Source organism: Rikenella sp., assembly GCF_056799795.1.
The window spans coordinates 1-56,761 of record NZ_JBQIQO010000005.1; the positions used below are offsets into that span (position 1 = coordinate 1).

At 57.0% G+C, this 56,761-nt stretch carries 54 protein-coding genes (1 of these 54 cut by a window edge); 38 read left to right on the forward strand and 16 right to left on the reverse strand.

The features are described 5' to 3' along the window. Nucleotides 1–287: 287 nt before the first annotated feature. Genes ACTO3O_RS02175 through ACTO3O_RS02185 form a run of 3 tightly spaced genes read right to left on the reverse strand, consistent with a single transcriptional unit; the run spans nt 288 to nt 2,326 of the window. Nucleotides 288–890, reverse strand: a complete 603-nt coding sequence (locus ACTO3O_RS02175) for a M48 family metallopeptidase (protein WP_297831103.1) — start codon at nt 888–890, stop codon at nt 288–290. Then, nucleotides 877–1,773 (reverse strand): tRNA (adenosine(37)-N6)-dimethylallyltransferase MiaA, encoded by an 897-nt coding sequence (gene miaA / locus ACTO3O_RS02180; RefSeq protein ID WP_297831105.1) that lies wholly within the window; start codon nt 1,771–1,773, stop codon nt 877–879. Before miaA ends, ACTO3O_RS02175 begins: the two co-directional genes overlap by 14 nt. Before the next feature lie 4 nt (nt 1,774–1,777). Then, nucleotides 1,778–2,326 carry an IS1096 element passenger TnpR family protein gene (locus tag ACTO3O_RS02185; RefSeq protein WP_365320717.1) on the reverse strand — a complete coding sequence of 183 codons (549 nt, stop codon included), beginning with the start codon at nt 2,324–2,326 and terminating at the stop codon, nt 1,778–1,780. Between the two features lie 118 nt (nt 2,327–2,444). On the opposite strand from ACTO3O_RS02185, the gene ACTO3O_RS02190 reads away from it, so the two are divergent. After that, on the forward strand, nt 2,445–3,341 hold the full coding sequence (locus ACTO3O_RS02190) for a diaminopimelate dehydrogenase (RefSeq protein WP_297831108.1): 897 nt from the start codon (nt 2,445–2,447) through the stop codon (nt 3,339–3,341). A 1,071-nt stretch (nt 3,342–4,412) separates the two neighbouring features. On the opposite strand, the gene ACTO3O_RS02195 is transcribed toward ACTO3O_RS02190, so the two are convergent. Then, nucleotides 4,413–4,562 (reverse strand): hypothetical protein, encoded by a 150-nt coding sequence (locus tag ACTO3O_RS02195; protein ID WP_294593884.1) that lies wholly within the window; start codon nt 4,560–4,562, stop codon nt 4,413–4,415. 201 nt (nt 4,563–4,763) lie between these two features. On the opposite strand from ACTO3O_RS02195, the gene dnaE reads away from it, so the two are divergent. The 7 genes from dnaE to ACTO3O_RS02230 all read left to right on the forward strand — a co-directional run bounded on the left by dnaE (nt 4,764) and on the right by ACTO3O_RS02230 (nt 15,516). Continuing rightward, nucleotides 4,764–8,420 carry a DNA polymerase III subunit alpha gene (gene dnaE, locus ACTO3O_RS02200; protein ID WP_297830884.1) on the forward strand — a complete coding sequence of 1,219 codons (3,657 nt, stop codon included), beginning with the start codon at nt 4,764–4,766 and terminating at the stop codon, nt 8,418–8,420. Nucleotides 8,421–8,494: 74 nt separating this feature from the next. Continuing rightward, entirely contained in the window at nt 8,495–8,809 is a 315-nt protein-coding gene (gene trxA, locus ACTO3O_RS02205) for a thioredoxin (protein ID WP_294593887.1), read from the forward strand. 1,047 nt (nt 8,810–9,856) lie between these two features. After that, nucleotides 9,857–10,531 (forward strand): beta-phosphoglucomutase, encoded by a 675-nt coding sequence (pgmB, locus tag ACTO3O_RS02210; RefSeq protein WP_297830886.1) that lies wholly within the window; start codon nt 9,857–9,859, stop codon nt 10,529–10,531. Further along, entirely contained in the window at nt 10,531–12,852 is a 2,322-nt protein-coding gene (locus ACTO3O_RS02215; protein WP_297830888.1) for a family 65 glycosyl hydrolase domain-containing protein, read from the forward strand. The genes pgmB and ACTO3O_RS02215 overlap by 1 nt, the downstream gene beginning before the upstream one ends. Nucleotide 12,853: 1 nt before the next feature. Then, nucleotides 12,854–14,185 carry an alpha-amylase family glycosyl hydrolase gene (locus tag ACTO3O_RS02220; RefSeq protein ID WP_297830889.1) on the forward strand — a complete coding sequence of 444 codons (1,332 nt, stop codon included), beginning with the start codon at nt 12,854–12,856 and terminating at the stop codon, nt 14,183–14,185. A gap of 93 nt (nt 14,186–14,278) precedes the next feature. Next, complete coding sequence (locus ACTO3O_RS02225; RefSeq protein ID WP_482596401.1) at nt 14,279–14,545, forward strand: hypothetical protein; 267 nt, start codon at nt 14,279–14,281, stop codon at nt 14,543–14,545. 134 nt (nt 14,546–14,679) lie between these two features. Beyond that, on the forward strand, nt 14,680–15,516 hold the full coding sequence (locus ACTO3O_RS02230; protein ID WP_297830891.1) for a pentapeptide repeat-containing protein: 837 nt from the start codon (nt 14,680–14,682) through the stop codon (nt 15,514–15,516). Between the two features lie 91 nt (nt 15,517–15,607). Here ACTO3O_RS02230 and dnaA read toward each other — a convergent pair whose 3' ends face one another. After that, nucleotides 15,608–17,017: a chromosomal replication initiator protein DnaA gene (gene dnaA, locus ACTO3O_RS02235; protein ID WP_297625524.1), complete on the reverse strand. Its 1,410-nt coding sequence runs from the start codon at nt 17,015–17,017 to the stop codon at nt 15,608–15,610. 443 nt (nt 17,018–17,460) lie between these two features. On the opposite strand from dnaA, the gene ACTO3O_RS02240 reads away from it, so the two are divergent. From ACTO3O_RS02240 to bcp, 4 genes are all read left to right on the forward strand, one after another. Then, a complete protein-coding gene (locus ACTO3O_RS02240) occupies nt 17,461–19,227 on the forward strand; it encodes a phospho-sugar mutase (protein ID WP_297830893.1) in 1,767 nt (588 codons plus the stop codon). A gap of 13 nt (nt 19,228–19,240) precedes the next feature. After that, nucleotides 19,241–20,014, forward strand: a complete 774-nt coding sequence (locus ACTO3O_RS02245) for an MBL fold metallo-hydrolase (RefSeq protein ID WP_297830895.1) — start codon at nt 19,241–19,243, stop codon at nt 20,012–20,014. Nucleotides 20,015–21,130: 1,116 nt separating this feature from the next. After that, complete coding sequence (locus ACTO3O_RS02250; protein ID WP_297829378.1) at nt 21,131–21,934, forward strand: SDR family oxidoreductase; 804 nt, start codon at nt 21,131–21,133, stop codon at nt 21,932–21,934. Nucleotides 21,935–21,971: 37 nt separating this feature from the next. Beyond that, nucleotides 21,972–22,481, forward strand: a complete 510-nt coding sequence (gene bcp, locus ACTO3O_RS02255) for a thioredoxin-dependent thiol peroxidase (protein ID WP_297829381.1) — start codon at nt 21,972–21,974, stop codon at nt 22,479–22,481. Here bcp and ACTO3O_RS02260 read toward each other — a convergent pair. Further along, nucleotides 22,457–22,675: a hypothetical protein gene (locus tag ACTO3O_RS02260; RefSeq protein ID WP_297829384.1), complete on the reverse strand. Its 219-nt coding sequence runs from the start codon at nt 22,673–22,675 to the stop codon at nt 22,457–22,459. The two genes, bcp and ACTO3O_RS02260, sit on opposite strands and share 25 nt — an antisense overlap. Before the next feature lie 60 nt (nt 22,676–22,735). Here ACTO3O_RS02260 and recA point away from each other — a divergent pair, with 60 nt between their 5' ends. After that, nucleotides 22,736–23,806: a recombinase RecA gene (gene recA / locus ACTO3O_RS02265; protein ID WP_294591307.1), complete on the forward strand. Its 1,071-nt coding sequence runs from the start codon at nt 22,736–22,738 to the stop codon at nt 23,804–23,806. A gap of 179 nt (nt 23,807–23,985) precedes the next feature. Here recA and ACTO3O_RS02270 read toward each other — a convergent pair whose 3' ends face one another. Both ACTO3O_RS02270 and ACTO3O_RS02275 read right to left on the reverse strand, forming a co-directional pair. Further along, the gene (locus ACTO3O_RS02270; protein ID WP_298080805.1) at nt 23,986–24,207 is read right to left on the reverse strand and encodes a hypothetical protein; all 222 of its coding nucleotides are present in this window, start codon (nt 24,205–24,207) and stop codon (nt 23,986–23,988) included. Between the two features lie 41 nt (nt 24,208–24,248). Further along, the gene (locus ACTO3O_RS02275) at nt 24,249–24,671 is read right to left on the reverse strand and encodes a hypothetical protein (protein ID WP_297829389.1); all 423 of its coding nucleotides are present in this window, start codon (nt 24,669–24,671) and stop codon (nt 24,249–24,251) included. Here ACTO3O_RS02275 and ACTO3O_RS02280 point away from each other — a divergent pair. The 15 genes from ACTO3O_RS02280 (at nt 24,652) to nagA (ending at nt 39,408) form a co-directional block, all read left to right on the forward strand. Next, the gene (locus ACTO3O_RS02280) at nt 24,652–25,251 is read left to right on the forward strand and encodes a hypothetical protein (RefSeq protein ID WP_297625547.1); all 600 of its coding nucleotides are present in this window, start codon (nt 24,652–24,654) and stop codon (nt 25,249–25,251) included. The genes ACTO3O_RS02275 and ACTO3O_RS02280 overlap by 20 nt on opposite strands. A gap of 479 nt (nt 25,252–25,730) precedes the next feature. Continuing rightward, nucleotides 25,731–26,366, forward strand: a complete 636-nt coding sequence (locus tag ACTO3O_RS02285; protein WP_297829392.1) for a hypothetical protein — start codon at nt 25,731–25,733, stop codon at nt 26,364–26,366. Between the two features lie 9 nt (nt 26,367–26,375). Then, nucleotides 26,376–27,074: a hypothetical protein gene (locus ACTO3O_RS02290; protein ID WP_297829395.1), complete on the forward strand. Its 699-nt coding sequence runs from the start codon at nt 26,376–26,378 to the stop codon at nt 27,072–27,074. Nucleotides 27,075–27,278: 204 nt separating this feature from the next. Continuing rightward, on the forward strand, nt 27,279–29,564 hold the full coding sequence (locus tag ACTO3O_RS02295; protein WP_482596405.1) for a RelA/SpoT family protein: 2,286 nt from the start codon (nt 27,279–27,281) through the stop codon (nt 29,562–29,564). A 30-nt stretch (nt 29,565–29,594) separates the two neighbouring features. Further along, entirely contained in the window at nt 29,595–30,011 is a 417-nt protein-coding gene (locus tag ACTO3O_RS02300; protein WP_297829398.1) for a hypothetical protein, read from the forward strand. A gap of 34 nt (nt 30,012–30,045) precedes the next feature. Further along, complete coding sequence (locus ACTO3O_RS02305) at nt 30,046–30,432, forward strand: HIT family protein (RefSeq protein ID WP_297625558.1); 387 nt, start codon at nt 30,046–30,048, stop codon at nt 30,430–30,432. Between the two features lie 448 nt (nt 30,433–30,880). After that, on the forward strand, nt 30,881–31,450 hold the full coding sequence (locus tag ACTO3O_RS02310) for a helix-turn-helix domain-containing protein (protein ID WP_297829402.1): 570 nt from the start codon (nt 30,881–30,883) through the stop codon (nt 31,448–31,450). Between the two features lie 329 nt (nt 31,451–31,779). After that, entirely contained in the window at nt 31,780–32,160 is a 381-nt protein-coding gene (locus ACTO3O_RS02315) for an START-like domain-containing protein (RefSeq protein WP_297829405.1), read from the forward strand. A gap of 96 nt (nt 32,161–32,256) precedes the next feature. Then, entirely contained in the window at nt 32,257–33,654 is a 1,398-nt protein-coding gene (locus ACTO3O_RS02320; protein WP_297829408.1) for an alpha/beta hydrolase, read from the forward strand. Between the two features lie 6 nt (nt 33,655–33,660). Continuing rightward, nucleotides 33,661–35,130, forward strand: coding sequence for an LptF/LptG family permease (locus ACTO3O_RS02325; protein ID WP_297829411.1), 1,470 nt, complete (start codon nt 33,661–33,663; stop codon nt 35,128–35,130). Next, a complete protein-coding gene (locus ACTO3O_RS02330; protein ID WP_297625571.1) occupies nt 35,123–36,343 on the forward strand; it encodes a bifunctional 3,4-dihydroxy-2-butanone-4-phosphate synthase/GTP cyclohydrolase II in 1,221 nt (406 codons plus the stop codon). The genes ACTO3O_RS02325 and ACTO3O_RS02330 overlap by 8 nt, the downstream gene beginning before the upstream one ends. Before the next feature lie 36 nt (nt 36,344–36,379). Beyond that, nucleotides 36,380–36,529: a hypothetical protein gene (locus tag ACTO3O_RS02335; RefSeq protein WP_297829414.1), complete on the forward strand. Its 150-nt coding sequence runs from the start codon at nt 36,380–36,382 to the stop codon at nt 36,527–36,529. A 232-nt stretch (nt 36,530–36,761) separates the two neighbouring features. Beyond that, entirely contained in the window at nt 36,762–37,751 is a 990-nt protein-coding gene (fmt, locus tag ACTO3O_RS02340; protein ID WP_297829417.1) for a methionyl-tRNA formyltransferase, read from the forward strand. Between the two features lie 111 nt (nt 37,752–37,862). Then, nucleotides 37,863–38,135 carry a hypothetical protein gene (locus ACTO3O_RS02345; protein WP_294591279.1) on the forward strand — a complete coding sequence of 91 codons (273 nt, stop codon included), beginning with the start codon at nt 37,863–37,865 and terminating at the stop codon, nt 38,133–38,135. A gap of 85 nt (nt 38,136–38,220) precedes the next feature. Continuing rightward, complete coding sequence (gene nagA, locus ACTO3O_RS02350; protein ID WP_297829421.1) at nt 38,221–39,408, forward strand: N-acetylglucosamine-6-phosphate deacetylase; 1,188 nt, start codon at nt 38,221–38,223, stop codon at nt 39,406–39,408. A 25-nt stretch (nt 39,409–39,433) separates the two neighbouring features. Here the strand turns inward: nagA and ACTO3O_RS02355 are convergent, their stop codons facing one another. The 4 genes from ACTO3O_RS02355 to ACTO3O_RS02370 are packed head-to-tail and all read right to left on the reverse strand — an operon-like array spanning nt 39,434 to nt 42,516. After that, nucleotides 39,434–39,721: an FtsB family cell division protein gene (locus ACTO3O_RS02355; RefSeq protein WP_294591276.1), complete on the reverse strand. Its 288-nt coding sequence runs from the start codon at nt 39,719–39,721 to the stop codon at nt 39,434–39,436. 38 nt (nt 39,722–39,759) lie between these two features. Then, a complete protein-coding gene (gene thiD / locus ACTO3O_RS02360; protein ID WP_297829424.1) occupies nt 39,760–40,560 on the reverse strand; it encodes a bifunctional hydroxymethylpyrimidine kinase/phosphomethylpyrimidine kinase in 801 nt (266 codons plus the stop codon). A gap of 2 nt (nt 40,561–40,562) precedes the next feature. Further along, a complete protein-coding gene (gene thiL / locus ACTO3O_RS02365) occupies nt 40,563–41,540 on the reverse strand; it encodes a thiamine-phosphate kinase (RefSeq protein ID WP_297829427.1) in 978 nt (325 codons plus the stop codon). Nucleotides 41,541–41,544: 4 nt separating this feature from the next. Continuing rightward, complete coding sequence (locus ACTO3O_RS02370) at nt 41,545–42,516, reverse strand: NAD(P)H-dependent flavin oxidoreductase (RefSeq protein ID WP_297829430.1); 972 nt, start codon at nt 42,514–42,516, stop codon at nt 41,545–41,547. Between the two features lie 124 nt (nt 42,517–42,640). Between ACTO3O_RS02370 and ACTO3O_RS02375 the strand changes: the two genes are divergently transcribed. Both ACTO3O_RS02375 and ACTO3O_RS02380 read left to right on the forward strand, forming a co-directional pair. After that, nucleotides 42,641–43,669, forward strand: coding sequence for a D-alanine--D-alanine ligase family protein (locus tag ACTO3O_RS02375; protein ID WP_297829433.1), 1,029 nt, complete (start codon nt 42,641–42,643; stop codon nt 43,667–43,669). Between the two features lie 7 nt (nt 43,670–43,676). Continuing rightward, nucleotides 43,677–45,623: a 6-phosphogluconolactonase gene (locus tag ACTO3O_RS02380; protein ID WP_294591267.1), complete on the forward strand. Its 1,947-nt coding sequence runs from the start codon at nt 43,677–43,679 to the stop codon at nt 45,621–45,623. Between the two features lie 102 nt (nt 45,624–45,725). Here ACTO3O_RS02380 and ACTO3O_RS02385 read toward each other — a convergent pair whose 3' ends face one another. Continuing rightward, nucleotides 45,726–46,145: a hypothetical protein gene (locus ACTO3O_RS02385; protein ID WP_297625601.1), complete on the reverse strand. Its 420-nt coding sequence runs from the start codon at nt 46,143–46,145 to the stop codon at nt 45,726–45,728. Between the two features lie 493 nt (nt 46,146–46,638). Between ACTO3O_RS02385 and ACTO3O_RS02390 the strand changes: the two genes are divergently transcribed. Further along, on the forward strand, nt 46,639–49,008 hold the full coding sequence (locus ACTO3O_RS02390) for an ABC transporter permease (RefSeq protein WP_297829436.1): 2,370 nt from the start codon (nt 46,639–46,641) through the stop codon (nt 49,006–49,008). An 87-nt stretch (nt 49,009–49,095) separates the two neighbouring features. Here ACTO3O_RS02390 and ACTO3O_RS02395 read toward each other — a convergent pair whose 3' ends face one another. Then, entirely contained in the window at nt 49,096–50,007 is a 912-nt protein-coding gene (locus ACTO3O_RS02395) for an alkaline phosphatase family protein (protein WP_297829439.1), read from the reverse strand. A 50-nt stretch (nt 50,008–50,057) separates the two neighbouring features. Continuing rightward, entirely contained in the window at nt 50,058–51,254 is a 1,197-nt protein-coding gene (locus ACTO3O_RS02400; RefSeq protein ID WP_297829442.1) for a MalY/PatB family protein, read from the reverse strand. A 79-nt stretch (nt 51,255–51,333) separates the two neighbouring features. On the opposite strand from ACTO3O_RS02400, the gene ACTO3O_RS02405 reads away from it, so the two are divergent. Continuing rightward, complete coding sequence (locus ACTO3O_RS02405; RefSeq protein WP_297829445.1) at nt 51,334–52,464, forward strand: pseudouridine synthase; 1,131 nt, start codon at nt 51,334–51,336, stop codon at nt 52,462–52,464. A 93-nt stretch (nt 52,465–52,557) separates the two neighbouring features. Here the strand turns inward: ACTO3O_RS02405 and ACTO3O_RS02410 are convergent, their stop codons facing one another. Further along, the gene (locus ACTO3O_RS02410; RefSeq protein ID WP_297829448.1) at nt 52,558–53,058 is read right to left on the reverse strand and encodes a DNA-deoxyinosine glycosylase; all 501 of its coding nucleotides are present in this window, start codon (nt 53,056–53,058) and stop codon (nt 52,558–52,560) included. 43 nt (nt 53,059–53,101) lie between these two features. On the opposite strand from ACTO3O_RS02410, the gene ACTO3O_RS02415 reads away from it, so the two are divergent. From ACTO3O_RS02415 to ACTO3O_RS02440, 6 genes are all read left to right on the forward strand, one after another. Continuing rightward, nucleotides 53,102–55,327, forward strand: coding sequence for a heavy metal translocating P-type ATPase (locus tag ACTO3O_RS02415; protein ID WP_297829451.1), 2,226 nt, complete (start codon nt 53,102–53,104; stop codon nt 55,325–55,327). A gap of 54 nt (nt 55,328–55,381) precedes the next feature. Then, complete coding sequence (locus ACTO3O_RS02420) at nt 55,382–55,534, forward strand: hypothetical protein (RefSeq protein WP_297829454.1); 153 nt, start codon at nt 55,382–55,384, stop codon at nt 55,532–55,534. Between the two features lie 68 nt (nt 55,535–55,602). Then, entirely contained in the window at nt 55,603–55,818 is a 216-nt protein-coding gene (locus tag ACTO3O_RS02425) for a heavy-metal-associated domain-containing protein (RefSeq protein WP_294591251.1), read from the forward strand. Between the two features lie 7 nt (nt 55,819–55,825). Continuing rightward, the gene (locus ACTO3O_RS02430) at nt 55,826–56,236 is read left to right on the forward strand and encodes a secondary thiamine-phosphate synthase enzyme YjbQ (protein ID WP_294591249.1); all 411 of its coding nucleotides are present in this window, start codon (nt 55,826–55,828) and stop codon (nt 56,234–56,236) included. Between the two features lie 11 nt (nt 56,237–56,247). Next, complete coding sequence (locus ACTO3O_RS02435) at nt 56,248–56,631, forward strand: GNAT family protein (RefSeq protein ID WP_297829460.1); 384 nt, start codon at nt 56,248–56,250, stop codon at nt 56,629–56,631. Then, nucleotides 56,628–56,761, forward strand: the start of a protein-coding gene (locus ACTO3O_RS02440) for a manganese efflux pump MntP (protein WP_297829463.1). It continues 472 nt past the right edge of the window; the window shows 134 of its 606 coding nt (coding positions 1–134); it begins with the start codon at nt 56,628–56,630; its stop codon lies off the right edge, out of view. Before ACTO3O_RS02435 ends, ACTO3O_RS02440 begins: the two co-directional genes overlap by 4 nt.

Genomic DNA, 56,761 nt, shown 5'->3' on the forward strand with positions numbered 1-56,761 from the left:
TGCGGCTGTGTCAGTAAAACTGGGGAAAAGCGGCCGGTTGCTTGGGGGGTACACGGCCATTAAAAGACGCTTAGCGTCCGTTTATTCCGAGAGGCAACGCAACTGAAAACCGTAGGCATGGCCATCCGGATTGCTGGTGTGGAGGTTCTGCGGGTAAAAGTATAAGAATATGCTGCTATTTCCATTAACTGACGAAGACTGGCTGAATCCGCTGTGGCCGATGTAGTCCAGTGCACCCGTACCCCGAGCGCGGTAGCCCGGAGCGGCGGAAGAAGAGGGACGAACGGTTATCGGATAATCCGCTGTTCGCGGGCGAAAGCCTTTAACTGCGCATCCGACTCGCGCCACCCCGGCAGAAAGGATTCCACCAGCCGGTAAAAGGCCTGCGAGTGGTTGCTCACCACAAAGTGGCACAACTCGTGCAGCACGATATAGTCGATACACGCCTGCGGCGTCTTGACCAGATGCAGGTTCAGCGTGATCAGCCCTTTGGTGTAGTAGCAGCGTCCCCAGGCCCGCCGCATGACGAAGATTTTCAGACGAGGCGGGGCGATGGCATGCCCGGCGGCACGGAACAAGGGCAACCAGCGGTCGACGGCAGCCTGAAAACTCTTCCGGGCCTGACGACGGTACCAGTTCAGCATAAACTCCTCGAAATTTTCGCGTGTGGCCGGGTGGAGAGAGAGGTGGAAATTGTTGTCTTTGATTTTCAGTGAATTTCGGGTTGCTTCACGGTGCAGTACGACGCCGTAGCTCTCGCCGAACAGCAGGTATCGACGCCGAACCGAGTGGAGCGGCGTTCCTCCCGTTTCTCCCGTTGCGACCGGTCGGCGGGAGCTCCGGCGCGAGGAGGCCGAACGGCCCCAAATCCATATCTTAAAGATTCCCATCGATATACGCTGTCATAGCTTCCGTGTCGGTCGGCCCGAACCAGCGGATCTGCGGATCGCGCCGCAGCCAGGTCAGTTGCCGTTTGGCATACCGGCGCGTATTGCGCTGGATCAGCTCCACCGCCTCGGCCAACGAACACCGGCCGTCGAAATGGTTGAACAGCTCCCGATAACCCACAGTTTGCAGGGCGGATAAATGGCGATCGGGGTATAGCCGCTCCGCTTCGGCCACCAGTCCGTCCGAAACCATCTGCTCCACCCGCCGGTCGATGCGGGCGTACAACTCTTCGCGCGGCAGGTCGATCCCTATTTTAACAGGGGTGAAATTTCTCTGTTTGACTACCCCGCTTCGTAAGGTCGAGTACGGTCGTCCGCTGAGTCGACACACCTCGACGGCGCGGATCACCCGCTGCGGATTCTGTCGATCGACAACGGCATAATAGGCCGGATCGCTCCGTTCCAGCTCCTCCAGCAGCGCGGCCAACGGCATGGCCGTAAGCTCCGCCCGCAAAGTCGGGTCGGACTCCGGCAAGTCGTCGAACCCCTCCAACAAGGCGTTCACATAGAGTCCCGAACCGCCCACCAGCAAAACGTCCGGCGTGTTCGGAAAAAGTTCGTTGTCGAGCAAGGCCAAGGCTTCTCGCTCGTAGTCCCCCGCCGTAAAAGGCTCGTGAATGCTCTTGTTTTGAATGAAGTAGTGCGGTACGCCCTCCCGTTCCGCCAGCGAAGGGACGGCGGTGCCGATCGCCATCTCCCGATAGACCTGCCGCGAGTCGGCCGAAACGACGGGTGCGCCGTAGTGTCGCCCCAGAACGACCCCTGCGGCGCTCTTGCCCACGCCTGTCGGCCCCTGGATGACGATCAGGCGATTCGTATGATCCATACGATTAGTATGCGTATTCGTCGTCATAAGTGTCGTCCCCCTCGAATTCGCCGAATTCGTCCATCGCTTCGTCGAAAATCGAATGGTCGTCGGCCAAGTCGTCCCGTTCGGAAAATATGGCGGGATCGTTCTTTTGCTGCTGGGCCGGCGGTTCGCCCGCGGAGGCCGCTATCCGCGGATACGCCACCCCCTCTTCTGCGAACTTGCTCTCGATCAGTTCGATGAAGAATTGCCGCTCGGCGAAGATGTCGAATACATAGATCAGCCGGCCGAACTTCTCGCGGACGATCTGGCCCAGGCTGACGCGTTCCATCGGCAGCGGAACGGCGAAACCCTCCTCTTCGCCCTCTAACCCCATATCGACGGAGGTGAATTCGCGCAGTTTGTCCCACTCGGCGTCCGAGGTGAAGATCGAGGCCATTTCGGCCGGGCTGTAACCGACCGATTCGCGCACGTAGGTGTGGAAATCGGCCAGGTTCATATCGTAGGGCACTTCGTAGTCGCGCACGAAGTCGTCGGCTTCGTCGCTGAGCATCCTGAATTTGAAGATCATAGACATGGGTCGGGAGTTTTGTCCGACTCAAAGATAACTTTTTTTGCGCTTCGGAGCATGGAGAAACGGGGCGGATTCGCTTTCTTTGCACCTTGGAAAATCTAAATCACGAAGGACTATGAAAAAGATAAGAGCGGCCATTGTCGGATACGGAAATATCGGGCGGTATGTGCTGGATGCGTTGCAGACGGCGCCGGATTTCGAGGTGGCGGGCGTGGTGCGGCGCGATGCGTCGAATGTGCCGGTCGAGCTGGCGGGGTATCCGGTGGTGAGCGAGCTGGAGGCGCTGAAGGATGTACAGGTGGCGATTCTCTGTACGCCGAGCCGCAGTGCGCAGGCGTATGCCGAACGGGCGCTGGCGTTGGGAATCAATACGGTGGACAGTTTCGATATCCACACGGAGATCGTCTCGACGCGGCGGGCGCTGGACACGGCGGCCCGGCGCAGCGGGTCGGTGGCGGTGCTCTCGGCGGGGTGGGATCCGGGGACGGATTCGATGGTGCGGGCGCTGATGGAGGTGTGTGCGCCGAAGGGGCTGACTTATACGAACTTCGGGCCGGGGATGAGCATGGGGCACACGGTGGCGGTCAAGGCGATCGAGGGGGTCAAGGCGGCGTTGTCGATGACGATTCCGACGGGAACGGGGATTCATCGCCGGATGGTCTATATCGAGGTCGAAGAGGGGCATGATTTTGCGAAGGTGGCGGCGGCGATCAAGGCGGATCCCTATTTCGTGCACGACGAAACGCATGTGATGCAGGTGGAGTCGGTGGATGCGCTGCTGGACATGGGGCATGGGGTGAACCTGACGCGCAAGGGGGTGTCGGGCTGTACGCCGAATCAGCGGTTCGAGTTCAATATGAGTATCAACAATCCGGCGCTGACGGCTCAGATTATGGTGGGTTCGGCGCGGGCGTCGCTGCTCCAGAAACCGGGGGCGTATACGATGATCGAGATTCCGTTGATCGACTATCTGTATGGCGATCGTGAGGAGTTGGTGCGGCGGCTGGTATAGTCTGGGGAAGAGTTTTTTCAGCCCGGGGCGACTTCGGTCGTTCCGGGCTGTTTCTTTTGTGGGGGTGGCAGTTACTTTAGATGATGCGTGGGGTGGAGGCTGTCTTGCGATTTTGGGGCGTCGGCAGCTTGAGGATGCGTCAGCATCCGTCTAAAGTTTGGCTTCGCCTTCCTCCTGGCATCTCGGCCATTCAAACAAGTTTGATGGCACTCGGTTGCAGCGTCGGTTTTCTGGTTCTCTTTGTTCACAAAGAGAACAGTTCCAGCCGGGACAATGACCAGACGCGCGCCGACGCCAAAAGAAGCGATTCAGCTATTTCGGCGTGAGCCGAATTATAGATGAATCGCGGAGGCGCGCGAATAAAGTTTTCCCGCGCGCCCCGCCTTAGGAGGGAAATCGTCAAAACTCGCTTGCGTGTTTTGACAAGATTTCCCAAGGCGCGCGGAAACTCCGTCGCCCGCCCGCTTAAAGAGGGATTTCGCTCGTTTTGCGGTGAGCAAAATCGAGATGAAATCCCAGCGGGCGACGTTTAGAAGTAGACCGGGCCATCTTTCGAGTGCCGAGCGGCACCGGCGGAGCGACAGCGGAGCCGCAGTGAGGTCGACACGGGGCGGAGAACTGGGGCGAGCTTTGGGCTTTGCCTGTTCTTGGGGCGGGAAAACCGGTTGCGGTTTTCCCGCCGCGTTGGGCCGAGCATGGGGCTGTGGGTTGGGCGGTGCTTTGGGCTTTGCTTTTGGCCGGGCTTTGGGCGATGCTTGTGCGACCTTTAGGTCGCCGTCCTCGGCGAGGACGACGCATTAGCGGAGCGTGGGGGCGCGCCGAGGACGAACTTCGCAGAATGGAGATGGGCGACAGGCCGCTCTCGACATTTTAGCCGGTACATGGGATATTGTTTCGGTGGGGTCGGACGCCCGGGAGCACGCAGTGAGCCTGCGAACGTTGCGGGCCTCCCGAGGGGGAGGCGTCCGGCCCGCGCGGTTCTTCGAACCGCAGGATTTAACTCAAAATAAGGTAGAGGCTTCCTAATATTGGGGTAGTTCCAGCCCCTTGCCCACCGCAGGCCCGCGGCGTTTATTCCGAGAGGCAACGCAACAGAAAACCGTAACTGCGGTGATGCGAGGTGTTGGAATTGAGGATCATGACATCGAAATATAAACGTACACCATTCGAGCTGTTTGTGGATGCAGACCAGGTGGTGCCTTCGCCGCCGATGCCGCCCAATGCCCCGTAAATGCCATTGTAACCTCCGTCGCGGTAGCCCGGGGCGAAACGGACGCAGGAAACGCAGAGAGGTGACGCTGAGCGAAAAGCGGATTTTTCACCCCGGCCGAAACGGATTTTTTTCTCTTCCCCTCGGTTGTGGCGTCGCGGAAAAGGTTATCTTTGTAAACACCCCTCGCAAGAGAAAAAAGATCGCTTTCAATGTCGGAATTTACTCATCTTCATGTACATACGCAATATTCCATTCTGGACGGCGCTGCGGCTATCAAAAAGCTGCTCGCCCGGGCCAAAGAGCTGGGGATGGGAGCGTTGGCCATCACCGACCACGGGAATATGTTCGGCGTGAAGGAGTTTCATGGGGCAGCGAAAGCGGCCGGGATCAAACCGATTCTCGGGTGCGAGGTCTACGTGGCTGCGCGGAACCGGTTCGAAAAGACCGATAAGGAGGACAGAAGCGGGCACCACCTCATCCTGCTGGCCAAGAATCTGGAGGGATACCATAATCTGATCAAACTGGTGTCGTATGCGTGGACGGAAGGGTTCTACTACAATCCGCGGATCGACAAGGAACTGCTCGAAAAGTACCACGAGGGGATTATCTGCTGCTCGGCCTGTCTGGGAGGCGAGATTCCGCAGCTCATCATGCGGGGAGATATGGCGGGGGCCGATGAGGCGGTGCGGTGGTTCAGGGAGTTGTTCGGCGAGGATTACTACCTGGAGTTGCAGGCCCACAAAACCGGCGATCCGACACGGGATGAGAAGGTCTACGACCATCAGGTGATGGTCAATAAAGTGCTGTTGAAACTGGCCGAGAAGTACAGAATCAAATACATCGCCACGAACGACGTCCACTACATTTTGGCGGAGGATGCGGCGGCGCACGACCGGTTGATCTGCCTCAGCACGGGGCGGGATTTGGACGACCCGCAGCGGATGCGCTATACGGGGCAGGAGTACCTCAAGAGTTATGAGGAGATGGCGGCCCTGTTTCCGGATCATCCGGAGGCGCTCGCGACGACGCAGGAGATTGTGGACAAAATCGAGGAGTATTCGCTGAGTCACAAGCCGTACATGCCGAACTTCCTCTTGCCGGACGACTTCGTGGTGGAGCTGGCGCCGCTCAAGGAGTCGATCGCGGTGGGGCTCGGAAAGATATATAAGGATAAACCGGAGGAGCTTCAGGCGATGCAGGCGCGCGTCGACGCCTGCGCTTCGGAGCAGGAGATCGGAGCGATCGACGAACAGGTGGCGGAGCTGCTTTTGACGGCGCGGCAGTATTTGTACCTGCGGTATATCGTATGGCAGGGGGCGGAACGGCGGTATCCGGGAGATAAATTGACGGAGGCGATCAGAGAACGGATCGATTTCGAACTCAAGACGATCGAGTGGATGGGGTTTCCGGGCTACTTTCTGATCGTGTGGGACTTTATCCGGGCGGCGAGGGAAATCGGGGTTTCGGTGGGGCCGGGGCGTGGCTCTGCGGCGGGGTCTGTGGTGGCGTACTGCTTGAAAATCACCAATATCGACCCGATCGCATACGACTTGCTGTTCGAGCGTTTCCTCAATCCGGAGCGGATTTCGCTGCCCGATATCGATATCGACTTCGACGAAGACGGGCGCGAGGATGTGATGCACTATGTGGTGCAGAAGTACGGACAGAAGCGGGTGGCGCATATCATCACCTTCGGGACGATGGCGGCGAAGTCTTCCATCAAAGATGTGGCGCGGGTGCAGAAGCTGCCGTTGCAGGAGAGCGACCGGCTGTCGAAGATGGTGCCGGAAAAGCCGGGGACGACGCTCGAAAAGGCTTACAAGGAGGTGCCGGAGTTGGCGGCGGAACGCGAGTCGGAGAATCCGTTGGTGAGGGATACGCTGCGCTATGCCGAAAAACTGGAGGGGTCGGTGCGGCAGACCGGAGTGCATGCCTGCGGCATTATCATCGGGCAGGACGACCTCGAAAAATTCGCTCCGATTTCCACAGCCAAGGATGCGGAGCTCTTTGTGGTGCAGTACGAGGGGAGTTTGGTGGAGGATGCCGGGCTGATCAAGATGGACTTTCTGGGGCTCAAGACCTTGTCGATTATTAAGGATGCGGTGGAGAACGTGCGGGAGTCCAAGGGGATCGACATCGATATCGACGCGATTCCGCTGAATGACAAGAAGACCTTCGAACTCTATTCCAACGGGGAGACCACCGGGCTGTTCCAGTTCGAGTCGCCGGGGATGAAGAAGCACCTCCGGGCGTTGCAACCCAACCGGTTCGAGGACTTGATCGCGATGAACGCCTTGTATCGGCCGGGGCCGATGGAGTACATCCCGAACTTCATCGCCCGGAAGCACGGGCGGGAGGCCATTGCCTACGACTTGCCGGATATGGCGGAATATCTGGAAGATACGTACGGGATTACGGTCTATCAGGAACAGGTGATGCTTCTGTCGCAGAAGCTGGCCGGGTTTACGAAGGGACAGGCCGATACGCTCCGGAAGGCGATGGGGAAGAAAAAGAAGGATGTGCTGGACAAGATGAAGGGCGACTTCCTGGACGGGGCGGTGGCGCACGGACACGACCGGACGGTGTGCGAGAAGATCTGGACGGACTGGGAGGCGTTCGCGTCGTATGCCTTCAACAAGTCGCACTCCACGTGTTATGCCTATGTGTCGTACCAGACGGCCTACCTCAAGGCGCACTATCCGGCGGAGTTTATGGCGGCCCTCTTGAGCCGGAACCTGTCGGATATCAAGAAGATCAGCTTCTTTATGGACGAGTGCAAACGGATGGGGGCGCCGGTCAAGGGGCCGGATGTCAATAAGAGCCGGCACCGTTTCTCGGTGGACAGCGAGCAGAATATCCGTTTCGGGTTGGGAGGGATCAAGGGGCTGGGCGAAAACGCGGTTCAGGCGATTCTCGAAGAACGGAATGCCCATGGGGATTTCAAGGATATTTTCGATTTCGTCGAACGGGTCAACCTCCAGACGGTCAATAAGAAGAATATCGAGTGTCTGGCGTTGGCGGGAGCGTTGGATTCGATCGCGTCGTTCCACCGGAGCCAGTTTTTCGCACAGGATAGCAAGGGAGCTTCGTTTATCGAGTCGCTGATTCGGTACGGGAGTTTGGTGCAGGCCGAGCGCGCGCAGAAGCAGAACAGTCTCTTCGGCGATATGATGTCGGGGGTGATGGTCCAGAAACCGGAGATTCCGTCGGCCGAGACGTGGGGCAAACTCGAAATGCTGGAGAGGGAACGAGAGGTGGTGGGGATCTATCTCTCGTCGCATCCGCTGGACGACTACCGGATTCTGATCGAGAAGTATTGTTCCAATGCGGTGAGCGATTTGAGCGATCTGATGGCGTTGAGGGATCGGGATTTTTCGGTGGCGGGGATGGTCACTTCGGCGCAGTACCTGACGACGAAGACGGGGAAGCCGTACGGACGGTTCACGGTCGAGGATTTCAGCGGGAGCTATACCTTTACGCTCTGGAGCAAGGATTGGGAGACGTTCCATTCGTTCTGTTTCGAGCAGAACTCCATCCTGATCAAGGGGCGGGTACAACCGAGCCGTTTCCGGCAGGGCGAGATGGAGATCGTGATCAAGAGCATGAAGAGCCTCGCGGAGGTGATGGAGAGCGACATTCGGGAGCTGGTGGTGACGGTACCGGTGAAGGAGCTTTCGACGGGGTTCATCACGGATTTGTCGAGCACGGCGGCTATGGCGGCGGGGCCGGTCTCGTTGTTGTTCCATATTTTCGACCCGGAGACGGGAGTCAGGGTAGCGTTGCGTACCCGTGCGCCCAAGATCGAACTGAGCGCCAAGGTGACGGGGCTGCTGGACGATTACGGTTTCAAATACCGGATAAATTGATTAGATTTGTGCGCTTTTTGTGGCATGGATTTTGAATTCTTACACTATTAAAAACTACTAAAACTCAATTTGTTATGGCATTGGAAATCAATTCGGGCAATTTTCAGGAGGTGATGGCGTCGGACAAGCCGGTGGTGATCGATTTTTGGGCCGAGTGGTGCGGGCCGTGTCGGATGGTGGGGCCGATCGTGGAGGAGCTGGCGACGGAATATGCCGGAAAGGCGATCATCGGGAAGTGCGATGTGGATTCGAATGACGCGATTGCAGCGCAGTTCGCTATCCGGAACATTCCAACGATTATTTTCGTCAAAGGAGGTCAGGTGGTGGACAAGCAGGTGGGGGCGACGACCAAAGCGGCGTTGGCGGAAAAGCTCAATAAGTTGTTGTAGCGATTGCCTGTTTAGCGGAATGATTGCAGTTCTCCCGCCGAACCTTAAAGGTTCGGCAGGAGAACTTTTTTATTGTGGTACTGTTTCGTGTGGCGGGTTGGGTTGGTGATACTTTGGGCGTTTGGTTCCGGTAGCGGCGGCCTTTTGCCCACCGCGCGCGGACAAAGAATTGTACCATCGGCAGCTTGAGGATGCGTCAGCATCCGTCTAAAGTTTTTCTGGTTCCTTTTGTGAACAAAAGGAACAGTTCTATCCGGGGCAGTGACCAGACGCGCGCCCTGCCTAAAGAAGCGATTCAGCTATTTCGGCGTGAGCCGAATTATAGATGAATCGCGCAGGTGCGCGAAAAAGTGGCGGAGCGAAAGCGGAGCCGCAGTGAGGCCGACACGGGGCGGTGCTTTGGGCCGAGCTTTTGCGGCTCACAGAGCCGCGCAGTTCGCCGCCACCCCATGCGGCGGACTGCAACTCGACGGGGCTCGTTGCACTCTCCGCTGGCGGCGAGCTGTATGTTGGGGTAGAGACTGCCCAATCGGAGTGCCCGAAGGCACCGGCACGAGGAGGCCGCCGAGGACGAATGGACTGAGCTCCTGCGACCCTTTGGGTCGCGCGGGCCGCAGCCTCCCGCCGCGGAGGCCCGCAACTAACGTTGCTTTTGGCCCCGCAGGCTTCGACCCGCTAAGATAATTGCACTTTGCAGATTTAGTTGCGCCCCCGCAGGCTTCGGCCCATATAAAACTCCGATGAAAGTACCCCGGCCATCTTTCGAGTGCGAGTGGCACCGTTTATTCCGAGAGGCAACGCAACTGAAAACCGTTGGCCCGATGAGTCATGCCGCTGGGAGCAAGACGTTGTGAATAAAAGTCCAGAAACATTCCGCTGATATCTCGAACGGCCGACATCCAACTTGTTCCGTAATTACCGACGCTCATTGGAGTGCCCAATCGCCCATTGCTGCCTGCGTCGCGGAAGCCCGGGGCGGACTGGGGAGGTGAGATTCCGTCTAAAAATTCCTATATTTGACCCAAGGGAGATTCAGAACAACCGAATATGAACATACGAGGAGTGATTTTCGATCTGGACGGTGTGATCGTCGATACGGCGAAATACCATTATCTCGCCTGGCGGCGTCTGGCCGAGGAGCTGGGCTTCGACTTCACCGAGGCGGATAATGAACGGCTCAAGGGGGTCAGTCGGATGCGGTCGCTCGATATCCTGTTGGAGGTGGGCGGTTTCGGGCCCGATGCTTTCTCCGAGGCTAGGAAAGAGGAGATGGCGGCGAGAAAAAACGGATGGTATGTGGAATATATCTCGCGGATGACACCGCGGGAAATCTTGCCCGGCGTGCTCTCTTTTCTGGAGCAGGTGCGGGCGGACGGGATGCGGACGGCGCTGGGGTCGGCCAGCAAAAATACAGTCATCATACTCGATCGGCTGAAGATCGGAGCGCTGTTCGATGCGGTGGTGGACGGGACGATGGTGCAGCGGACGAAACCCGATCCGGAGGTCTTTCTGACCTGCGCTTCGATGCTGGGCGGGATTCCTGCGGCGGAGTGCGTCGTATTCGAGGATGCCGAGGCGGGGATCGAGGCGGCGCGTGCGGGTGGGATGCACTGTGTCGGGATCGGCTCGCCGGAAATTTTGCGCGGGGCCGATCGAGTGGTGCCGGGATTTGCGGGGATTTCGTGGGAGGATATTAAAAATCAGATTAATACGTTACGGTAATGGGAGAGCGCAGATTGGAAATTGATCCGTGGCGGATCGTCGAGACAGGGTTCGACGCCGCCGACGGGCGGGCGTGTCGGGCGTCGGAGAGTCTTTTCAGCGTGGGGAACGGGGCGATGGGCGGACGGGCCAATTTCGAGGAGTTTTTCAGCGGAGAGTCCTTGCAGGGGAACTATATCGGTGGGGTGTACTATCCGGACAAGACGCGGGTGGGGTGGTGGAAGAACGGCTATCCGGAGTACTTTGCCAAGGTGCTCAACTCGGCGTTCTGGCCGGGAGTGGATCTATATATAGGTGGCGAGCGGCTGGATTTGGCGGCTCCGGGGGCGGTGGTCGGCGATTTTCGGCGCGAACTGGATATGCGGCGGGGGCTGTTGACGCGGGAGTTTACGGTGGTGCTGCCGAAGAGCGGCGTGTGGGTGGCGGTGGAGGCGAGGAGGCTCGTCTCGATGGCGGAACCGGAGTTGGGAGCGGTATCTTATAAACTGACATTGCTGTCGGGGGATAATTTGGCAGTGGCGGCGACGGCGTTTGTCGAGGGCGATGTGCGGAACGAGGATGCCAACTACGACGAAAAATTCTGGGAACTCTCGTCTTTGGATCGGGACGCTCGTGCGTTGACGATGCGGACGCGGAAGACGGGATTCGAGGTGTGTTGGGGGCAGCGGGTGGCGGTCTCTGGTGCGGATCGGAGGCTGACCGGCGAAAATTTATCGGCGGGAGAGCGGGTGGCGGAGCGTTTCGAAGCGGTTTTGTCGGCGGGGCAATCGGTTGTCGTTCAGAAGTTTGTGGGGGTGACTTCTTCGCTCAATCATCCGGCTGGGGAACTGGCCGATGTGGCGTGCGGAGTGGCGCAACGGGCTCTTGAACAGGGGTTTGAGGCGGTTTTGATGGTGCACGAGGCGGCTTGGGCGGAACGGTGGGAGGGGTGCGATGTGGTGATCGGCGGCGACGAGCGGGCGCAACAGGGAATCCGGTTCTGCATTTTCCAGCTGCTTCAGACCTATACGGGGCGGGACAGTCGCTTGAACGTCGGGCCGAAAGGGTTTACGGGCGAGAAGTACGGCGGGAGTACCTATTGGGATACGGAGGCGTACTGTCTGCCGTTCTACCTGGCGACGTGCGGCGAGGAGGTGGCGCGACAGCTGCTTCTGTATCGCTACAAACAGCTGCCGCAGGCGATCGAGAATGCCCGCAAGCTGGGATTTTCGGGCGGGGCGGCGCTCTATCCGATGGTGACGATGACGGGCGAGGAGTGTCACAACGAGTGGGAGATCACCTTCGAGGAGATTCACCGGAACGGGGCGATTGCCTATGCGATCTACAATTTCTGTTGCTATACGGGGCGGCAGGACTATCTTTTCGAAGGCGGGGCGGAAGTTTTGGTTGGGATTGCGCGGTTCTGGGCTCAGCGGGCTACGTGGTCGGAACCGAAGGGGAGATTCGTGATTCTGGGGGTGACGGGGCCGAACGAGTATGAGAATAATGTCAACAACAACTGGTATACCAACTACTTGGCGGCGTGGTGCTTGAAATATGCGATTGATGCGGTGGGGTATGTCGCGTCCCGTGATCCGAAACACCGGGCGGCGGCGGTTTCGGCGGCCGAGTTGGCGCGGTGGGCGGAGGTGGCGGAGGGGATGTTTTTGCCGGTATGGCCGGAATCGCCGGTGGATAAGGAGGGGATATTCCTGCAACAGGAGGGCTATATGGACAAGGAGCAGGTGATGGCGGAGGATATTCCTGTGAGCGAACGTCCGATCAACCAGCACTGGTCGTGGGATCGGATTCTGCGGAGCTGTTTCATCAAGCAGGCGGATGTGCTTCAGGGGTTGTATTTCTTTCAGGAGTTTTTCGACAGGGAGGTGATTGCGCGAAATTTCGACTTCTACGAGCCACGGACGGTGCATGAATCGTCGCTGTCGCCGTGCGTGCACTCCATTCTGGCCTCTCTGACGGGGCGCGCCGAAAAGGCGTATGAATTGTACCTGCGGACGACACGGTTGGATTTGGACGACTATAACCGAGAGGTGCACGAGGGGCTGCATATCACGAGTATGGCGGGGTCGTGGCTCTCGGTGGTCGAGGGGTTCGGCGGGGTGCGGGTCGGATGCGACGGAAGGCTGCATATTGCGCCTAAATTGCCGGAGGGGTGGAGTTCGCTGGCGTTTCGGCTGCATTACCGGGGGGCGATTCTGGCGATTCGCGTGGCGGCGGGCGAGGTGGCGGTCTCTTCGGAAAATGGTGTGGAGGCGGAAACGGTGATCGGCGGGGATTGGTATAAAATTGGAAAGGAAGAAATTACAATAAAAATCGGATAGAATGGGGCAGTTGTTGTATCGTTGTCAGCCGCCGGCGTGCAAACGGCATCCGGAGTGGGCTTCGGAGGCGGTGATCTATGAATTGAATGTGCGGCAGTTCTCTCCGGATGGGACGTTCGGGGCGGTGCGGGCGCAGTTGCCGCGGCTCAGGAATTTGGGGGTCGATATTTTGTGGCTGATGCCGATCTACCCGATCGGCGAGGAGCGGCGGAAAGGGACGCTGGGCAGTTACTATTCGATTCGGGATTATTGTGCGGTGAATCCGGAGTTCGGGACGTTCGAGGAGTTCCGGGCGTTGGTGGAGGCCATCCACGAGGCGGGGATGCGGATCATTTTGGACTGGGTGCCGAATCATACGTCGCGGGATGCGGTGTGGGTGACGGAGCATCCGGAGTGGTACAAGCGCGATCCGGAGACGGGGGAGATCGCTACGCCGTACGACTGGACGGATACGGCGCAGCTGGACTACGACTCTCCGGCGATGCGGCGGGGGATGACGGAGGCGATGCTGTTCTGGCTGCGCGAGACGGCGATCGACGGTTTCCGGGTGGATATGGCGATGCTCGAACCGTTGGCGTTTTGGGAGGCGTGTGTGCCTGAGCTGGAGGCGTTTATGGATGCGCAGTCGCGCGGGTTGTTCATGTTGGCGGAGGCGGAGGGGCCGGATTTTCACCGGGTGGCGTTCGATGCGACTTATTCGTGGGAGGTGCACCATTTGATGGTGGATATCGCACAGGGCAAGGTGCCGGAACCGGCGTCGGCGTTGCGGGGGAGGCTGCAATACGAGGCGGAGCTGTATCCGCCGGCAGCTCTGCGGATGCGATTTACGTCGAATCACGACGAAAATTCGTGGAACGGATCTGAATTTCAACGCTTCGGGGAGTCGGTGCGGATGATGGCGGCGCTGACTTACCTGTTGCCGGGCATGCCGCTTATCTACAACGGGCAGGAGGCGGGTTCGGATCGCTCGCTGGCTTTCTTCGATAAGGATGGTGTCGATTGGTCGGCTCTTGGAGGCGGGTGGACGGCTTTCTATCAGGAGTTGAATGCTTTGCGGCATTCTCAGGCGGCTTTGCGGGGCGGAATGGAGGGGGGAGATGTGTATGCGATGGATAATTCGTTGTCGAACAGAGTTTTGTCGATCAAACGAAGGGTGGGGGATTCGCTGGTGATGGGGCTCTTCAATCTTTCTGCGGAACACGCGGATTTCGAGGTCTACGATGAAGATTTCAACGGTTCGTTCCGGCAGATGGGCTCTTCTTCGCTGGCGGAGTTGCGTGACCATTCGCATTTCTATCTCCCGCCGTGGGGCTTCTTTGTCTATTATCTGTAACCGTTCGATTATCTGTACTTGCCCTTGAGGGTACTGTTCTTTTTAACTTCGCTGCGCTCGTTTTCCTCCTCGCCGCTCGGCAATTTGCAAACTATGTTTGCATTGCTCTCGCTGGCAGCGTCGGTTGTGAACAAAAAGAACCAAAAAAACCGTGGTCGTCCCACCGGGACGACCTCTGCAAAAGTTCTTTGGGTACCTTTCTTTCAAGAAAGGTACGGTTCTATCCGGGTAGACACAAATAATCGAAGGATTAAAAAAATAAAAAAGGGGATGTTTGAATCCCCTTTTGGCTTTCATTGTACCACACATTCGGCGATTGCTTGCGCAGGCGCGATCGTGTTTTACTATGAAGAAGTGTAATATGTGCTTACTTGCCATCGGTGAGAAGGTCGTGTTGGCTCTTCCAGACCGGTGAGTTGAAGCGTTACCCGATTAGATACAAACCTCGTGCCAAAAGAGAAATTTGATAGAAATAAAAAATATCGGAAAGGAATATGAAGTCGGATTGTCAGAAGATATGGATGGGAGATTTTGAGGGGAAAGAGGTAAAAATCGGTCGTTCTTTTGATGCGGTTATGGTGTGTCAGTTTCGAGGGGCTGATTTCAGTCGTGGGGGACGGAGCGAACGATGGCGGAACAAGACGTTCAGTGAATGCGACTTTACGGAGGCGGATTTAACCGAGGTGCATGCGTATGGGTGTCGGTTCGAGTGGTGCGATTTTGTGCGGACGAGATTGGCGGAGTTCGGCATGGGGAGCGGGCGGAAGCCATCCGTGTATGAACACTGTCTGTTTCAAGAGGTGAAACTGCGGGAGGTTGGACGGTGTACGTTTATTGATTGTAGGTTTGTCAATTGTGATTTCGAGGGAGTGGATTTCGGGTGGTCGTATTTTAGGGATGTTGTTTTTATGGGAGAGGTTGCGAACTGCGTGTTCGGTGTCGGCGAGGCGACGCGAGGAGGAGAGAGCGATCGTATGGAGGGCGTCTCGTTTGAAGAGGCTGTGTTGCGGGGTGTACGCTTTGGCGGAGGTGTCGGATTGGATGGAGTTGGGTGGCCGAAGAGGGGTGTGTATGCCTATTTTTCGGATTTTCGGACCCGGTGCGATAGTCTGATCGGGCAGGCGGAGAGCAGATCCGTGGAGGGTGAGGAATTGAAAAGATTTTGGGAAATTTTTGCCAGAGATGAGAGGCAGAGAACGTATTTGATCAATCTGGAGGAGCTGAGCGACTCGTTGGGTTTTCAGGAGCGGACGATCCGGTTGATTTGGGATTGTGCCGATTGGGTGTTGCTCGATGGGGAAAAATTACCGGCGATGGCGGGCGTGGAATAGCGTGTGCCGGTCTGTAAAAAAGACAACAAAATCCTGAATATTTTGTTGTCTCAAAGATATAGACTGATTCGCGTAATAAATGCGGAATCGATCACCGTAACAGAACCCGTTCGATCTCTTCGACCTGTTGCCGGATAATCTTGTCCGTCTCGATCAAGTTCGGAATCGTTTTGCAGGCATGCAAAACCGTGGCATGGTTCTTTCCTCCCAAAGCCAATCCAATCCCGGAGAGTGGGGTCTTCGTATGCCGTTTGCAGAGGTACATGGCAATCTGTCTCGCCTGCGCCACCTCGCGTGTGCGTTGTGCCGACAAAAGTACAGACTTGTCGATTTTCAATGTAGAGCAGGTCAATTCGATAATGGAATCCACCGTAATCTCCCTCGTCTCGATCTTCACGATGTCCCGCATCACATTTTTGGTCAGCTCCAGCGTAATCTGCTTCCCGAGCAAGCGCGAATGCGCTTCCAACGAGGTCAAAGCCCCTTCGATCTCCCGCACATTGGCTTTGATGTTCTGCGCCAAAAAGTGAATCACCTCCTCGTCCACCTCCAGTCCCATCCGTCCGCACTTGTGGCGGATGATTTCGATTTTAGTGGCCGTATCCGGCACGGTAAGCTGTGCCGACAATCCCCATTTGAATCTGGTAATCAGCCGTTCTTCGATATCCGTCAACTCCACCGGCGGCCGATCCGAAGTGAGAATCAGCTGTTTTCCCAGCATCCTGAGATGACTGAATATGTTGAAGAAGATATTTTGCGTCCCCGGCTTCCCTGCGAGTTCCTGAATGTCGTCGATAATCAGCACGTCGATCATCTGGTAGAACTGGATGAAGTCGTTGAGTTCCCCCCGCCAAGCCGCGGTCTGGAACTGGCTCTGGAACCGGTTTGCGCTGACATAAAGCACCTTGCACTCCTGATCCCGTTCTTTGATGGCCCATCCGATCGCCTGTGCGATATGGGTCTTCCCGAGACCCGACCCCCCGTAGATAAAGAGCGGGTTGAACGAAGTCTTCCCCGGCGCCACGCTAATGGATATCCCCGCCGATCTGGCCAGCCGGTTGCAGTCTCCTTCGATATGGTTTTCGAAGGTCAGTTCCGGATTGAGTTGCGGATCGACCGTCTCGCGTTTGATCCCCGGAATAATAAACGGGTTCTTGATCGTCGAGGTGTCGGTCTGACTATATAAAGATGCGTTGCTACTATTCCCCGTCCCCTGTTGTCCTTTCGGATGGGCGGTGGGAATGGCGTAGTGCAGCCTGGTTTTCACCCCGAACTCTTCGCGGATAATCGGTCGCAGCATCGAGATGTAGTTCTGCTCGATATACCGCACATGGCCCTGATCCGGCACCCGCACACGGAGATTCTCTCCGTCGAAGCTCAACGGAACCATCGGCTTGAACCATTTGACGAACTCATCGTCCGAGGTCTGACGCTTGATCAGACTCAGACAATGTTGCCAAATGGCGTGATACCGCTCTTCTAAAATCTCGCCCGAAGCCATGAGTGATGAGTGAAAAAACAGGTCTTTCCGAACAGGGAAATTTCCCCTTTCAGCAGTGCAAAAGTGAGTAATAAATCGGAATAAAAAAAACATCCGGGAGTTGTTTTTTTTGAATGTTTGATTATGCCCGTTTCGGCCTTTTCGACAACCGTTTGGTAATAGCCGATTTAAGGATTGGTGGGTGAATTTTTTGTAGATGTAAAAATTTTATTCGACTGAAAATCATTCTATTGTTTGATTTTTAAATTCTTTTCTTTTTGGTCTTCAGCGCATTGGGAGACGGCGAAAAAATGGCGGCCGGGGCGGCGACGGTTCGGGGTGGATTTCGGGGGCGAAAAGGGTTTTCGAACCGGGGGTTGCGGGTTCGGAGAAAAACGCTAAATTTGTAGGGAGCTAAGGGGAGGTTTCGAGCGAAAACGAAGAATTTTTAAACCCACGATATTATGGAAAATCAGGTAGACAAAACGGTGATCGAACGGGCACAGCAGTGGCTCGACGGCGGATTCGACGAGGCGACCAAGGCGGAGGTGCGCCGGATGATGGAAAACGACCCGAAGGAGTTGACGGAGTCGTTCTATCGGACGCTGGAGTTCGGAACGGGCGGTTTGCGTGGGATTATGGGGGTGGGGACGAATCGGATGAATGTCTATACGGTGGGGATGGCGACGCAGGGGCTGGCGAACTACCTGAAAAAGTCTTTCCCGGGACAGGAAATCAAGGTGGCGGTGGCGCATGACTGTCGGAACAACAGCGACCTGTTTGCCAAGACCACGGCGGATGTCTTTGCTGCCAATGGCTTTACGGTCTATCTGTTCGACGCGCTGCGGCCGACGCCGGAGCTCAGTTTCGCGATCCGCTATTTGGGGTGTATGAGCGGTGTGGTGGTGACGGCGTCGCACAATCCGAAGGAGTACAACGGGTATAAGGCCTATTGGAACGACGGGGCGCAGGTGATTGCGCCGCATGATAAGAATATCATCAACGAGGTGAATAAAATCTCGGACGTGTCGCAGGTCAAATTCTCGGGAGCGGAGGCGGCCGGGGGGCGTATCGTGATGATCGGCGACGAGGTGGATAAGGCTTATCTGGATATGATCGCGGGGTTGTCGGTGTCGCCGGAGGCGGTGCGGGCCAATAAAGGGATGGGGATTGTCTATACGCCGATTCACGGGACGGGGGTGCGGCTGGTGCCGGAGTCTCTGGCGCGGTACGGGTTCGAAAATGTGATCCATGTGCCGGAACAGGACGTGAATGACGGGAATTTCCCGACCGTGGTGTCGCCCAATCCGGAGGAGCCGTCGGCGCTGAAGCTGGCGCTGGCCAAGGCGGACGAGACGGGGGCCGATCTGGTGATCGCGACCGACCCGGATGCCGACCGGATCGGGATTGCGGTGCGGCAGTCTTCGGAAGACGGGGGCGGGATGCTGTTGCTCAATGGGAACCAGACGGGGACGTTGCTCACCTATTATCTGCTGGAGCGGTGGAAGGAGCTGGGGCGGTTGCATCCGAACGGGGGAAAGGAGTTTGTGGTGAAGACGGTGGTGACCACGGAATTGATAGCCCGGATTGCGGCTTCGTTCGGGGTGGAGTGCTATGATGTGCTGACGGGCTTCAAGTTCATCGCGGCGGTGATTCGCGAAAACGAGGGCAAGAAGCAGTTTATCGGCGGGGGCGAGGAGAGCTACGGCTACTTGGTGGGGGATTCGGTGCGAGACAAGGATGCGGTGGCGAGTGCGTCGATGGTGGCCGAGTGTGCGGCGTGGGCGAAACATACGGGGAAGGGATCGCTGCTGGATTTGCTGAAGGCGATTTACGTGAAGTACGGTTTCTTCAAAGAGGGGCTGGTGTCGGTGGTGCGCAAGGGGAAGGAGGGACAGGAGGAGATTCGGCAGATGATGGCGGATTTCAGAGCGACTCCGCCGACTTCGCTGGCGGGTTCCCGGGTGGTCGAGGTGCGTGATTACCAGGGGCAGTATAAAATTGTCAATGGCGTGAGGGAGGCGATGGATCATCTGCCGAAGTCGGACGTGTTGCAGTTCGTGACCGAGGATTCGACGATCGTTTCGGTGCGGCCGAGCGGTACGGAACCGAAGATCAAGTTCTACTTCGGGGTGCGGGAGCCGCTCGCGGATGTAGCGGCTTATGATGCGGTGAATGCGCAGCTGGGCGAGAAGATCGAACGCATCAAACGGGAGTTGAAGCTGGTCTGACACTTTCCCACTCATGACGGAACTGACTTTTCTGGGCACCGGCACCTCGCAGGGGGTGCCGATGATCGGATGCCGCTGCGGGGTTTGTGTCTCGTCGGATCGGCGGGATCGGCGGCTGCGGTCGTCGGTGCTGGTGACGGCGGAGAACGGGGCGCGGATCGTGATCGATACGGGGCCGGATTTCAGGTATCAGATGCTCCGGGCCGGGGTGGCGGGGATCGAGGCGATCCTCTATACGCACGGGCATATGGATCATGTGGGAGGGATGGACGATGTGCGGGGGTTCAACTATGCGATGGGACGGGCGGTGGATGTCTGGTGCGAACCGCGGGTGGAGGAGACGCTGCGGCGGGTGTTCGACTATGCTTTCGCGGAGCCGAAGTATCCGGGGGTGCCGGAGGTGGTTTTGCATTCGATTCGCTCGACGGACGAGGCGTTCGATGTGCACGGGGTGCGGGTGATGCCGGTGCGGGGGATGCACTATCGGTTGCCGGTATTGGGGTATCGGATCGGGAATATCTGTTATCTGACGGATATGAATGCGATTGAACCGGAGGAGATCGAAAAGTTCAGGGGGGTGGATATCTTGGTGGTCAATGCGTTGCGTAGGGAATCGCATCTCTCGCATTTTACGCTCGACGAGGCGTTGGCGGTGATCGAGGCTGCGAAGCCGGGGCGGGCTTATCTGACCCATGTTTCGCATCAGTTGGGGTTTTATGAACAGGTGAGCCGGGAGCTGCCGAAGGGGGTGTTTCTGGCTTATGACGGGCTGACGGTCAGGGCGTGATTTTGTGTGTGGCTTGAGTGCAGCTCCATCCTGTTGGGTAGAGGCTGCCACAGCGAAACGCAGTTTCGCCCGTCCACGGGACGTGGGGCCCGCGCGGCCTGAGCGCAGTTCCCTCCAACTAAACCGCGCGCCGTCGCCTAAAGAAGCGATTCCGCGATTTCGGCGGTAGCCGAATATAGCTGAATCGCGCAGGCGCGCGAACAGAGAATTGGGGTAGAGGCGGCCTTTATTGTTTTGAAGCAGCCGCACGCCCCGCCTAAAGGAGCGATTCAACTATTTCGGCGGTGAGCCGAATATAGATGAATCGCGCAAGGCGCGCGAAAATGCGGCGGAGCGACAGCGGAGCCGCAGTAAGGCGGACACGGGGCGGAGAACTGGGCTTTGCTTTGGGCTGTGCTTGTTCTTCAGGCGGGAAAACCGATTTCGGTTTTTCCGCCGCGCCGGGCCGAGTTTTGGGCTGGAATTTGGGTGGTGAGTTGAGCTGTGCTGGTGGCCGGGCATTTGTCCGAGCTTTTGCGACTCGCAGAGTCGCGCAGTTCGCTGCCACCCCGCGCGGCGGGCTGCAACTCGTCGGAGCTCGTTGCATTCACCGCTGGCGGCGAACTATTATAGGTCGAGGATGAATCTTGCGGAATGGGGCGGTGAATGGTGTGTTGCTTTTGCGACCCATAGGTCGCCGACTTTGTCGCCCAAGCCGCTATGCGGCTTCGGGGGATGGGCGACAGGCCGAACTTGGCCGATTTGGGCGGTGCTGGTGGCGGAGTTCTTGCGACCCAACGGGTCGCAACTGCAATGCCTCATTTACCAACCAACTATCGGTTTCGGCTGTGTGCTCCGGAGGTGGGCCAAAGGCCGAAACCCCCAATGAGGCTGCCAACAAAACGCCCCGGGCTACCGGGTCACACGGGCGTTCAAGGTACGCTGGGGCGCGCCGGCAACTACGGGGGCTGTTGGGCATCCGCCACGAGCGGCATTCTCGGTATGGACTTGAATTTCCATGCGGCGTACCTCGTCGCCAGCCATTCGGACTACCGTGGCTACGGTTTTCAGTTGCGTTGCCTCTCGGAATAAACGGAACGGAGAAAATACGATTTTTTCAGAAAAACAAAGAGATACATGGATTTCAAAAACAAAGTCGTCGTCGTGACAGGAGCGTCGTCGGGGATCGGAGAGGCTCTGGCCCGGCGGTTCGCAGCTTTGGGAGCGCACGTGGTTGTCGGAGCGCGGACGGTGGACAAACTGGAAGCTGTGGTGAGCGGATTGCCCACGGAAGGGGAGGCGGTGGCGTGCGACGTGACGCGCGAGGAGGATTGCCGACGGTTGATCGATAGAGCCGTGGAACGATTCGGCAGGATCGATGTGCTGGTCAATAATGCCGGTATTTCGATGCGCGCTTTGTTCGACGATGTGGATTTGGACGTGCTGCGCAGGTTGATGGATACCAACTTTTGGGGGGCGGTTTATTGTACGAAATATGCACTGCCTTACATTCAATGCGCTCGGGGGAGTATCGTCGGGATTTCGTCGGTGGCCGGTTTTCACGGGCTGCCGGGACGGACGGGCTATTCGGCGTCGAAATATGCAATGCACGGCTTGTTGGAGACGGTGCGGATCGAGAACCTGAAGAAAGGAGTGCACGTCTTGATCGTGGCTCCGGGCTTTACGGCGTCGAACGTCCGGTTTGCGGCGCTCACGGCGGACGGGTCGCAGCAGGGAGTGTCGCCGCGCGAAGAGGGGAAGATGATGACGGCGGACGAGGCGGCGCGGCGGATCATCAAGGCGATCGGTCGGCGGAAACGGACGCTCTTGATGGATTTCGACGGCAAAGGAACGCGGATTCTGAAATTTTTTGTGCCGGGGTTGCTGGACAAGATCTATTACCGGCACATGGCGAAAGAACCGGATTCGCCTTTTAAGTAGTCGAGCATACGATGATATAATAGAAGACCGAGAAAATATGTTGAAAGCGGGAGATAAAGCGCCGGATTTCAAAGCGGCGGATCAGAACGGGAATATTGTATCTTTGTCCGGCCTGTTGGCGGAGGGGAAACGGGTTATCCTCTATTTTTACCCGAAGGACAATACGCCGGGGTGTACGGCCGAGGCGTGCTCGCTCCGGGACGGCTATGCCGAACTTTCGAAACGGGGGTTCGTTGTCGTGGGGGTGAGTGCGGACAGTGTGGCCTCGCATCTGAAATTCAGAGAGAAACACCAGCTTCCGTTCACCTTGCTGGCGGATGCCGACCATGCGATTGCGGAGGCATACGGAACGTGGGGCGAGAAACGTTTTATGGGAAGAACGTACATGGGGATGATTCGGACGACTTTTGTGATCGGTACGGACGGAGTGATCGGGCAGGTGTTCGAAAAGGTGGATACCAAACGCCATTTCGAACAGATATTGGAGTGGGTGGAGGGCGAAGAGGGCCCTCTCCTGTCTGTTTATTCCGAGAGGCAACGCAACTGAAGACCGTAGCCGCGGCTGTTAGCCAGGCTGGAGCCGATCCAGTCCACGCTGAAATGCAAGCTCAATCCGAGGGTGCTGTTCGTCGAGGATATCCAGCTGTAACCGTAACGACCGCCGTCGTTCAGTATACCCGTATTCCGATTGCGGCAGCCCGGGGCGGCGGAAAAGCGATCGAATATTTCAAAAGAGAACATAAATAACCTCAATGTTTTTTGTCTGAAAAATAAATAGTTGATAATTACATAATAAGAACAATGGCAGAAGAAAAAGAAAAAGCAGCGGCGCCGGCAAAGGCGGCAGCTAAGACGGCAGGGAATAAACGACCGGAAATTCCGGCCGAGAAACTCAAGGTGTTGCAGGCGGCGATGGATAAGTTGGAGAAGGATTTCGGCAAAGGGTCGATTATGCGGATGAGCGACCATGTGGTCGAAGATGTGCCCGTAATCTCGTCCGGGTCGATCGGGTTGGACATCGCTTTGGGGATCGGGGGATATCCGCGGGGACGGATCGTGGAAATCTATGGGCCGGAATCGTCGGGGAAGACGACGCTCGCGATCCATGCGATCGCCGAAGCGCAAAAGGCAGGCGGGATTGCCGCATTTATCGATGCGGAACACGCTTTCGACCGTTTTTATGCAGAAAAACTGGGAGTGGACGTCGATAACCTCCTGATTTCGCAGCCGGATAATGGGGAACAGGCGTTGGAGATTGCCGACCACCTGATTCGGTCGAGCGCGATCGATATCGTCGTCATCGACTCGGTGGCGGCGCTGACGCCGAAGTCGGAAATCGAAGGCGATATGGGAGAAGCGAAGGTGGGGTTGCAGGCGCGTTTGATGTCTCAGGCGCTGCGTAAACTGACGGGGAGTATCAGTAAGACCAATACGTTGTGCATCTTTATCAACCAGTTGCGTGATAAGATCGGGGTGGTGTACGGGAATCCGGAGACGACAACGGGGGGGAATGCCTTGAAGTTCTATTCGTCGATTCGGGTGGATGTGCGCAAGGGGACGTCGCTCAAGGATGGCGACGAGGCGATGGGGAATCGCACGAAGGTCAAAATCGTGAAAAACAAAATGGCGCCGCCGTTCAGACGGGCCGAGTTCGACATCGTTTTCGGCGAGGGGATTTCCAAAATCGGTGAAATGATCGACTGGGGGGTGGAGTTCAATATCATCAAGAAGAGCGGTTCCTGGTTCTCGTACGGGGATCGTAAGTTGGCTCAGGGACGCGAAGCGGTCAAGGCGATTTTGATGGAAGACGCGGAGCTGGCGCAGGAGATCGAAGAAAAGGTGCGTGCAGCTTTGGCGGAGGCGGACAAGTAGTTTGTTATTCATGTTCTTGAAGATTCGAGGGTGCGATTCTCTGACAGAGAATCGCACCCTTGAATCTTACAGGATGTTGGTTGTGTAGGCTTGTGGGCTGTGGTTGTTGGGACGAAGCGGTCGTTACTACTTTCTTGGGGCCGAGGCTGTCATTTGCCCACCGCTGGCCCGCGGCCTGTTTATTCCGAGAGGCAACACAACTGAAAACCGTAGCCACGACCGTTCGTGCCGCTGGGAACGAGCCACGGTACGCTGAGTCCCAAGTGCATGCCGTTGACGCTGCTGATTGTGGACGACCAGTTGTATCCGCTGAGGCCGACACTGAGCAGCGCGCCTGAGTAAGCATAGCGGAAGCCCGGGGCGCGCCGTTCGGCGCTCGAACCGGCCCGCCTCGGTTTCAATTTGGGGTAGAGGCTGCCGGTAAAACGCCCTATGGGCGTGTTTATTCCGAGAGGCAACGCAACGGATAACCGCCGGCACGCCAACTGAGACGCTCGGGCTCGACCGTGCCGACATTGAATACCAACCTATTGCCCCGGATATCCGCCGCCGAGACGGCCCAAGACGAACCCTCGTTGCCGATGCCGTCCAGCGCGCCCGTAGTGCTGCTGCGGTAGCCCGGGGCGGGAAAAACGGGGGATGAGAATGATGAAATGTAGTTCTGAATAGAAAAAATTAATATTTTTTGTGATTTTAAAATAATGTAAATCAGGTATTTGTGAATTTTTATTTGTATTTGTTCGGTGTGAATGCAGAGAATGGCACAATAGTTGTTTATGTAGTTGCAGGCAGGCTCAGGGAGCTGCTGAGAAAAACAATCATTAAAAATAAAAACAGAATACGATATGCGCTCTTCAGTTTTCACTCAGGCAAACGACACGCTGATCAAAAAGGCAAAAAGACAACTCGCCGAAGCGAGCAAATATCTCAATCAGGGGGATGGCGATCGGGCATTCTATCTCTTCAGTTGTTCGGTGGAGAACAGTTGCGGGCGGCTGGAGCCGATGCTCAGAAAATATGCGACGCAGACCCATTTTACGGCGGAACAGTTGCAGCGGATCGGCGAACAATCGGATGCGGTGACCGAGTTGTTGCAGGCCATCGAACCGGATGATGAAAAACTGGATGTGCTGTATGATTTTCTGGCGGATTCTGAACGGGAAGCAGATGGGTATCAGCGGTTTCTTTATCGCCAAATGATTCTGAGTTTTATTGCCGGGATTGATAATCGGCCGGTTGCAGCGGCTGGGATGGCTTCGGCGGATCGTTTGGAAAAGGCGTTGGACCTGAAATTTGCGCTGGGAGCCTATCTCGAAACTTTTATCGCTTATCAGGAGTGGTGTCTGAACTTTGCCGAACGGCACGTGGTGTTGCCGGAAGAGATGAGAAGAACGCAACGCGGCGCCCGGTTTCACAAAGGTATGGCGATGGGCGTGAGCGCCTAAAGCGAGAATATTACTCCATCGAAGAGCATATAATTAAGGTATATTCTTGTTTATCAGGCGACCGATCCTTTAAAGGATCGGTCGCCTTTCTTTTTGCGGGTGGGGGCGACCGGGCGGGTGTGTCGTCCGTTTATTCCGAGAGGCAACGCAATTGAAAACCGTAGGCGCGGTAGTTCGCGTAGCTGGGCCCGAGCCACGTCACAGTGAAATCGACAAATAATCCGTCAGCGTCGTGGATTGAAGACGAGTAACTATATCCATTGCTGCCGCAACCTCTTATTACACCCTCGAAATTTGTACGGCCAGGATCGCGGTAGCCCGGGGCGCGATCTGGTGGTTTGTTGGTGCGTTGTTGGTCGATATTTTTAATATTAAAACTCTATTTTTTTTTTTTTGATTTTTATGGTGGATTTTAGATGGATTCTTTTATCTTTGTAGGTGAGGGTATGGGAGGTGGAAAAACAATGGAGGATTACAGGATGAAGTCTTTGCTTTTGTTGGTGTTTCTGGGTGCCGGAATCGTCGGGGCGAGGGCGGCGGATCTCGTCAAGGGGCGGGTGTACCTGAAAAACGGAACGGTGGTGGAGTGTACGGGAAACGATCGGATAGAGTTGCCCAAACGGTCGGGGCGGTTGAAAATTTGGCGCGATGCTTTCCTCAAGACTAAAGATAAGGAGTGGATAGAACCGGAGGAGGTCGATTCGATAGTCTGCTGGCACGTTCGGACGCCGGAACATCCCCGGCGATTCGTTTATGCGGAGCGGCCGGGATGGATGTGGGTCTATTTTACGACGCCGTATATGCAGGCGTGCGTCTATGCGAGGAAGGGATATGGGATCGATACGAACGGCGGAATACAGGTGTGGCAGCGGCGGCGGGTATTCAGTCAGTCGCGGGTCGCTTATTTCCTGCGGAAGCGGGGCGAAGAGACATGGCGGGATATGGGCGGGATTAACCGCAGGTCGAAGGATCGGTTCCGGGAACGGATCGCACAGTATGTCGAGGATGATCCGGAACTGGCTCGACGGATTCTCCAATCGAGCATCGGGCGGGCGAAGACGGTGTTGATGTTGAGGGACTATTGTCCGATAATAAACCTGATGTCCAACGAATAAAGAATGCTTATGAAACGATTTATGCTATTTGCAGCGCTCTCGCTGGTGGCGTCGGGCGTTGATTTTCCGGAGGCGGCGGCCAAGAAAACGCAGGATCAGGAGTTCCGGCGGGTGGTGGTGACCCTCCGATCGGGGGATCGGGTTGAGGGATATGTGCACCGCGGGTGGCATGCCGAGTCGTCAATGTTCAAAAAGGAGAACTATTCGTTCAAGCTCGCGGAGACGCCGGATGCGAAAGAGAAAGAGCCGGTGAAATATACGGCCGAGGAGGTCGAGAGCGTCGAATATGTCGAGAAGACCGAAGGCAATCCGGACGGAATCCGGTGGGAGGCGCATCCGCTGGCGGCGCCCAGTATTGCCGATCGTTATCGTACGCTTCGGAGGTTGGTTTGCGTGAACAAGGAGGGGGAGAATGCCACCGCCTATTGGTGGAAGATATGGACGTTCGAGCAGACGGGAAATATTCAGCGGCGGGTGCTGAAGACCATGTACGGCGTCCGTTTCCACGATGATCCGGAGGGGATCGTTTATCCGTATATGTTCGTCAACACGGTATTGATGGACAAGCAGTATCCGGGATTGAAAGAGTTCTGCAAAAAGTGGTTCAAGGGGCCCGAAGGGAAGGCGCACAAGAAGGAGGCCAAGGAGGACGATGCGTGGGTGCTGGATATGTACGATGCCTATCTGGCGCAGCAGAAGGAACAGTAGGGGGTGGGCTTTGATGGGTTGATTTCCATTTGTTTATAGTAATTGGAGACAGTGCCGTGTCGCTCAGTTCTTGTCCGGTCGGACGGAATGGGCGATGCGGCTTTTTTAATGAAGAGGAGGGTAGGCGGGTGGAGCGTTTTTTTCGGAGAAAAGTGACATCTTTTGCGAAAAAATCGTATCTTAGAGTGGTGAAAACGATCCAATATGGCTGATTCTACCCCGATTCCGGCCGAGGCGACGGTGCCTGCGGCCGACAGTTACGACAAGAAGGACGAATGGATGGTGCAACAGCAGTTCGACGAGCTGTTGGAGTGCTGTGCGGCGATCTGTAAGAATGAGGAGGATTACGACCGAATCCGGAGCGCGTTCTATTTTGCCAACGAGGCGCACCGAGGGGTCAGGAGGAAGTCGGGGGAACCGTATATTACGCATCCGCTGGCGGTGGCGCGGATCGTGGTGACGGAGATCGGGCTGGGGGTCAAGTCGGTGCAGGCGGCTCTGCTGCACGATGTGGTCGAGGATACGGATTATACGGTGGAGGATATCGAACACCGGTTCGGACGGACGGTGGCGACGCTGGTGGACGGGCTCACGAAGCTGGCGGGGGCGTTCGCGCAGGATATTTCGAGTCAGGCCGAAAATTTCAAAAAGATGATACTCACGCTCTCGGACGATATCCGGGTGTGTCTGATCAAGATCGCCGACCGGCTCCACAACATGCGGACGCTGGGCTCGATGCCGAAGCACAAGCAGATGAAAATCGCTTCGGAGACGATCTATCTCTTTGCTCCGCTGGCACATCGGCTGGGGCTGTATCTCATCAAAACGGAGTTCGAGGATTTGAGCCTGAAGTACCGCTTTGCGGACGAGTACAACCAGATCAGCCAGAAACTGGCCGATACGGAGGTGCAGCGGTTGCAGTTCCTCGAAAAATTCAACCCGCCGATCATCGAGAAACTCAAGGAAAACAACATCGAGTTCGAGATTTCGGGGAGGGTGAAGTCGGTCTATTCGATCTGGAAGAAGATGAAACGGAAGCAGGTTTCGTTCGAGGAGATTTACGACCTGTTCGCCATTCGGATCGTCTTCAAACCCTCGCCGCTGATTCCCGAAAAATCGCAGTGCTGGCACCTCTATTCGCTCATTACCGATATCTATAAACCGAAACCGGACCGGATTCGGGACTGGGTCAACATTCCGAAGGCCAATGGGTATGAGGCGCTGCACTGTACGGTGATGGGGCCGGAGGGGGTGTGGGCCGAGGTGCAGATCCGGTCGGAGCGGATGAACGAGATTGCGGAGCGGGGATTCGCTGCGCATTGGAAATATAAGGCGGACGGGGCGGTGGCCGAGACCGACAAACGGAGCGAACGGGAGTTCGATCAATGGCTCGCGAAGCTCAGAGAGGCGCTCAATAGCCCGGCGGACGATGCGGTCGAGTTCATGGATAACTTCAAGATGAACTTGCAGGTCTCTGAAATCGTGGTCTTTACGCCGAGCGGAGAGGCGAGGACGATGCCGAAGGGGGCGACGGTGCTGGACTTTGCATACGACATTCACTCGAAAATCGGGAATCGTGCCATCGGAGCGAAGGTTAATTATAAGATTACGCCGCTCTATGCGGAGATTCATTCGGGGGATCAGATCGAGATTCTGACGTCGCAAAGTGCTCATCCTCAGGTCGAGTGGCTCGACCATATCACGACGGCGAAGGCGAGGGGGTATATCAAACAGTTCCTCAAACGGGACGGGGAGAATAATATCCGGCGGGGGCAGGAGCTTTTCGAGGCGGAGATGAAGAAACTCGGCGTGCCGTTGCAGGCGCGGGTCTTTCGGAAGGTCTTGCCGGCCTATCACTCTTCCAACAAGGACGAGTTTTACAGCAAATTGGGGGCGGGGATCATTTCGATCGACGGGCTGGATAAGATTCTGAAGCAGAATGCGGCGAGCAAGTTAATGAAATACTGGACGTTGCAGTTTCCGAATCCGTTCCGTTTCTTGGGCGGGGGAGCGTCGGAGGGGGGACATCGGGAGGAGGAGACGGCGGGGGACGGAGAGGAGTATCGGTATGTGATGGCGGAGTGTTGCAATCCGATTCCGGGAGACGAGGTGGTGGGGTTCAAAGGGGAGGACGGAACGGTGGAGGTGCATAAGAAAAATTGTCACCGGGCGGTGAAGTTGTCGGCGCAACATGGAGAACGGATTGTGCCGGCCAAGTGGTCGAGCGAAAAGGTGATGTCGTATCTGGCGGTGATCGAGGTGAGGGGGATCGACCGGCTGGGGATTCTGTACGACTTGGCGAAGATTATCAGCGGAGAGTTGAATATCAATATCCGGGAGTTGCATGTGCACAGCCACGACGGGATTTTCGAGGGGACGATCAGCCTCTATGTGCGGAACAGCGAAGACCTGAAACTGATTATGGATAAGGTGAAGGCGATCAAGGGGGTCGAAAAGGTGCATCGGACGGAGGCTTCGATGGTGGACTGAGAGCAGCTTGGGGTTTGAAAAAAGATTTTTATGGATACGATTGAAATCATCCAAATTGTACTGGTGACGGTGGCTATTTTGGTGGGTGCCTCGTGGAGTGCGGTGGGGGGAAAGAGCAAACGGAAAAGAAAAGAGATCGAGCCGGAGCGGCGCGTAGAGCGGAGAATGGTGTCGGAAGGGCGTCAAGAAGAGTCTGGACATTGGGAGGTCGAGCAGCAACGGGAGTTGAAGCGTCAGGAGGAGCTGAAACAGGCGGTGGCGAGAGCGGAGGCGCGTCCTGTGTCTGTTTCGATGGCGGTTTCGGAGCTTGCGGATGGGGGCGATGAGTTGAATGGGGGAGCAGAAACGCTGGAGATGCAGCGGGAGGAAGAAAGTTTTGTGGCGGTGGATTTGAAGACGATGATTATTGCGAGCGAATTGCTCAGACCGAAATACGAGGAGTACTAACATTCGATTTAACATAATTAAACTCAAATAAATCATGTCTACGATCTTCAGCAAGATCATCGGGGGAGAAATCCCGAGTTTCAAGGTGGCGGAGGATGAGCGGCATTATGCTTTTCTGGACATCAATCCGTTGGCGGAGGGACACACGCTGGTGGTGCCGAAACGGGAGGTGGACTATCTGTTCGATTTGCCGGAGGAGGAGTTGAAGGAGTTGATGGCTTTTGCACGGCGGGTAGCGATTCGATTGCGGGAGGTGATGCCGTGTCGGCGGATCGGAATGGCGGTGATCGGACTCGATGTGCCGCATGCGCATATCCACCTGGTACCGATCAACGAGGGAGGCGATTTGGATTTCAGCCGACCGAAATTGAAACTGACGCCGGAGGAGTTTCAGGCGATTCAGGAGAAAATCCAGTTTTAGACTTCCGAGGATTGTGAGTTCCGTTTGCCGCTCATAGAGGCGAACGGGTTTAGTTTTAGCCTTAGCTTTTTGCTAAGGCTTTTTTTGTTGGTGCACATAGTCATGGCGAGCTCGTTTCGAGCTCGCCATTTTTGTTTTTATACCCTCAAAAGGGATTACAGATGTGGAAATACGAGTTGTAAATGTATGTTCCATAGCATGAATAAGTCTATATTATTTTTATATAATAAATATGATTTTCAGCTTGTTATGTATTTTTAATTCGAGTATTAGTTATTTGTTTGTTCGCTGATGCAGGTGATAAAATACCCTAACGACACTTTCCTAGAATATATAGTTTATTTAGTACGCTGAATTTTAGTGTGTTGTGAATTTTATATAAACTTAATTTATTGATTTGATTTTTCCCTTGTCGTGGAGGGTAGTAAATAAATAGAGGGGATGTCGAGTGAGTTTACAAGGAAGTATTATCTTTGTAAATGCGCTAAATGTTACGAATATGAAAGAAAGATTGGCTCAATTCCTCAAATTAGAGGGGCTTACAGCTGTAAAGTTCGCGGAGATTATGGAGGTGCAACCCTCCAGCATATCGCACTTATTAGCCGGTAGAAACAAGCCGAATTTTGAGTTTATCTCCCGAATGCTGCTCCGTTTTCCCGAGTTGAATCCGGATTGGGTGATCAATGGACTGGGAGAGATGTATAAATCCGTAAATACGCCCAAGAATGATTTATTTACCGATGTAAACAAAGGGAGTATTACAGAAGTAAATCAAGAGAAAATCGAAGAGAAAGCGAGTGTGGCTACAGGTGTAAACGACAAGCAAGATGCAGATAATCATAGTAATATAACACACATAGAGCCAGCAAAACAGTCAATTATAGATGTAAACTATAAAATTAGGGCGGATATACCACGGGAGGATTTATCGCACTCGGAAAAAGAGGCTCCGAAAAAAATCGCGCGGGTCATTATCTTTTTTGCGGATGGTACGCTGGAGGATTATCGTCCCGATTAAATCGAAAAAATCGCAATTAGTTATGTTAAATAATCTGGGCGGTAGATGGTTTTAATGACGTCTCTTTATTTGATTGTTATTTATATTATGTTAAATAATGGTGGGGATAATTTAGGTGTGACGGCTCAAACCAGCCCTGTCGCTGCAATTGGATTCGTTGGCCGAACACGATTCCACGGTGCGCAAACCGGATAAAATGACGCTCGTGGAGGCGGATGTTTCCGAAACCGGGCAATGGGGAGATTCGACGATACGTTATAGGTTTTTAGGGAAAGATTCGCTATTTTGCGAAAAACCTTCTCGATCGACTCCTCTATATGCCTGCTGTTATGAAGAAAAAAATTGTCTTGGAATATCCTTTTTCCTGTACGCCCGGTTCGCTCTACCGGGCGATTACTACCCCGCTGGGACTCGGTAGTTGGTTTGCAGACCGGGTCGAGGTGACGGGAGATTGTTATGTGTTTTTCTGGAACAGAACGACTCAGACGGCTCGGATGGTGCACCAGAAACCGAATGTCTCGGTGAGGTACGAGTGGCTGGACGAGGAGGGCCATGAATTCGAATTCCGTTTGTCGCACCAGGAGCTGACGGGGGATTTGATGCTGACGGTCATCGATTTTGCGGAGGAGGCGGAGGTGGAGGATTGCCGCACGCTCTGGAATGCGCAGGTCGAGAAGTTGAAACGGGCGATCGGTTGTCCGAAAAAATGATAAATTTGTACTCTTAATTGTCTGTCCGCTCTTTGGCGCGATTCTACGGGGGGAGAAGGTACGCCATGGAGGGAATTGATGAATAAACCGATGAGGATGAAAAACATATGGATTGCGGTACTTGCCGTGCTCGGCGCAGGAATGGCCGGTGCGGCTGCCGACAATCATATCGTCGGTTCCTGGCAGGGGCGGCTCAAGGTGACGCCGCAGGTGGAACTGAAACTGGTGTTTCATCTCGAAACCGATGCGGACGGCAGAGCTTCGGTGACATTGGATTCGCCGGATCAGGGGGTTTATGGGATAGTCGGCGAGGTCGACTGCCTGTCGGCGGATTCCATCCGGGTGTCGGTGAGGCGTATCGGTTTGTCGTATGCCGGACATCGGGAAGGGGACGAATGGGTCGGAAGGTGCACGCAGGGGGCGATGGATGAGGAGCTTATATTGTATGCGGGAAAAGCGGAGGCAGGCCGACCGCAGACGCCGCGGCCTCCGTTCCCTTACGGTACGAAAGAAGTTACCTTTAACAATCTGCGGGATCAGGTCGTTCTTGCCGGAACACTCACGCTGCCGGAAGGCTGCACGGCTGAGACGCCTGCTGTGGTGATGGTGACGGGGAGCGGACTGCAAAATCGGGATGAGGAGATTTTTGGGCATAAACCGTTTGCGGTGATTGCGGATTATCTGGCGCGGAACGGTATCGCCTCTTTGCGGTATGATGACAGAGGTTTCGGTGAATCTACCGGTGACGGGACAAATGCAACGACTGAGGATTTCGCGCAAGACGCAAAGGCGGGGGTGGAATATATGCGTCGGATCGGAAATTTCAAACATGTCGGTATCCTTGGGCATAGCGAAGGGGCTACGGTTGCGTTTATGTTGGGTGACAAGAACGATCCGGTGCTTTGCGCCGGGCCCGATTTCATTATTGCCCTGGGGGCGCAGGCTGTTCGGGGCGACAGTATCCTGATAGACCAGAGCACGACTGCGTTGGAGCAGGGAAATATGCCCGAACGGGTCGTGTCTGACTATGCAGAGGCGTTGCGGAAGGTCTATGCCCTGAAAATGGAGAAGGGCGACGGCGAGGCATTTGACAGGGTGGAGACTATATGCGCTGGGTGGGAAACAACCCCTGTTCATGCCGCTTTGAAAGAAAATCTGAAGAAAATAGCCGGCGAACCGAATCCTTGGATCGGATACTTCATCGGCTTTTCGCCGGCCGGGAGTATCGCTGCGACCGACTGTCCGGCATTCGTGCTTTATGGAGAAAAGGATATTCAAATCCGGCCGGATTTGAATATGCCTCCGATGCGACGGCTCGCGCCCGATGCCACGATCAAACTCTATCCGGGATTAAATCATTTGTTCCAACAGGCGCAAACGGGGGCTGTGCTGGAATATGGCACGATTGAAGAGACCATCTCTCCCGAGGTGCTCCGCGATATTCAAAATTTTATAACCTCTTTATATGGCGTAAGGCTTCGATCCGGAAGTTAGCATTACATGAAGACAGTTTATCGTTTCGTATTGAAAGCCTACGTGGGGCCCATGGTGCTCACGTTTTTTATCGTGATGTTCATCCTCCTGATGCACTATCTGTGGATGCACATCGACGAGCTGGTTGGAAAGGGGCTCGGCCCCGGGGTGATTATCGAGCTGGTGCTCTACGCCAGTGCGACCCTTGTGCCGATGGGGCTGCCGCTCGCGACGCTGCTGGCATCGATCATGACGATGGGGAATTTGGGCGAGAACAACGAACTGCTGGCGCTGAAGGCGGCCGGGATTTCGCTGCCCCGGATCATGAAACCCCTTATTATCCTGATGACGGTGGTCTGCGTCGGGAGTTTCTTCGTGATTAACGACCTGACCCCTTATTCGTTCCGGAAAATGATCTCGTTGATGCGGGATATCTCCAAGCAGCGGCAGGAGATGAAGTTCCAGGACGGGATTTTCTTCAACGGCATTCCGGATCGGAGCATCCGGATCGGTCATCAGGATCCGGAGACCAACAAACTGACCGATATCCTGATCTACGACAATGCCAAGTACAGCAACATGCAGACGATCGTGGCCGATTCGGGGTATATCCGCATCTCGGACGACAAGAAATACCTGCTGGTGCTGCTCTATAACGGTCAGATTTACGAAGAGAACCGCGATTACCAGTGGTTCGAACAGAATGAATTGAGTCATCACCTGTTCGATGAACAGCAGCTGCTGATTCCGTTGTCGGGCTTTGCGTTTGAGCGGTCGGAGGGCGAGTTCTCGAACCAGAGCGAGACCAAAAACATGCACCAGCTCTCGCACATGATCGACTCGCTGAAACAGGCTCAGGATTCGATCGTTACCCTGTTCGAGCATCGGCTCATCAAGTCGCACATCTTTCGGAATATGGCCTCGATGGAGCTCGATTCGCTGCTGCCGCTGCGGAAAGTTTCGGTGGCCGGGATACTCGACACGATGAGCGTCGAGGCACGGAACGCGGTCTTCACGCAGGCGTCGGCGTGGGCCGAGGAGGCCCGCGTCTATAGCGATTACGAGTCGGAATACATGCGTTATACGTCGCAACTGCTCTATCGGGCGCAGGCCGATTTTCAACGAAAGATCGCACTACCCTTCTCTATCATGATCTTTTTCCTGATCGGGGCGCCGCTGGGGGCGATCATCCGGAAAGGGGGGCTCGGGATGCCGATCGTGGTCTCGGTGATCTTCTTCGTGGTCTACTACATCATTACGATTACGGGCGAAAAGTTTGTGAAAGACGGGGCGTGGTCGCCGTTCTGGGGGATTTGGGTGTCGAGTTTCATCCTCTTCCCGATCGCGATCTTCCTGACCTATAAATCGACGAACGACTCGGCGATTTTCAATCCGGATGCCTATAAAAAACGGCTGGAGCCGGCGATCGTCTGGGGACGACGGGTGTGGGAACGTTTCAAAGCATTTAAAAATCAAAAACATACATCGAATGAATAGGAGGCTCAATACCATCGAGGAGGCGATCGAAGATTTCCGTCGGGGCGAGTTCGTTATCGTTGTGGACGACGAGGATCGGGAGAACGAAGGGGATTTGATTATCGCGGCGGAAAAAATTACGCCCGAACAGGTCAATTTCATGCTCAAGGAGGCGCGGGGGGTGCTTTGTGCGCCGATCACGCTGTCGCGCTGCGCGGAGCTCGATCTGCCGCACCAGGTGACGGACAATACGTCGGTGCTCGGGACGCCGTTTACGGTGACGATCGATAAACTCGAAGGGTGCAGTACGGGGGTTTCGGCGGCGGATCGGGCGGCTACGATCCGGGCGCTGGCCGATCCGGCTTCGACGCCGGCCACTTTCGGGCGGCCGGGGCATATCAATCCGCTCTATGCGCAGGACAAAGGGGTGTTACGTCGGGCGGGGCACACGGAGGCGGCGGTCGATTTGGCGCGGCTGGCGGGGTTGTATCCGGCGGGGGCGCTGATGGAGATCATGAACGAGGACGGGACGATGGCGCGGTTGCCGGAACTGTTGCAGTTTGCGGAGAAGCACGGGTTGAAGATTATTTCGATCGCCGACCTGATTGCGTATCGTTTGAAAGAGGAGTCGATCATCGAACGGGGAGCGGAGGCGACGTTGCCGACCGAGTGGGGCGATTTCCGGATCGTGGCCTATCGGCAGAAGAGCAACGGGCTGGAACACATGGCGTTGGTGAAGGGGGAATGGGCGGAGGACGAGCCGGTGCTGGTGCGGATGCACTCGTCGTGTGCGACGGGCGATATTTTGGGGTCGTGTCGGTGCGATTGCGGGGCGCAGCTGCACAAGGCGATGGAGATGGTCGAACAGGCGGGACGCGGGGTGATCGTCTACTTGAATCAGGAGGGGCGCGGAATCGGTCTGTTCAATAAAATCAAGGCTTACAAGTTGCAGGACGAGGGGCTGGATACGGTGGAGGCCAATTTGAAGCTGGGGTTCAAGGCGGATGAGCGGGATTACGGGGTCGGGGCGAGCATCCTGCATGATTTGGGGGTGCGGAATATCCGTCTGATGACGAACAACCCGCAGAAGCGGGCGGGGCTGGAGGGTTATGGCCTGAAAATCGTGGAAAACGTGCCGATCGTGATCGCTCCGAATCCGCATAATGCACACTATCTGGAGACGAAGGAGCGGGCTATGGGGCACACGTTGGGGTTGTTCGCCAAAGGGGATTAGTGGGCCCCGGGCTACCGCCACCGGGATACGGGCGCATTGGTCAGCACCGGCACCAACGGCTATAGCTGGCTGTTTGCGACCAACGGTATTTACGGCATACGTTTGAGCTTCGGCGCAACTTGGATCGATCCCGGCGGAGCAGACGCCCGTGCCTACGGTTTTCAGTTGCGTTGCCTCTCGGAATAAACGGGATGCCGCCCCGGGCTACCGCGAAAAAGCAACTGGAATTCAGAATGGAGGTGGAGACGGTGGCTATTGCTGGTCTTTGTCCACGAGCGATATCGGTGGCGTGCTTTTTTGGTTCAACACCAAGGGAGTTGGCTCCAATACTGCGAACAGCCGGGCCAATGGTCGTCAGTTGCGTTGCCTCTCGGAATAAACGGGAGAGATGAGAGATACATTTCCACTACATATATAAATGGAAGCGAAACAGTTACGGATAGTTTACATGGGGACGCCCGATTTTGCGGTCGAACCCCTCAGACGGTTGGTCGAGGGAGGATACCGCATCGTCGGAGTCGTGACGGTGCCCGATAAACCGGCGGGACGGGGGTTGAAAATGCAGCAGTCTGCCGTCAAACGGTATGCCGAAGAGGCTTTGCCGGGCGTGCCGCTGCTGCAACCGGTGAAACTGAAAGACCCTGAGTTTGTCGCGGCTTTCGAGGCGTTGGAGGCCGATTTGGCGGTTGTGGTGGCTTTTCGGATGCTGCCGGAAGTGATTTGGGCGATGCCGAGGCTCGGGACATTCAACCTCCACGCTTCGCTGCTGCCGCAGTACAGGGGGGCGGCGCCGATCAACTGGGCGGTGATGAACGGGGAACGAAAGACCGGGGTGACCACGTTTTTGTTGGATCACGAGATCGATACGGGGGCGATTCTGATGCAGAGGGAGTTGCCGATTTCCGACACTGATACGGCGGGGACGGTGCACGATGGGTTGATGGAGCTGGGGGCAGGATTGGTGGTGGAGACGGTGGAGGCGTTGGCTGCGGGGACGATTCGGGCACAGGCGCAGCTTGCGGATGGAGCCGGTGCGGGCGCACTGAAACCGGCGCCGAAGATTTTCAAGGAGGATTGCCGATTGGTGGCCGAGGGAAAACGGTGGGGGGACTACTCTACCCGTTCGTTGTACGATAAGGTGCGCGGGTTGAGTCCCTATCCGGGAGCGTGGTGCGATTTTCCGGGGTCGGGCGAGGTGTCGGCGCCGAGGACAACGGCTAAAATTCTGGCGGCGCATGGCGAATCTTTTGCGCCCGGCGAGATGGCGAAGACTGCTGATTTTGAATCCGATGGCAAACATTGGTTGCGGGTGGCTTGTGCAGACGGGTGGCTGTACGTCGACCGGTTGCAGGTGGCGGGAAAACGGGCCATGGAGGTCGAAGAATTTTTGAGGGGATACAGAATTTGAGGGGGAGGATTCCCGAAATTGTAACAAAGCTCAATCCAAATAAACAGAGTTATGGCAATCGTATTTACCATCCTAGTGGGAGTGGTCGTCGGCTTGATAGACGCGCTTCCCATGTTTCTGAAAAAGATGAACCGGGCCAATTGCTGGTCTGCTTTTCTTCAGTATGTGGTGGTCACATTCGTCGTTTTCAATACGACGCTTCCGCAGATAGGCGTAACTCATTGGTTGGTCGGCCCCATTGTGGCTGTTCTGATGGCCCTTCCGATGGTCGTGATGATAGCCAGAGAGGAGAAGAAGGCCGTTCCGTTCGTTTTGGTCAATGCGGTGGTGCTTGGTTTTATCATCTCGGCGATCAAGCATTTCACGGCATCGTTTTTTGCTTGAAAGATGCAATCGGCGATCGGGTTGTTTATTCGAAAAAGAGAAGTAGCGTTGCAGTTATCGTTTGCATTTACAGGGAGATACAAGAATGTCGGTTAATGCTTGGGTGAAAATCGTAAACGGCCGGGTGGTGACGCCGGGAGGGATTCTGTCGCAGGGGCAAATCATCGTTACGGAGGGTAAAATCGCTGAGGTGACGGAGCGGAATGTCGAGCTGCCGGCCGATGCCGAAGTGTTCGATGCGGAGGGGTGTTATGTGGCTCCGGGGTGTATCGATATGCATGTGCACGGAGCGGCGGGGCACGATTTTTCGGAGGCGACGCCGGAGGCTTTCCGGGCGATCGTCCGGGCGCATGCCTTGCGGGGGACGACGGCGCTCTACCCGACGATTGCGGCTGATTCCGTGGAGGTTTTTCGGCGGGCGATTCGGACGTGCGAGGCGGTGATGACCGAACCGGCTGGCGATGGGGCGTGTATCCTGGGACTGCACTTGGAGGGCAATTATCTGAATCCGGCGATGAAGGGGGCGCAGCATCCGGATCACATCTATCCCCCGAAGCCGGAAGAATATCGCGAGCTGTTGGAGGAGACGACGTGCATCAAACGCTGGAGCGCGGCTCCGGAGCTGCCGGGGGCGTTGGAGTTCGGTCGGTATGCGTCGGAACGGGGCGTGGTGGTCTCGGTGGCCCATACGACGGCCGACTATCCGGCGGTGAGACGGGCTTGGGAGGCGGGATTCACGCATGCCACCCACTTCTATAATGCGATGACGGCGGTGCATAAGGAGGGGGTCTACAAGCACGAGGGGACGGTCGAGGGGATTTATCTGACCGAAGGGATGACGGTCGAGGTGATTGCCGACGGGATCCATGTGCCGCCGGCGATCTTGCAGCTCGTTTGCCGGATCAAGGGGACGGAGCGGGTGGCTCTGGTGACGGATGCGATGTCGGAGGCGTGCTCGGAGGGGGAAAAGGAGGGGATTTGTCGACGCGATTCGAGGCTGATGATCGAGGAGGGGGTTTGCAAGCTGGCGGACGGTTCAGCCATTGCGGGGAGTATTGCCACGGGGATTCGGCTGATTCGCACGATGGTGCGGGAGGCCGGATGTTCGTTGTCGGAGGCGGTGCGGATGGCAGCTGAGACACCGGCCCGCATTATGGGAATTTGGGAACGGAAGGGAGCGATTCGCCGGGGGATGGATGCCGACCTCATCGTATTCGATGACGATTTCGCGTTGCGGAGGACGATGGTCGGAGGGCGGTGGGTGCGAAAATAGGCTTTGCGCCTTTTCCGGAACGCGGTTACTTTTCGTCGATCAGGTAGATCACCTCGCCCGGGCGGTGCATCAGGAAGTTCTCCCGGGCGAAGCGTTCCAGAAACGCACTGTCTTTCAGCCCGGCGATCACGGCGCTGTCTTCCGCGATCTTGTGGATGTAGAATATCTTTTCCTGTTCCAATTCCCGGATTTTTCGATCCAGCTGCCGGCTGTCGAGGTAGTTGTTCCGGTCGAAAAAGACGATCCACGCGACGAATACCAGGGTCGCGCAGATGAAGATGTTCCGGTTGGAGAAAAGTCGCTCGAATTTCATGGCCTGCCGGGCAAAGATACGGTAAATTTCGGGCGGAGTCAGCGATTGAAAGCGAAAAACGGATCGACCGGCCCGTGTCCCGAACCGATCGAACGGTCGCGGGCGGCGACGATCGCGTCGTGGATGAAGTCTGTCGCCTCTTCCGCCGCTTCGGCCAAGGGCAGGCCCATGGCCAGATAAACGGCCAAAGCGGAAGATAAGGTACAGCCCGTGCCGTGCGTGTTCCGCGTCTCGATCCGGGCGTGGGTGTAGGCATGCGCCGTCGAATCGCCGGTGGAAAAGAGCGTATCGGTGAGCCGGTCGCCCGTCAGGTGACCTCCTTTGAGCAGGACGGCCTGTGCCCCCATCGCTCGAAATCGTTCCCAAACAGTCTCGTAGTCGTCCGGCGAGGCGATGGAGAGCCCCGTCAGTCGTTGGGCCTCGGGAATATTGGGCGTCATGACCGTGGCTAACGGCATCAGGCGGTGTACGATAGCCTCCGTCGCGCTCCCGGCGGTCAGCACGTCGCCCGAGGTGGCGACCAGTACCGGGTCGAGCACGATGATCGGCGGACGGTACGCTTCCAGTAACTTGGCAACCCGCTCGACCACCTCTCTCGTGCCCAGCATCCCGATCTTCACCGCATCCGTCCCGATGTCGTCCAGCACGGCGCGCAACTGTTTCTCAACGATATCCGGCGAGAGGAACTCCACATCCGTTACCCCCCTCGTATTCTGTGCCGTCACGGCCGTCAGGACGCTCGATGCGTAGCCCCCCAAGGCCGAAATGGTCTTGATGTCGGTCTGGATGCCTGCGCCGCCGCCGCTGTCCGAACCGGCTATGGTCAATATGCGTTTCATGGTCAAAAGTGTTTGAATCCGCTGAAATCCAGCGGTTTTCCGTCGTATCGGATTTCGGCCGGCCCGGCGACGCAGCGTCCGATCACAGCCAAAGGTCGTCCGAACCGGGCCGTGAATCGGGCCTGAAGCTCTTCGAACCGCACCGGAGCCACCGTCCCCAGCAAAACGTAGTCTTCGCCGCCGGTCAAAGCCAATTTCAAAGGCTTCCACCCCTGCTCCGTTGCCGTTTTTCGCAATCGGTCGGAGATGGGGAGAGACGCCGTGTCGATCTCCGCCCCGACGCCCGACGCCCGCAGGATGTGTCCCAAATCCGAGGCCACGCCGTCCGAAACATCCATCAGGGCGTGCACATCGGCTTCGCGTCCCAGCCACTCCCCTTCGGCCAGATGCGGTCGCGGACGGTGGTGGGCCTCGATCAGGGCGGCGATTTCCGGCGTGGTCGGCAAATCCGCCAGCAAAGCCTGCAATCCGGCTGCCGAGTCGCCCAGCGGCCCCGTGACGACGATCAGGTCGCCCGCCTCTGCCCCGTTCCGCCGCTTGATCCGGTCGTTTTCCGCTATTCCGAGTACTGTGACGTTGACGACGATACCTTGCGGAGAAACGGTCGTGTCGCCTCCCAAGAGCGGTACGCCGAAAGAGCGGTAGCCCTCGAAAAAACGGTCGCACCACTCTACCCCGACCCCGTCGGCCGGCAGACCGAGGCTCAGGAAGGTGGCCGCCGGCGTGGCCCCCATCGCTGCCACGTCGCTCAGATTGACGGCTAAGTCCTTGTATCCCAAATCGTAGGCCGAAATCCGGTCGCGCAGGAAATGGACATTCTCGATCAGCAGGTCGGTGGTGACGACCATCGACCTGTCGTCGCTCCACGGAATGACGGCACAGTCGTCGCCGATCCCCTCCCACCCTGTCGGTATGAGCGGCCGAAAAGCGGCGGCGATGCGGCCGATCAGTCCGAATTCTCCGATTTCGTCGATTTTCATCGCTCTATGCCTTTCCCGTATCGGTTTTCCATCGGCTGACCCGCTCTATGGCGGTTTCGAATTCCGTCACCAAGCGGCGCATGATTTCCGCCACCGGTTCCACCTCGCGAATCAACGAGGCGATTTGTCCGATCTCCAGCTCTCCTTCCGTCAGGTCGCCTTCGAAAATGCCTCGTTTCGAACGTTTTGCGCCCAGCAACTCTCGCAACTCTTCGGCCGAAGCCCCCCGCGCCTCGGCTTCGGCTACCCGGCGGTAAAATTCGTTTTTAATCATCCGAACCGGGCTTAACTTCTTCAGCGCAAGCATCGTATCCCCTTCTCCGATAGTCACGCACAGCTGTTTGAAAGCCTCGTGGGCCGACGACTCCGCGGCCAGCGCAAAGCGCGTGCCCAATTGCACCCCGTCGGCTCCCAACGCCATGGCGGCCAGCATGCCAGCTCCGGTCGCGATCCCGCCTGCGGCCAGCAGTGGCAGCCCGGTCACCGCCCGCACCTGCGGAATCAGGGCCATGGTCGTAATCTCCTCCCGTCCGTTGTGTCCGCCGGCCTCGAACCCTTCGGCCACGATGGCGTCTACACCCGCCGCCTCTGCTTTTTGGGCGAAACGGGCCGAGGCCACCACGTGCGCCACGGTAATCCCCGCCTCCTTGAGGCGACCGGTGTAGAGAGCCGGGTTGCCGCCCGAGGTGAAGACGATCGGTACGTGTTCGTCGATCAGCAGTTGAATCACCCGTTCGATCTCGGGGTAGAACAGCGGGACGTTCACGCCGAACGGTCGGCCGCTGTCGGCCAGTGCGGCCCGGGTTTTGGCGATGTGTTCCGCCAGCGTCTCGGGGTGCATGGAGCCGGCCCCCAGCAGCCCCAGCCCTCCGGAGGCCGATACGGCCGAGGCGAGCCGCCAGCCGCTGCACCAGACCATACCCCCCGAAACGATGGGGTGTTCTATCTTAAACAGCTCTGTGACAGTAGTTTTCATGAGGAGGTGAGTTTTTGGATATTTATTGGATAAAGATAAAGCAAAAAATCCATAAATTTGTAGAGTGCAATACCGTTGTCGGTGGGCAACGGAAGGGCTGAAATTTTGTCGGGAACACGAAAAAATGGCTGAAAAAAAGATTATTGCGGTGATTGTCGGGGGAGATTCTTCCGAGGATGTGATTTCATACAAGAGCGGAGCGCAGGTGTGGAGCTGCCTGAACCGGGATGTTTATGAACCCTATTTGGTGGTGCTGCGGAAGGGGGTGTGGCGGGTGAATCCGGTGGATGCGACTTCGGAGGGGGCGACGGTGCCGGTGGATTTGAACGACTTCAGTTTCGTCGATCCGGCACAACCGGGGGCGGGCGGCAAAAAAAAGTTCGATTATGCGCTGATCGAGATTCACGGGACGCCGGGCGAGAACGGGATTTTGCAGGGGTATTTCGAATTGATGGGAATCCCCTACTCGACTTGCACGCCGGAGGTTTCGGCGCTGACTTTCAATAAGTCGCTCTGCAAGGCGGTTTTGCGGGGGAGGCCGGGGATCAATCTGGCGCGGGAGATCTTGCTGCGGCGCGGCGAGCCGGTGCCGAAGGCGGACGCTATGGTAGAGGAGTTGGGGTTGCCGTTTTTCATCAAACCGAATGCCAGCGGGAGCAGTTTCGGGGTGACGAAAATCAAATCGGCCGATCCTGCGGCGATCGAAGCGGCTATCGAGGCGGCTTTCGCGGAGAGCGATGCGGTGCTCTTGGAGCAGTTCGTCGACGGGCGCGAGGTGAGCTGCGGAATGATGGTGATCGACGGACGGGAGTGGATTCTGCCGGTGACAGAGTTGATCTCGGAGAAAGAATTTTTCGACTTCGAGGCCAAATACGAAGGGGCGTGTCGCGAGGTGACGCCGGCGATATTGCCAGAGGAGGTGGTACGTGCACTCAATACTGCGACGGCGGAGGCATATCGTACTTTGGGATGCAGGGGGGTCGTGCGGGTCGATTTCATTATCGACCGACGGACGGGAGAGCCCTATTTTATCGAGGTCAACACCACGCCGGGGATGAGCGCGGCCAGTATCGTGCCCCAGCAGTGGCGCGAGGCGGGCCTCACCATGGGCGAAGCGTTCGGAATGATTATCAACGAAACATCAAAACAATAAAACCGTTATGAGTACCAATTACAAGCTTAAGACCGAAGGAGGACTGAAAGCAGGGGCCGAACCGATGGAGATCGTCACCCGGTTCGAGCGCATTCCCACCTACATTGCGGCGACGGCGGAAGAGGGAGCGGTGCGTGTGGCGAACGAAATCGCGGCCACGATCCAGGCCAAAGCGGCGGCGGGAGAAAACTGCGTGCTGGCGTTGACCGCCGGGAAATCGCCCATCGGCGTCTATCGGGAATTGGTGCGGCGGCATAAAAACGAGGGGTTGAGCTTTAAGAATGTCGTGATTTTCACCCAGTTCGAATTCTATCCCATCCAGGCGAACGAACAGCAGAGCTATACCTATTCGTTGTACGAGGAGCTGATCAACCAGGTGGATATTCCGGCCGGACAGGTGCATATGCTGGACGGAACGGTGCCGGCGGAACGGGTCAGCGAATATTGCAAAACCTACGAAGCGGAGATTCTCGCTGCGGGAGGGATCGATATCCTGCTGCTCGGGATGGGCGATCAGGGCCAGGTGGCGCTGAACGAGGCCGGAACCTATCAGAATACCCGCACCCGGATCGTGGCGTTGAGCAATGCGTCGCGCAAACTGGTGGCATCGTCGTTCTACGGGATCGAGAATGTGCCGACGCGGGCGCTGACGGTCGGAATTGCCACTATTATGCAGGCCAAACGCATCATCCTGATCGGTTGGGGCGAGGATAAATCGAAAGTGGCTGTCAAAGTGATCGAGGGGGCTGTGGATGCGGCTGTGCCGGCTTCGTACTTGCAGAATCATACGGATGTCGAGGTGGTGTTGGACGAAGACGCGGCGTCGCAACTCACGCGGGTGGCGACACCGTGGCTCGTGGGGACGTGCGTGTGGACGAACCGGTTTATCCGGAAAGCGGTCTTGTGGCTTTGCCAGAAGGTCAACAAACCGATCCTGAAGGTGACCTATCAGGACTATATTGACAACAGCCTCGGGCAGCTGATCGAAGAGACGGGGTTGACCTACGATAAGATCAATATTCAGGTTTTCAACGATTTGCAGCATACCATCTCGGGGTGGCCGGGCGGCAAACCGAATGCCGACGACTCGACGCGGCCGGCACGGTCGTTCCCGTTCCCGAAACGGGTGGTGATCTTCAGCCCGCATCCGGACGACGACGTAATTTCGATGGGGGGGACATTTATTCGCTTGGCGGATCAGGGGCACGACGTGCATGTTGCTTACCAGACTTCCGGGAATATCGCCGTGCACGACGATGTGGTGCTCCAGACTTTGGATACAGCGCGCGAGTGCGGGTTCGAGGACAAGTACGAACACTTCAAACAGTTGATTCAGAGCAAGGTGAAGGGACAGCCGGAACCGCTCGAGCTCAGAATGTTCAAAGGGGCGATTCGGCGCGGCGAGGCCAGAGCGGCTGACCGGAGTTTCGGCTTGAACGACGATACCAATGTGCATTTCCTCAATCTGCCGTTCTACGAAACCGGTTCGGTGAAGAAGGGGGCGATCAGCCAGGCGGATATCGATATCGTGGTCGCGCTGTTGCGGAAGATTCAGCCGCACCAGATCTATGCGGCCGGCGACCTGTCGGACCCGCACGGCACGCACCGCGTTTGTATCGAAATCGTGCTGGCGGCGGTGAACCAGATCAAAGAGGCGGGGGATGCGTGGTTGAAGGATTGTGTGATGTGGCTCTATCGCGGGGCTTGGCAGGAGTGGGATTTGGATATGGTGGACATGGCGGTGCCGCTGAGTCCGGACGAGGTGATCAAGAAGCGTCATGCGATTTATCGCCACTTGTCGCAGAAGGATATCGTGCCGTTCCCGGGGGACGACAAGCGTGAGTTCTGGGAACGGGCGGAAGACCGGACGCAGGCTACGGCGCAGCTGTATGACAAGCTCGGGATGGCGGAATATCAGGCGATCGAGGTGTTTGTGAAATACCCGATTTTCTAACCGCTTTTTCAACTGCATTCGAAACGAGGCCTCCGGGCGTGAATCTCTCTTTACAGAGTTCACGCCCGGAGGCCTTGCATTTACCGAATGATTGGTGAAAGTTTATTGATCCGATTCAGCTGTTTCTGCTTTGGGAACCGGAGTGAATTGGATGAGGTAATAGTCTTCATCCGGTTTCATCATGGCGCCTGTGGCCGCATCGACACCGAGGCCGATTAGGCCGCCTAACAGGATATTGAGCAGAGATGCTGCATTGAAATTTTTGTAAACAGTCAAATTTGTTTTTTCGTACCCTGACGCTTCTGCTGTTACCTCTGTTTTGCGGAACCCTCGTTTTATTTTGGTTCTATACGGAAAAGATACGTGAGTGTGTTTCTGTCCGTCGATGGTCAGTGTGGCGGATTCTACCGGTACATTGCTGTTGAAAGTAACTTTGGCGCGGGAACCGCAGAAGATGGTGGCGCATGACGAACAAACGAGACATGTGGCTGCATATAACAGCAGAGAAGAGAATTTCTTCATGGTGTGGTGATTTAGCGACGTTTATAACTCTTTCGGTAAATGCCGGTTTTGCGGGTTCGGCGAAGACCGCAGAGAAAAAAAGACGTAGAGTCTCCGCCATACGTCATCAAGGCTCACCACAAGCCTCCTTATATTATGGGGCGACTCTACGCTATGAGTATGCGTAGTTCGCCCAACAAATAAGGGTTCGGTTTGCTCGTGTTCGTTTCGAGGTGGTGATTCTGATGACGGTTGAGCAAAATATGTCCGAAAACGACTCGATGTCGCTTCGTTTTTCAAAACAAAGATAGGGAGTTTATTCGGGTTTGGCAAAAGGATGAACGTGGAGGAGGTATAGAGTGTCCTGATGTCAAAAAATTAGACAGTCAATGTCTAATTTTTTGACAACAGTCGGACGATGTATGTTTTGTAACGATTTGTTTATCAGTAAAATAAATAGTTTGGTATGGTTTCGGCATAACCCGGAGTATCTCTATAAAATTCTGGATTGACCATGAAGTTGATTGTACGAAATTTGCTGACCGTCCTGCGACGCTTCCGGCTGGCCTCGACGCTCAATATTCTGGGATTGAGCGTAGCCTTTGCCGCCTTTACGATCATTCTGATGCAGGTGAGCTACGACCGCTCGTTCGACCGGTTCCACCCGAAGAGCGATCGGATTTACCGGGTCGAGGTGAGCGAGGACAGCACCACTTATAATGCGCTGGTGGGGCGGAAATGGGCCGAACTGATCGAAGACCGGCTGCCGCAGATCGAGACGACCGGACTGCGGATAGATTTTGCAACCATCGGGAATCTGGCCAAAGTCGAACGCAACGGCGCGGTGCAGGGCTTCCGGGTCGATGCCCACCTGGTTCATCCGGACTTTGCCGAGATATTCGACTTCCGGATGGTCGAGGGTCGGCGCGAGGTGTTGCAGGAACCGGGACAGGTACTGATTCCGGAGAGCATGGCGCGGAAGTTCTTCGGCTCGGAGTCGGCCGTCGGACGGTCGATCACCTTCACCAGCAACCGCGATACGCTGATGACCGTCGGTGGCGTCTATCGCGATTTTCCGCGCAATACGCTGGTGCAGAATGTGGTCTATTACGGTATCAATCCGACGGTCTGGAAGCCGTGGGACGGCTGGCACTTCAATTATCAGTTGTATGTTACCCTCGCGGAGGGGGCCGATCCGGCGGAGGTCGAACGGCAGTTGTTGGACGAGGTACTCCACTCGCCTGATATTCCGGGGTGGGTTCGGGCTTACAAAGCTGTGCGGCTCCTTTCGCTGGCCGACCTGCACTATGCAGCCGATACGCAGTACGATTCCGTGCCGAAAGGGAGTCGGGCCACGACCTCTGTGCTGTTGGCGATCGCGCTGCTGGTGATCGGCATTGCGGCGGTGAACTTCGTGAATTTCGCCACATCGCTCGTGCCGCTTCGGATCAAGAGCATCAATACACAGAAGGTGTTCGGTTCGTCGGTCGGGATGCTGCGCACGGTGCTGGTCGGCGAGGCGGTGGGAATCGCGCTACTGGCTTTTCTCGCCTCGTTGTTCTGGGTCTATGCGGTCGGGCGAACCGGGTTTACGGCCTTTTTCGAAGCCGATCTGAACCTCGCGACCGAACCGGGTATCGTTGCGATTTCGTTTGCCGTGGCTCTCGGCGTGGGGCTGCTGGCGGGACTCTATCCGGCGTTCTACGCTACCCGCTTTCCGCCGGCGCTGGTGCTCAAGGGATCGTTCGGGCTCTCGTCCCGAGGGCGTGCCCTGCGGACGGTGTTGGTCGGAATGCAGTATGTCATCTCGACGGGGCTGATTATCGCCGCATTCTTCATGCAGCTCCAGAACGGCTATCTCCGCACTCGCGATACGGGATATGATACCGAACAGGTGGCGGTGCTCGAACTCAACGATGCGCTGACCATGGAGCATCGGGAGCAGCTGGTGAACCGGCTCAAGGAGAGTCCGCAGATCGAACACGTCGCTTTCTCTCAGTTTCTGTTCGGCACGGGCGGAGCGCAGGTCAACGAGATACAGATGGGTGGCGAGGAGGTTCGGTTCGCATGTCTTCCGGTGTCGTCCGAGTTTCTGGACGTAATGAAGATTCCGGTGGTGGACGGTCGAAATTTTTCGGAAAACGACAATCAGACCGATAAGAGGCGTTTTATTTTCAATGAGGCGACCCGACGCATGTATCCGACCGTGGAACTGGGATTGGATTTCAGCTACGACTTCGGCGAGGTGGTCGGGTTTATGCCGGACATTAACTACCAACCGCTGCAACTCGCCAGCTCGGGGGCGTTTTGTCTGGGTGTCGAGCCGTTGAGGGGGCGTTATTTCTCGACGTTGCCGTGGACGTATGTCCGGATCAACGGCGATGTGGAGCGGGCGGTGGAACATATCCGCCGGACGGTGGCCGAGTTCGATCCTACGTATCCGGTGTCGGTGCAGTTCTACGACGAGGTCTTCAACAGTGTCTACCAGAAGGAGCGGAAGACGACGGCGCTGATTACGACTTTCTCGTTGTTGGCGGTGGTGATTTCGCTGGTGGGTGTTTTCGGGCTGGTGGTCTTCGAAACCCAGTACCGGCGCAAGGAGATCGGAGTGCGGAAGGTGCTGGGGGCGACGGTGGCGGAGGTTTTGGGGATGTTCAACCGGTCGTTCGTGCGGTTGGTGTTGATTTGCTTCGTAGTGGCGGTGCCGCTGGCGTGGTACGGGGTGACGAGATGGCTGGAGGGGTTCGCCTACCGGACGCCGGTTTACTGGTGGGTTTTCGCGGTGTCGCTGCTGATTGTGCTGACGATTACGCTGGCTACGGTGACGGTTCAGAGTTGGCGGGCGGCGACGGCGAATCCGGTGGATGCGTTGAAGACGGAATAGGTGCGGCGGAGGCGCGATCAAAAAAAGCAGGGAGCACGCTTGCGATAAAGCTTGCTCCCTGTTGCTGTTCAGAAGGTTGCGGGTGAACTACCGCAGAATAGATTTTCCGTACCAAGCCTCCGGCGCGTCGAGCCGCAACAGATCCGCGATGGTCGGCGCGTTGTCGTATTTCATCACGATGCGGTCGATTTTCTGTCCGGCCGGAATCTTGGGCCCGATGACGATATAGGGCACCTGCATCTCGCTCATGGTCTTGCCGCCGTGTCCCGTTCCTTTTCCGCCGTGGTCGGAGGTGAAGATGACGGCGGTCGTCTTCATATCCATGTTCTCCCGCACGCAGTCGTAGATGACGCCCACCAGCGAGTCGACTTTTTGGCAGGAGGCGATGTATTCCGGCGATCTCCATCCGCGTGTGTGTCCCGTGTGATCCGGTTCGCTGATGTACATAAAGGCCAGAGTCGGTTGCTGCTCTTTCACGAAGTCGCAGAAGAGCCGGGTTGCTTCGTCATCGTCGTCGCGAGTCGCCCGGACAAAGTCGACGGCCTCTTTTTCAAACAGATAGCCGATCCCTTCCCACGAATAGACCACGCCGGTCACCGCCTCCGGCCGCTGGTCGCGCACGAGGCCGAAAATTCCCGGAAACATCCCGTATTTGGTGGTGCAGATCGGTTCCACCTCCGGGGTCTTGCTCCCCCACTCGGTGAATCCGTGCATCTCGGAGCCGGCTCCCATCAGCAGGGTGGCCCAATTGATGGCGCTCGACGAAGGCAGTACGCTCCGCGCTTCGGTGGTGTAAGAGCCCGCTTTCATCATCCGTTCTATGTTGGGGAACGCACCGGGATTTTGGGTCAGTATCTCAGCGCTGAAGCCGTCCGTACCGATCAGGATGACGTGTTTCACCTTCGGTGCCCGTGCCGTGGCCGACTCGGCCGTCAGAGAGGCCCCTCCGACGAATGCGGCCGTCAGAAAGAGAGCGATTGTCTTGTTTTTCAGGAACATATAGGTTGAATTTTGGGTTAGTCGTTCTGTTCACATGTGGAAAAATAGGGTCACAATCCCCGTTTCTGCACCGCTTCGGCGAGCTGGCTCAAAGCGCGTTCGAGCACCGACCGCGGTGTGCCGATGTTGAGCCGTTCGAAACCGGTGCCCTCGGCTCCGTAAATGGAGCCGTCGCCCAAGCCCAGCCCCGCCTCTTCCACGAGGAAGCGGTTGAGCTCCTCCTGAGTCATCCCCCAGGCGCGGAAGTCGAGCCACATCAGGAAGGTCGATTCCGGTTTGTAGCACTTCACCGACGGCAACTCCTTCTGTATGAATTCATAGACGAAATCGACATTTTCCTGCAAGTACTCCAGCAACTGGTTCATCCACTCGTCGCCCTGCTCGTAAGCGGTCTGCAAGGCCACGGCACCGAAGATATTGCCGTTTTCGATATGGATTTTGTCCATTTCGGCCTGATAGGCGGCGCGGCGTTCGGCATTCGGAATCACGGCTGCCGCCGTAGAGAATCCGGCTACGTTGAAACTCTTGCTCGGCGCGATCAGGGTTACCGTCCGGTTGGCCAGATCGTCGTTCAGCGCGGCGATGTGCAGGTGCCGATGGGGCCGGAAGATGAAGTCGCAGTGGATTTCGTCCGAAATGATCGTGACGTCGTGTTTGCGGCACAACTCGCCGATTTTCAGGAGTTCGCCTTTCGTAAAGACCCGTCCGGTCGGGTTGTGCGGGTTGCACAGAATCATCGCGCGCGCCTGCGAGAGCTTGGCGTCCAAATCTTCGAAGTCGATCCGGTAGCCGCCGCAGCCGCCCTCTCCTTCCGGATCCTGAATCAGCGGGTTGTTCAGCACCTTGCGTCCGTTGTTCCGGATGGTGTTGGCGAACGGGTGGTAGACCGGCGGCTGGATAACGACGCCGTCGCCCGGCTCGGTGCAGCTGAGCATGGCGAAGGTCACCCCCGCCACCACGCCGGGCGAAAAGGCGATCCACGACGGATCGATCTGCCATTCGCCTCGTCGTGCCATCCAGCCGCAGATCGCTTCGTGGTAGCAACGGGGACGGAAGGTGTAGCCGAAAATCGGATGTTGCATCCGTTTGTGCATCGCTTCGACGATGAAGTCGGCCGTGGCGAAGTCCATGTCGGCGATCCAGAGCGGAATCACCCGGTCGGTGCCGAAAATGGTCATCAGGTCTTCGTATTTCTCGCAGGCGGTGCCGCGGCGGTCGATGCAGGTGTCGAAGTCGTATCTTTTCATGGTTCGTTGAAAATGCGTACAAATTTAGAGAATAAGGGGTATCTTTGCAACGTTTTCAGCATTGTTTTGCAAGTATATTATGGATCAAAAGCATACGAATAAGAAGCGTCCGTTCGGCGGACGCGACGGCCGGAGCGGTCGTTCTTTCTTCCGGACGCGGCGCGAGGAGGCGTTGCGTAACGAGGAGGAGGCCGAAGAAGAACGCGGAGACGAACGGACGGAGGGACCGGTGTTCAAGGATTTTCGGAACGACTTCAAGAAGAAGGGGCCGAAAAAGGAGTTCAAACAGAAAGAGTTAGGCCCGCGTCGGGATGCGACGCGGAGCGAGGGGGAGCGTCCGGAAGGGATGAAGAAACGGGCGTATGATTCGGATAAACGGCAGCCCTACTCCAAGAACAAGAACAACAAGAAGCAGGCCTATTCCGATAAGCGCTCCTCCGACGAGGGGTGGGAACGCAGGCGGCGGTATGAGGAGTCGGCGCAGGCGATGCCGGCGGAGATGCGGCTCAATCGGTTTATCGCGATGTCGGGCGTCTGTTCGCGGCGCGAGGCGGATCAACTGATCGAGGCGGGCGAGGTGACGGTGAACGGAGTGCGGGTCGATCAGCTGGGTTCGAAGGTGCGGCCGGGAAAGGACGAGGTGCGGCTCAACGGGGAGTTGCTCAAGGGGGAGAAAAAGGTCTACATCATCCTGAATAAGCCGAAGGGGTATGTGACGACAGTGGACGATCCGCATGCGGATCGGACGGTGATCGACCTGTTGAAGGGCGAGTGCAAGGAGCGGGTCTATCCGGTGGGGCGGCTGGACAAGAATACGACGGGGGTGCTGTTGTTGACCAACGACGGCAATCTGACCAAGGAGCTGACCCATCCGAGCTACAATAAAAAGAAGATCTATCACGTTTTTCTCGATAAGCCGTGCAGCGAGGAGGATATCGAGAAATTGACCGCCGGGATCGAGCTGGAGGACGGGCCGATTCGGGCCGACGAGGTGAGCTGGGTGGAGGGGAATATGCGCGAGGTGGGGGTGGAGCTCCATTCGGGGCGCAACCGGATCGTGCGGCGGATGTTCGAAGCGCTGGGATACGAGGTGGTGAAGCTGGATCGGGTCTATTTCGCCGGTCTGACGAAGATGGGGCTGCGGAGAGGCTTCTGGCGTTATCTGACGCCGAGAGAGGTGGGGATTCTGAAGTCGAACGCTTACGATTGACGTTTTTTCTTGTGCAGATAGAAAAATCCTGTGGACACATAATGATCAAAGTGTCGTCCGCGGGATTTTTCGTTTTCAGGCGGTGTCGGTCTTTCAAAGCCACTCGCGCAAGGCCGACCAGGCGTCGAGCTTCCGTTCATACGACCACGAGGCGTTGGCCGGGCTGGTGGACGGCAGGGTCAGCACGGCCCTCCCCTCGCCTATCGCGTCGAGACCGATGTGCTTCTTGAAGAGCCGGAAAGCAGGGCCGCCGTTGAAGGCCACGGCCCGGATCGAGGGGTGGGCCGTCAGCAGAGCCGGTATGTCGTTCGGGGCCTCGTCTACGATGTGGCTGTCCAGACTCCCCGCCCGGCGGCAACTGTGACACACGTCCCACAGGGCGATTCCGGTGCGGCGCAGCAGGGCTAATTTGTCGGCATAGCATTCCGGCATACCGTCCGCTCCGCCCAATGCGGCCATGATGCGCCAGAAGGCGTTGTGCGGAAAGCCGTAATACTCTTGTTTGGCGAGCGATGCGACGCCCGGCATCGTGCCGAGGATCAGAACTCGGCTCGTCGGGGTGACGACGGGGGCGAAACTATGCAGGATTTCCATTATTTTTGTATTGGGGCCTTGTGGGGCTCCGTTGGACGAAATTATGAAAAATCGGGTAAAGAAGACCGTTCCGGTCTTGGAAATGAGTTGCGCCGTCTGTGCGGCGAGCGTGGAGAGCACGGTGAGGGCGTTGCCGGGGATATGCGAGGCGTCGGTCAATTTTGCGGCCGGTACCTTGGGGGTCGAATACGATCCGTCCGAGATCACTCCCGAACAGATGCGCGAGGCGGTGCGGGCGATCGGTTACGACCTGATTATCGACGAGGAAAATGCCGTCGAGGCGCAGGAACGGGAGCAGAGGAGGCACTATCGGGCGTTGCTGCGGCGGACGCTTTGGGCCTGGGCGTTGTGTGTGCCGTTGATGGTCGTGGGGATGGGGTGGATGCATGCGCCGTGGTCGCCGTGGGTGCAGCTGGGGCTGACGGTGCCGGTGCTTTTCGTCTTCGGGCGCGGATTCTATGCGACGGGGTGGCGGCAGGCCAGGCACGGAAAGGCCAATATGGATACGCTGGTGGCGTTGAGCACCGGTATCGCCTTTCTATTTAGCCTCTTCAATACGCTGTTTCCGGAAGTGTGGCGGGTGCACGGGCTGGAACCGCATGTCTATTACGAGGCGGCGGCGATGATCGTGGCTTTTGTCTCGGTGGGCAAGTTGCTCGAAGAGCGGGCCAAGGGGAGCACCTCGTCGGCTATTCGGGGGTTGATGGGCTTGCAGCCGAAGAGGGCGCGTCTGGTCGGGGCGGACGGGACGGAACGGGAGGTGCCGATTGCGCAGCTCCGGCCGGGCGATCGGATCGCAGTGCGTCCGGGCGACCGGATTCCGGTGGACGGACTGGTGGTCGAGGGGACTTCGTATGTGGATGAGAGTATGATCAGCGGCGAGCCGCTGCCGGTGTCGAAAAATCCGGGCGATGGGGTGTGGACGGGGACGATCAACCAGCGCGGTGCTTTCGTGCTGGAGGCGCGGGCGGTGGGTGCGGCGACGGTGCTGGCGCGGATTGTGGAGATGGTGCAGCTGGCGCAGGGAAGCAAGGCGCCGGTGCAACGGATGGTGGATCGGGTGAGCGCGATTTTTGTGCCGACGGTCATCGGTATCTCACTCGTGACGTTCGCGGTGTGGATCGCTTTCGGGGGCTGGGCGAATTTGACTTATGCCCTGTTGGCGGCGGTATCGGTCCTGGTGATCGCCTGTCCGTGCGCGCTGGGGCTGGCGACGCCGACGGCGTTGATGGTGGGGATCGGACGGGCGGCCGAACGGCAAATCCTGATTAAGGACGCGTTTGCGTTGGAGAATATGTGCCGGATCGACACGGTGGTGCTGGACAAGACGGGCACGCTGACCGAGGGGAGACCGGCGGTGACGGAGTGGCTCTGGCTGGCTCCGGAGGCTGCGCGCGGGCGGTTGCAGGCTGTTCTGCTGGGGGCGGAACTGCGGTCGGAGCATCCGTTGGCGGCAGCTGTGGTGGCGGCGCTTTCGGAGGCTGGGATTGCGGCGGCGGAGGTGACCGATTTCCGCAGCCTGACGGGGAAAGGGATTGCGGTGCGGGGAGAGGACGGCGAAACGTATTGGGTCGGAAGTCGGGCGCTGGCCGCGGAGTATGGAGCGGAGGTGTCGGAAGAGGCGGGACGGAAGATCGAGGCGTGGCAGGCGGCGGGAAAGAGCGTGATCGGATATGGGCGGGGGAATGAACTGTTGGCCGTAGCGGCGATCGCCGATCCGGTGAAGCCGACTTCGGCGGAGGCGGTGCGGGAGTTGGAGCGGATGGGGATCGAGGTGCACATGCTGACGGGTGACGGGCGGAAGACGGCCGAGGCGGTGGCTCGGGAGCTGGGCATCGGGCATCTCCGGGCGGAGGTGCTGCCGGACGATAAGGAGCGATACGTGCGGCAGTTGCAGGAGCGGGGACGGCGCGTGGCGATGGTGGGCGACGGGATCAACGATTCGCAGGCGCTGGCACGGGCGGATGTGAGCGTGGCGATGGGGCGCGGGACGGATATTGCGATGGATGTGGCGATGGTGACTTTGATGAGTTCCGACCTGGCGCGTTTGCCGCAGGCGGTGCTCTTGTCCCGGCGGACGGTGCGGGCGATTCGGCAGAATCTCTTTTGGGCGTTCATTTACAACCTGATCGGGATTCCGCTGGCGGCGGGGGCTTTGTATCCGGCTTACGGCATCCTGCTGAGTCCGATGTGGGCGAGCGCGGCGATGGCGTTCAGCTCGGTGTCGGTGGTACTCAACAGTTTGCGGCTCAAATGGAGCAGGTTTTGAGGTACGGATGGAAACAAGATTGCCGCCCCGGGCTACCGCATCAATAGCTCCGGAATGCAGAGCAATGTGGGAGATTACGGCTACAGCTGGTCTGCGAGTTCCGATGTTCTCAGAAGCTACAACTTGGGATTCGGAATAACGCAAATGGGGCCGACGGACGATAACTATCGTGGTCACGGTCTTCCGTTGCGTTGCCTCTCGGAATAAACGGGCTGCGTGAAAAGCCGGGGCTACTCTACCCTAAAATCCGAAGATTAATTTTTCATTTACATAAAATGACGATTCATAAATTCAAAACCAATGCGAAATGCGGCGGGTGCGCGGCTGCCATCGGCACTGCGCTGGAGAAAAATGGAGTGGCGACGGGGGCGTGGTCGTTGGACTTGACGGGGCCGGATAAGGTGTTGACCGTCGAGAGCGATTTGACGGCGGCAGACATTGTGCGTATCGTGACGGAGGCTGGTTTCCGGGCCGAGCCGCTGGAACGGTAGGTGCGATATGGTCGAGCAAGTGGTTTTTACCCTCCGCGCACGTCCGCGCGGCTTTCATCTGATTACCGACGAGGTGATGGCCGCGCTGCCTGCGTTGCCGGAAGCGGGGCTCCTGCATCTGTTTATTCGTCACACGTCGGCGGCCCTGACGATCAACGAGAATGCTGATCCGGATGTCCGGGTCGATTTGGAGGCGATCTTCGATCGGCTGGTGCCGGAGCGACAACCCTATTTTCGGCATACGCTCGAAGGGGACGACGATATGCCGGCTCATGCCAAGGCGTCGCTCGTCGGGTCGGGCGTGACGGTTCCCATCGCAGGCGGTCGGCTGGCGTTGGGGCGGTGGCAGGGAATTTATCTGGGCGAATTCCGAGACTGGGCGCAAGGACGGGAGGTGGTTGCCACCATCGTGGGATAAGACGCGAAAATATGGAATTGACATCGGTGGCAGAGGCGGAATATCCTGCCTTGATTGCTTTGTGGGAGGCTTCCGTGCGGGCGACGCACGATTTCCTGTCGGAGGCGGATCGGCTGTTCTATCGGGAACGGATGCCGGGGTATCTGCGGGCGGTGCGGTTGGTAGCGGCACGGGACGACGGAGGGCGGATCGTGGCTTTTCTTGGGACGGCGGGGGCGACGGGCAGTATCGAGATGCTTTTCGTCGCTCCCGAGTGGCGTGGGCGGGGTATCGTCGGATGGGGTTCATCCGCAGGGGGCGATCGGATTTTGACGGAGAGGGGAAACCGTATCCGATTTTGCAGTTGGAACTGGCTGACGATGAGGAGGGTTTTCGAAAATAATCGAATGATATGAATTTGACGATTCTGTTATTGCTGGCTCTGAGTCTCTGTTTCGACTCGTTTGCCGTATCGCTTTCGTGCGGGATGGCGGTGCAGGAGGAGGGTGCGGTGCGGGGGCGGATGTTTCGTTTTGCGGTGGTATT

What these genes read in the sequence shown, in the direction of transcription:
- ACTO3O_RS02175 (WP_297831103.1), bottom strand. Translation starts at nt 890, where the DNA reads ATGGGAATCTTTAAGATATGGATTTGGGGCCGTTCGGCCTCCTCGCGC.
- miaA (WP_297831105.1), bottom strand. Translation starts at nt 1,773, where the DNA reads ATGGATCATACGAATCGCCTGATCGTCATCCAGGGGCCGACAGGCGTG.
- ACTO3O_RS02185 (WP_365320717.1), bottom strand. Translation starts at nt 2,326, where the DNA reads ATGATCTTCAAATTCAGGATGCTCAGCGACGAAGCCGACGACTTCGTG.
- ACTO3O_RS02190 (WP_297831108.1), top strand. Translation starts at nt 2,445, where the DNA reads ATGAAAAAGATAAGAGCGGCCATTGTCGGATACGGAAATATCGGGCGG.
- dnaE (WP_297830884.1), top strand. Translation starts at nt 4,764, where the DNA reads ATGTCGGAATTTACTCATCTTCATGTACATACGCAATATTCCATTCTG.
- trxA (WP_294593887.1), top strand. Translation starts at nt 8,495, where the DNA reads ATGGCATTGGAAATCAATTCGGGCAATTTTCAGGAGGTGATGGCGTCG.
- pgmB (WP_297830886.1), top strand. Translation starts at nt 9,857, where the DNA reads ATGAACATACGAGGAGTGATTTTCGATCTGGACGGTGTGATCGTCGAT.
- ACTO3O_RS02215 (WP_297830888.1), top strand. Translation starts at nt 10,531, where the DNA reads ATGGGAGAGCGCAGATTGGAAATTGATCCGTGGCGGATCGTCGAGACA.
- ACTO3O_RS02220 (WP_297830889.1), top strand. Translation starts at nt 12,854, where the DNA reads ATGGGGCAGTTGTTGTATCGTTGTCAGCCGCCGGCGTGCAAACGGCAT.
- ACTO3O_RS02225 (WP_482596401.1), top strand. Translation starts at nt 14,279, where the DNA reads ATGTTTGCATTGCTCTCGCTGGCAGCGTCGGTTGTGAACAAAAAGAAC.
- ACTO3O_RS02230 (WP_297830891.1), top strand. Translation starts at nt 14,680, where the DNA reads ATGAAGTCGGATTGTCAGAAGATATGGATGGGAGATTTTGAGGGGAAA.
- dnaA (WP_297625524.1), bottom strand. Translation starts at nt 17,017, where the DNA reads ATGGCTTCGGGCGAGATTTTAGAAGAGCGGTATCACGCCATTTGGCAA.
- ACTO3O_RS02240 (WP_297830893.1), top strand. Translation starts at nt 17,461, where the DNA reads ATGGAAAATCAGGTAGACAAAACGGTGATCGAACGGGCACAGCAGTGG.
- ACTO3O_RS02245 (WP_297830895.1), top strand. Translation starts at nt 19,241, where the DNA reads ATGACGGAACTGACTTTTCTGGGCACCGGCACCTCGCAGGGGGTGCCG.
- ACTO3O_RS02250 (WP_297829378.1), top strand. Translation starts at nt 21,131, where the DNA reads ATGGATTTCAAAAACAAAGTCGTCGTCGTGACAGGAGCGTCGTCGGGG.
- bcp (WP_297829381.1), top strand. Translation starts at nt 21,972, where the DNA reads ATGTTGAAAGCGGGAGATAAAGCGCCGGATTTCAAAGCGGCGGATCAG.
- ACTO3O_RS02260 (WP_297829384.1), bottom strand. Translation starts at nt 22,675, where the DNA reads ATGTTCTCTTTTGAAATATTCGATCGCTTTTCCGCCGCCCCGGGCTGC.
- recA (WP_294591307.1), top strand. Translation starts at nt 22,736, where the DNA reads ATGGCAGAAGAAAAAGAAAAAGCAGCGGCGCCGGCAAAGGCGGCAGCT.
- ACTO3O_RS02280 (WP_297625547.1), top strand. Translation starts at nt 24,652, where the DNA reads ATGCGCTCTTCAGTTTTCACTCAGGCAAACGACACGCTGATCAAAAAG.
- ACTO3O_RS02285 (WP_297829392.1), top strand. Translation starts at nt 25,731, where the DNA reads ATGAAGTCTTTGCTTTTGTTGGTGTTTCTGGGTGCCGGAATCGTCGGG.
- ACTO3O_RS02290 (WP_297829395.1), top strand. Translation starts at nt 26,376, where the DNA reads ATGAAACGATTTATGCTATTTGCAGCGCTCTCGCTGGTGGCGTCGGGC.
- ACTO3O_RS02295 (WP_482596405.1), top strand. Translation starts at nt 27,279, where the DNA reads ATGGCTGATTCTACCCCGATTCCGGCCGAGGCGACGGTGCCTGCGGCC.
- ACTO3O_RS02300 (WP_297829398.1), top strand. Translation starts at nt 29,595, where the DNA reads ATGGATACGATTGAAATCATCCAAATTGTACTGGTGACGGTGGCTATT.
- ACTO3O_RS02305 (WP_297625558.1), top strand. Translation starts at nt 30,046, where the DNA reads ATGTCTACGATCTTCAGCAAGATCATCGGGGGAGAAATCCCGAGTTTC.
- ACTO3O_RS02315 (WP_297829405.1), top strand. Translation starts at nt 31,780, where the DNA reads ATGAAGAAAAAAATTGTCTTGGAATATCCTTTTTCCTGTACGCCCGGT.
- ACTO3O_RS02320 (WP_297829408.1), top strand. Translation starts at nt 32,257, where the DNA reads ATGAAAAACATATGGATTGCGGTACTTGCCGTGCTCGGCGCAGGAATG.
- ACTO3O_RS02325 (WP_297829411.1), top strand. Translation starts at nt 33,661, where the DNA reads ATGAAGACAGTTTATCGTTTCGTATTGAAAGCCTACGTGGGGCCCATG.
- ACTO3O_RS02330 (WP_297625571.1), top strand. Translation starts at nt 35,123, where the DNA reads ATGAATAGGAGGCTCAATACCATCGAGGAGGCGATCGAAGATTTCCGT.
- fmt (WP_297829417.1), top strand. Translation starts at nt 36,762, where the DNA reads ATGGAAGCGAAACAGTTACGGATAGTTTACATGGGGACGCCCGATTTT.
- ACTO3O_RS02345 (WP_294591279.1), top strand. Translation starts at nt 37,863, where the DNA reads ATGTTTCTGAAAAAGATGAACCGGGCCAATTGCTGGTCTGCTTTTCTT.
- nagA (WP_297829421.1), top strand. Translation starts at nt 38,221, where the DNA reads ATGTCGGTTAATGCTTGGGTGAAAATCGTAAACGGCCGGGTGGTGACG.
- ACTO3O_RS02355 (WP_294591276.1), bottom strand. Translation starts at nt 39,721, where the DNA reads ATGAAATTCGAGCGACTTTTCTCCAACCGGAACATCTTCATCTGCGCG.
- thiD (WP_297829424.1), bottom strand. Translation starts at nt 40,560, where the DNA reads ATGAAACGCATATTGACCATAGCCGGTTCGGACAGCGGCGGCGGCGCA.
- thiL (WP_297829427.1), bottom strand. Translation starts at nt 41,540, where the DNA reads ATGAAAATCGACGAAATCGGAGAATTCGGACTGATCGGCCGCATCGCC.
- ACTO3O_RS02370 (WP_297829430.1), bottom strand. Translation starts at nt 42,516, where the DNA reads ATGAAAACTACTGTCACAGAGCTGTTTAAGATAGAACACCCCATCGTT.
- ACTO3O_RS02375 (WP_297829433.1), top strand. Translation starts at nt 42,641, where the DNA reads ATGGCTGAAAAAAAGATTATTGCGGTGATTGTCGGGGGAGATTCTTCC.
- ACTO3O_RS02380 (WP_294591267.1), top strand. Translation starts at nt 43,677, where the DNA reads ATGAGTACCAATTACAAGCTTAAGACCGAAGGAGGACTGAAAGCAGGG.
- ACTO3O_RS02385 (WP_297625601.1), bottom strand. Translation starts at nt 46,145, where the DNA reads ATGAAGAAATTCTCTTCTCTGCTGTTATATGCAGCCACATGTCTCGTT.
- ACTO3O_RS02390 (WP_297829436.1), top strand. Translation starts at nt 46,639, where the DNA reads ATGAAGTTGATTGTACGAAATTTGCTGACCGTCCTGCGACGCTTCCGG.
- ACTO3O_RS02395 (WP_297829439.1), bottom strand. Translation starts at nt 50,007, where the DNA reads ATGTTCCTGAAAAACAAGACAATCGCTCTCTTTCTGACGGCCGCATTC.
- ACTO3O_RS02400 (WP_297829442.1), bottom strand. Translation starts at nt 51,254, where the DNA reads ATGAAAAGATACGACTTCGACACCTGCATCGACCGCCGCGGCACCGCC.
- ACTO3O_RS02405 (WP_297829445.1), top strand. Translation starts at nt 51,334, where the DNA reads ATGGATCAAAAGCATACGAATAAGAAGCGTCCGTTCGGCGGACGCGAC.
- ACTO3O_RS02410 (WP_297829448.1), bottom strand. Translation starts at nt 53,058, where the DNA reads ATGGAAATCCTGCATAGTTTCGCCCCCGTCGTCACCCCGACGAGCCGA.
- ACTO3O_RS02415 (WP_297829451.1), top strand. Translation starts at nt 53,102, where the DNA reads ATGAAAAATCGGGTAAAGAAGACCGTTCCGGTCTTGGAAATGAGTTGC.
- ACTO3O_RS02420 (WP_297829454.1), top strand. Translation starts at nt 55,382, where the DNA reads ATGCAGAGCAATGTGGGAGATTACGGCTACAGCTGGTCTGCGAGTTCC.
- ACTO3O_RS02425 (WP_294591251.1), top strand. Translation starts at nt 55,603, where the DNA reads ATGACGATTCATAAATTCAAAACCAATGCGAAATGCGGCGGGTGCGCG.
- ACTO3O_RS02430 (WP_294591249.1), top strand. Translation starts at nt 55,826, where the DNA reads ATGGTCGAGCAAGTGGTTTTTACCCTCCGCGCACGTCCGCGCGGCTTT.
- ACTO3O_RS02435 (WP_297829460.1), top strand. Translation starts at nt 56,248, where the DNA reads ATGGAATTGACATCGGTGGCAGAGGCGGAATATCCTGCCTTGATTGCT.